The sequence below is a fragment of the Chitinophagaceae bacterium genome, assembly GCA_016717285.1.
Lineage (GTDB): Bacteria > Bacteroidota > Bacteroidia > Chitinophagales > UBA10324 > JACCZZ01.
This window is the reverse complement of sequence record JADKFU010000004.1, coordinates 1095760-1153430: the sequence shown is the minus strand read 5'-3', so window position 1 is coordinate 1153430 and position 57671 is coordinate 1095760. Positions and strand designations below refer to the sequence as shown.

29 protein-coding genes and 2 pseudogenes (1 of these 31 running past the window's edge) are annotated in these 57671 nt (G+C 41.2%); 5 read left to right on the top strand and 26 right to left on the bottom strand.

Translation table 11 applies throughout. From position 1 onward, the window contains the following. From IPO83_09840 to IPO83_09810, 7 genes are all read right to left on the bottom strand, one after another. Positions 1-26 carry the start of an N-acetylmuramoyl-L-alanine amidase gene (locus IPO83_09840; protein ID MBK9731576.1) on the bottom strand. It extends 670 nt beyond the left edge of the window, so the window shows 26 of its 696 coding nt (coding positions 1-26); the start codon lies at positions 24-26; its stop codon lies off the left edge, out of view. Positions 27-413: 387 nt separating this feature from the next. Beyond that, a complete protein-coding gene (locus IPO83_09835; protein ID MBK9731575.1) occupies positions 414-1016 on the bottom strand; it encodes a hypothetical protein in 603 nt (200 codons plus the stop codon). Positions 1017-1421: 405 nt separating this feature from the next. Then, positions 1422-2531 carry a hypothetical protein gene (locus IPO83_09830; GenBank protein ID MBK9731574.1) on the bottom strand — a complete coding sequence of 370 codons (1110 nt, stop codon included), beginning with the start codon at positions 2529-2531 and terminating at the stop codon, positions 1422-1424. 139 nt (positions 2532-2670) lie between these two features. Then, on the bottom strand, positions 2671-4866 hold the full coding sequence (locus IPO83_09825) for a hypothetical protein (GenBank protein MBK9731573.1): 2196 nt from the start codon (positions 4864-4866) through the stop codon (positions 2671-2673). 116 nt (positions 4867-4982) lie between these two features. Continuing rightward, the gene (locus IPO83_09820) at positions 4983-10055 is read right to left on the bottom strand and encodes an AAA family ATPase (GenBank protein MBK9731572.1); all 5073 of its coding nucleotides are present in this window, start codon (positions 10053-10055) and stop codon (positions 4983-4985) included. Between the two features lie 170 nt (positions 10056-10225). Then, positions 10226-14776, bottom strand: a complete 4551-nt coding sequence (locus IPO83_09815; protein ID MBK9731571.1) for a T9SS type A sorting domain-containing protein — start codon at positions 14774-14776, stop codon at positions 10226-10228. Then, positions 14703-18032 carry a hypothetical protein gene (locus IPO83_09810; protein MBK9731570.1) on the bottom strand — a complete coding sequence of 1110 codons (3330 nt, stop codon included), beginning with the start codon at positions 18030-18032 and terminating at the stop codon, positions 14703-14705. The genes IPO83_09815 and IPO83_09810 overlap by 74 nt, the downstream gene beginning before the upstream one ends. A 345-nt stretch (positions 18033-18377) precedes the next feature. Here IPO83_09810 and IPO83_09805 point away from each other — a divergent pair, with 345 nt between their 5' ends. Next, positions 18378-21230, top strand: coding sequence for a hypothetical protein (locus tag IPO83_09805; GenBank protein ID MBK9731569.1), 2853 nt, complete (start codon positions 18378-18380; stop codon positions 21228-21230). Between the two features lie 157 nt (positions 21231-21387). Here IPO83_09805 and IPO83_09800 read toward each other — a convergent pair whose 3' ends face one another. The 7 genes and pseudogenes from IPO83_09800 to IPO83_09770 all read right to left on the bottom strand — a co-directional run bounded on the left by IPO83_09800 (position 21388) and on the right by IPO83_09770 (position 30008). Further along, positions 21388-23124, bottom strand: a complete 1737-nt coding sequence (locus IPO83_09800; protein ID MBK9731568.1) for a hypothetical protein — start codon at positions 23122-23124, stop codon at positions 21388-21390. A gap of 305 nt (positions 23125-23429) precedes the next feature. Further along, positions 23430-24014: a hypothetical protein gene (locus IPO83_09795; protein ID MBK9731567.1), complete on the bottom strand. Its 585-nt coding sequence runs from the start codon at positions 24012-24014 to the stop codon at positions 23430-23432. Then, complete coding sequence (locus IPO83_09790; protein ID MBK9731566.1) at positions 24014-25558, bottom strand: ATP-binding protein; 1545 nt, start codon at positions 25556-25558, stop codon at positions 24014-24016. The genes IPO83_09795 and IPO83_09790 overlap by 1 nt, the downstream gene beginning before the upstream one ends. Then, positions 25551-27209 (bottom strand): ATP-binding protein, encoded by a 1659-nt coding sequence (locus IPO83_09785; GenBank protein MBK9731565.1) that lies wholly within the window; start codon positions 27207-27209, stop codon positions 25551-25553. The genes IPO83_09790 and IPO83_09785 overlap by 8 nt, the downstream gene beginning before the upstream one ends. Then, on the bottom strand, positions 27209-28414 hold the full coding sequence (locus IPO83_09780; protein ID MBK9731564.1) for a hypothetical protein: 1206 nt from the start codon (positions 28412-28414) through the stop codon (positions 27209-27211). The genes IPO83_09785 and IPO83_09780 overlap by 1 nt, the downstream gene beginning before the upstream one ends. Before the next feature lie 8 nt (positions 28415-28422). Continuing rightward, complete coding sequence (locus IPO83_09775) at positions 28423-28629, bottom strand: hypothetical protein (GenBank protein ID MBK9731563.1); 207 nt, start codon at positions 28627-28629, stop codon at positions 28423-28425. A gap of 132 nt (positions 28630-28761) precedes the next feature. After that, a pseudogene (locus IPO83_09770) lies at positions 28762-30008 on the bottom strand (NAD(P)/FAD-dependent oxidoreductase). A 352-nt stretch (positions 30009-30360) separates the two neighbouring features. Here IPO83_09770 and IPO83_09765 point away from each other — a divergent pair. After that, positions 30361-31185: a DUF817 domain-containing protein gene (locus IPO83_09765; GenBank protein ID MBK9731562.1), complete on the top strand. Its 825-nt coding sequence runs from the start codon at positions 30361-30363 to the stop codon at positions 31183-31185. A gap of 11 nt (positions 31186-31196) precedes the next feature. Here IPO83_09765 and IPO83_09760 read toward each other — a convergent pair whose 3' ends face one another. From IPO83_09760 to IPO83_09730, 7 genes and pseudogenes are all read right to left on the bottom strand, one after another. Next, positions 31197-32432, bottom strand: coding sequence for an outer membrane beta-barrel protein (locus IPO83_09760; protein ID MBK9731561.1), 1236 nt, complete (start codon positions 32430-32432; stop codon positions 31197-31199). A gap of 233 nt (positions 32433-32665) precedes the next feature. Continuing rightward, positions 32666-34018: a hypothetical protein gene (locus IPO83_09755; protein ID MBK9731560.1), complete on the bottom strand. Its 1353-nt coding sequence runs from the start codon at positions 34016-34018 to the stop codon at positions 32666-32668. A 190-nt stretch (positions 34019-34208) separates the two neighbouring features. Beyond that, positions 34209-34409 carry a hypothetical protein gene (locus tag IPO83_09750; protein ID MBK9731559.1) on the bottom strand — a complete coding sequence of 67 codons (201 nt, stop codon included), beginning with the start codon at positions 34407-34409 and terminating at the stop codon, positions 34209-34211. Further along, positions 34399-35124, bottom strand: coding sequence for a DUF2330 domain-containing protein (locus tag IPO83_09745; protein MBK9731558.1), 726 nt, complete (start codon positions 35122-35124; stop codon positions 34399-34401). The genes IPO83_09750 and IPO83_09745 overlap by 11 nt, the downstream gene beginning before the upstream one ends. Continuing rightward, a complete protein-coding gene (locus IPO83_09740) occupies positions 35099-35821 on the bottom strand; it encodes a DUF2330 domain-containing protein (GenBank protein MBK9731557.1) in 723 nt (240 codons plus the stop codon). Before IPO83_09740 ends, IPO83_09745 begins: the two co-directional genes overlap by 26 nt. Then, the gene (locus IPO83_09735) at positions 35818-36672 is read right to left on the bottom strand and encodes an RnfABCDGE type electron transport complex subunit D (protein ID MBK9731556.1); all 855 of its coding nucleotides are present in this window, start codon (positions 36670-36672) and stop codon (positions 35818-35820) included. Before IPO83_09735 ends, IPO83_09740 begins: the two co-directional genes overlap by 4 nt. Before the next feature lie 371 nt (positions 36673-37043). Continuing rightward, positions 37044-40428 (bottom strand): annotated as a pseudogene (locus tag IPO83_09730) (methylmalonyl-CoA mutase family protein). Positions 40429-40957: 529 nt separating this feature from the next. Here IPO83_09730 and IPO83_09725 point away from each other — a divergent pair. After that, positions 40958-42769, top strand: a complete 1812-nt coding sequence (locus tag IPO83_09725; protein ID MBK9731555.1) for a hypothetical protein — start codon at positions 40958-40960, stop codon at positions 42767-42769. Between the two features lie 104 nt (positions 42770-42873). Here IPO83_09725 and IPO83_09720 read toward each other — a convergent pair whose 3' ends face one another. After that, on the bottom strand, positions 42874-46293 hold the full coding sequence (locus IPO83_09720) for a T9SS type A sorting domain-containing protein (GenBank protein ID MBK9731554.1): 3420 nt from the start codon (positions 46291-46293) through the stop codon (positions 42874-42876). A 269-nt stretch (positions 46294-46562) separates the two neighbouring features. After that, the gene (locus IPO83_09715) at positions 46563-49379 is read right to left on the bottom strand and encodes a carboxypeptidase-like regulatory domain-containing protein (protein MBK9731553.1); all 2817 of its coding nucleotides are present in this window, start codon (positions 49377-49379) and stop codon (positions 46563-46565) included. Positions 49380-49623: 244 nt separating this feature from the next. Between IPO83_09715 and IPO83_09710 the strand changes: the two genes are divergently transcribed. Both IPO83_09710 and IPO83_09705 read left to right on the top strand, forming a co-directional pair. Beyond that, a complete protein-coding gene (locus tag IPO83_09710) occupies positions 49624-50544 on the top strand; it encodes a hypothetical protein (protein MBK9731552.1) in 921 nt (306 codons plus the stop codon). Between the two features lie 6 nt (positions 50545-50550). Further along, on the top strand, positions 50551-51285 hold the full coding sequence (locus IPO83_09705; protein ID MBK9731551.1) for a class I SAM-dependent methyltransferase: 735 nt from the start codon (positions 50551-50553) through the stop codon (positions 51283-51285). Positions 51286-51300: 15 nt separating this feature from the next. Here IPO83_09705 and IPO83_09700 read toward each other — a convergent pair whose 3' ends face one another. The 3 genes from IPO83_09700 to IPO83_09690 all read right to left on the bottom strand — a co-directional run bounded on the left by IPO83_09700 (position 51301) and on the right by IPO83_09690 (position 57330). After that, positions 51301-52485, bottom strand: a complete 1185-nt coding sequence (locus IPO83_09700; GenBank protein MBK9731550.1) for a hypothetical protein — start codon at positions 52483-52485, stop codon at positions 51301-51303. A gap of 328 nt (positions 52486-52813) precedes the next feature. Further along, on the bottom strand, positions 52814-53926 hold the full coding sequence (locus IPO83_09695; GenBank protein MBK9731549.1) for a glycosyltransferase: 1113 nt from the start codon (positions 53924-53926) through the stop codon (positions 52814-52816). A gap of 281 nt (positions 53927-54207) precedes the next feature. Next, positions 54208-57330, bottom strand: a complete 3123-nt coding sequence (locus IPO83_09690; protein ID MBK9731548.1) for a T9SS type A sorting domain-containing protein — start codon at positions 57328-57330, stop codon at positions 54208-54210. Positions 57331-57671 lie beyond the last annotated feature (341 nt).

Here is a 57671-nt window from a genome sequence, read left to right as displayed (position 1 = left end):
AGTGGAAGCAGGGTCATTTTTACCATGGTGTTGAATTTAGTTTTTGGACTCGTTTTTTGTTGTGCTGACGCTTTAAGCCCGACGGGTAATCTAATGGAATAAAGATAATAGTTAATCTGAATGAAATAAATGAGTTTCTAAAAGTCCTGCTTCGGAAAATTTAAAAATCGGGAATGAGGCGTAAAATCAATGTTGTCTTTCTGAATTTTGGAATGTCTGCTTCCATTTAATATTTCTCACGCTGTCTTGCAATTTCTTTATCCGTTTTAACAGCGCATCAAACTTTTTCGCTTCACCGTAAATCATGTTTGCAGTCATTGCTTCATAAGCTATGGGAGGTAAGCCGCTCCGTTCACTGACCTGTTTGAGAATTTCAATTCTCCGTTCTCCTGTTAATTTCAGCCACTCCGGTTTCATTTGATTGCGCTCATTAAAATTTTGTGAATCCATGCAGGTGCAAGTTTCGCATCATTTATCAGGGTTACCTTTTTTTCCCTTTTCAGAATTGCTTTTATTTTTTCAACCGTGCTTTTGTCAATATTTTTTTTACCGATTGTTTTCAATGCCTGAATCACCAATCCGCTTAATTCTCCTTTTACCAGCAAATTTTTCGGTCCGGTTCTTTTGAAAGTGATAGTGCGTTTTCCAACCCTGATACTGCGTGATGCGCCATCTGTGAGGAACACTGCCTTCAATGGAACCTGCGTTGATAAACCAAGCTTATTCAGCGCCTGTATTCCTGTAGGAATTATTCTCGCGTGGTCCCTTTTTGCAATTGCTGCTGCAACATCTTCTGTGGCCGGATACAGTATGCCCAATTCCTTATCTGTTTTTGGATATAAATAAATTCCGAATGCAAGACGAATTAGTACACCTTTTTCTTTCAACCTGAAAAGCGCTTTGTTGATGCTCTCTCTGCTGCCGATGTCCAAAAAATCATCGGCAAAAAGAATCCATCCTTTGGCAGTGCCTTCTAATTTTTTCGCTACGCTGTTTTCAATAATTGTGCGCTCCATCGTTTTAAATTCGTCCGAAATATAGCAAATATTTCGGACAGCAAAATACTACTTAAGGCGCAAAAGCGTCAGAAGCGCACCATCAACATTAGTCAACAAAAAATTCTTATGCATAATCTATGTTCTACTTTTTTGTCGTCAGCGTTGATGTCAATTCCTTTTGAATTTATGTCAAGCGATTTAATTACTTAGCCGCTTATTTTCAGATGCTCGTGCAATATTTTTACGGTGTTGCTTTCGTCAAGCATTTTGAATATTGTCTGTCAACTTTTGTTGGAATCGTTTTATGTCGTCAAGTAGTAAAGTTGTTCTTGCATATTTTTCAAAGTTTGTGTTAAGTGGTAAGGTCGCTGTTACCTTTCTTTAAATTGCAACCCTAAAACAAAGCCACTCCGTCAATTATCCTCACACCTTCTTCGACCATTCCGTACCATTCCTATCATCATCATCAGGTATCGGCGGTGGAAATCCTTTGATTTTATAAGACCATAGCCGCGCCTTTCTCGCAATTTCAGAATGCGCACGCATATAGTTAACAGAGTTGTAATCATAGATGGATTTTGCGGGTATACGGCCTAACGACTTTGGCATGTTGTTGAGTGAAAAAGTAGTGCGCAGGCTTTCATTCCAATCCAGCGTAGCATCAATAGCTACCACCGCAAGGTCCTGCCAGGGATACACTGCCTCATCCCACGGAAGCATGTTGTTAAAAACTTCAGCAGGCTCATCATCACTTGCTGTCCGCAGTTGAATTTGCATCAGGTATTTTGCGCCTTGTGTCTTTACACGTTCCGCATATTCATCTTTCAGAAAATTTCTTCCTCTTGTTTCATGCGGTAATATTCTTGCATTAGCTATATCCCATTCACTCGGATCACCATAGAGACCTGTCTCCGGCTCACCACTATACGGTGTCACTTTATATTTTGCATAACGTGTTATACCGTCTTTGCCGATAAAATAGAAAGGTGTTTTGCTGTAGTAGTGAATGTTTTCGTAGGACGAAACATCTCGTCTCAAAGTAATCACTGCACCTTTGTAACACATCGGATATTTCCGGTACAGCTCCTGGTATTGAACGCCCCATTGCACTTTACGAAGCGAAGCGAATTTTAGAAAACTCACTGCTGACCAGAACAAACTGATTTGCCCGGAATTACATTCGAGGTCGAACGGACTGTCCCAATGATTATCAGAGAATTTGATCGAGCATCCGAACACATCATTCATGGCATCATCCATAAAAGAAACCATGGCATGACGGATGCGCGCCGGAAATTCTTTGCCGGCCTGGAAGAAATCATGTGGTGGAAATTGAGGATGGTCAACGATGCGTACCTTGCCTGTCCCCGCAATTCCATTGTTATGCGACATGCGCATGCGCTTTTTGAGACTTATAAAAATTGCGATGGCCCATGCGAACGTTGTTGCCGACATCCACAATACAAAATGATCAAGCCTGGCACCGAACCAATTCAGTATGATGCCGCCAAAAGAAAATTTTTTCTTACTCATAATGTCTTTGTTTCAAGTGAAGCAACGTTTTCAAAAAATGCTGAGAAGTATTGCTTTCTAAAATCGGATGCAGTATTCCAAAAAAAAATTCCTGAGCTGCAATCAAATAAAAGGCAGTTCTAAAAATTGATCCGTCGTTTTAAATGTTGGTTCGTGAAGCCACTTGCGTGATGTCAAATTTCAATGCATCAAAAGCATCTTTTTTAGCCAGCAGCATTTCTACAAAATGCGGATCAATGTCTCCTTCTTCATCGTTGACAATAAATCCGTAACCGGTTCGCGAAAGTAAATTGCTGAACCACATCATCTGTGTGCTGCGTGTTAAATCAGGTGCAATGCTCAGATCAGATTCAGGCGCCATGATGCCGCTTTCCTTTTCACCGAAGCGCAAACCCAGACAACTGTACAGCACCTCACCAATGTCTTCATACTGGTGTTTATTCACCCAGGTATGAATGAGGGTGGCTGTCATAATAATGTATTTGCAGATATCACGGAGGTTTTGCAATTCCTCCGGTTTACCCGGATCGAATACTTCGGATGAACAAATGGGTGAAACCACCTTCACTTCGCCGTTAAAAATGCTGCGCGTAAGAGAGAGGTCAAGCCGGAACTCTGCCGTAAGGTATTCCATACGCCGTTCAGTGAACGCTCTTTCCTCAGCAGAAAGCTTGTCGAGGTCAACAGTGGAATGAAACAACGGAACCGCATGCTCCACAAGATCGTTGGAGAAGCGGTAAATAGCGCTCCAGCCTTTTTTTATGCCTTCGAGATTTTCATTAATAAAGTGATCTACAAATTCCGATACTATATCATAAAAAATCTTTTCAATTTTTGCATACCGGTGTGCCGGCGAAATTTCTGCCATCGGCTTCCATCCCTTCCAATCCTGGAATCCCAATACATCACGGGCGCGCAACCAGGAACTTTCAGGTGGCATAGCAGTGGCTGTAGCGATGTAACCTTTAATTAAAATATCATCAGCGGTATTGTTGATCAGTGAAACAGCTTTGGTATGCGGAATAAGTAGCGAAGCAATCGGATTGTGCCGAAGGTTCCGTCGTATCGCAATGGAATATTGTTCCGTGTTTAGATGTGTGCCGGAAAGATGCTGATCTAACTCAGCACACAATGCGGCAGTAACACGTGACACTCTTTTCGCCTGCAGCCATTTTTCGCCATTGGCAGGCGTGAAAACATGCTTCTGCCATGGATCATTATTAAGAGCATTCAACGGACCTGTGAGATGAATTTCTATGGGAAGCGGTAAATGATCTTCATCAAGTCTGAATTTTATTTCTGCAGTTGGAAATGCGATGTCGTCATTCACCGGATAATGGCAGGAACCAAAATATTTCGCCCAGTAGTGTTCAGGGTTTTCCTTATCAGGAATAAAGGTCGCCATGTTCATTCCGTTCATCATCCGTTCGCCGAACCATTCATCGCTTCTTGTATAGCCCGGAATTCTTTTTTCAATGCAAACCGTAAGATTTTCAGGATAATCCTGCTGAATTTCATGAAGGGAGATAGACTCCGGATCTCTTTTGATCTGCATCAAATGTTTAACCTTGGTGAGTTCAATAGGAATAATCTGCTCACCCAGCGTTTCTATTCTGCCTTCCGCATAATGTTCCGGCGCATCTTTTCCCTGATCTTTCATGTATGCACGTGGCACGGTTGTATCATCGCGGTATTCCCAATAGGAAAGCGGGATGGTACGCAGGTTGTACGCCATACCGATAAATTCTTTCTTCGAAATTTTAATGGTTTTAATCAGGTCATGCTTCGCAACCAGCTTATCATTTTCCAAAACAATATGCGTGGTCTGATAAATTTCAAAGCGCGTGTATTTACGGTTACTCCATGCCCGCGCTGCCCGCAAATCGAAGGGCAACTTAAACATTCCTTCATTATCAGTATGCCCTTCACTCAGTTTGCGCCACTGATACAATCTTGTACGTGCCCAGAACTCAACATGCAGGAGCCGTATTGGAATTTCTTTGTCAATGTGAATTTTTCCAAATAATACTTTCTGCTTTTTCGCAAATACGATTTTACCCACGAGCGAATCATCCATGTGCGAACCATAAATTTTTTCTCTTCTCGGAAAAATCTTCTTCCACAACTTTTGCAATCCGTCTTTGAACTTGTGATAGGCAACAAAAAGTTTTTCAAGCAAAATGGTAAGCTTGCTTGAAATGATTCTTGAACGGCCCGCCTGCAGGTGATTGACATGGCCGAGCTTGGGTAGGAAAAAACTGCCTTCATGATTATAAACAATCCTTGTTTTCTCAAAACACTCGTCAACAATTTTTTGAATTTCAGCCTTATCCATAGCTATTCGAAATTTATTTTTATTGTTTTGCCAGAAATGCATCCGGAACTAAAAGAGAATTGCAGCGCCATTTGTTCAGCGTGAGTATGCTCCGGTTTTGCCACAACCAATCAGCTTTAGCCCTTCGTTCTTCCCTCCACAAAATACATATCAACTTCCCCTTTATTCTTCGCTTCCACTTTTCCACGGTAGGTACAAGAGAATTTGCTTTTGATCAGCTCATAGGTGTCGCCTGAAACATTCACTTTTCGTATCGCACCGCTTGATTCCATTCTTTTAGCAGTGTTCACGGTGTCGCCCCAAATATCGAAAGCGAACTTTCTGGAGCCTACCACTCCCGCAACCAATGGTCCGCTGTGCAATCCGATTCTAACTTCGAAATAAGGTTTATTCAATTTCAAATTGTCCTCTCTGCGCTGATTCATCCACGCATGAATTTCGTGTGCCGCGTTAACGGCAACTTCAGCATGGGCGGCGTTCACCACCGGCAAGCCGGCCACACACAAATACGAGTCGCCGATTGTTTTGATCTTTTCAATACCATACTTACCTGTTATTTCATCAAATGCACTGAAACACTTATCGAGCTCTTCTACCAAAACGTCAGGCGAAAGCCGTTGGGAATGAAGGGTGAATCCTTCAAAGTCAGTGAACATTACCGTAGCGCTTTCAAACTTCCGTGGCTTGGTTTTCCCTTCCCGTTTCAATTCCTCCGCGGTTTCCACCGGAAGAATATTATACAACAGGTCATCTGATTTCTTTTTTTCTGTTGCCAGCTCAGCCGTGCGGTCTTTTACTTTTTGCTCCATTTGATCATACAATACTGCATTGTCAATGGAGACGGCAATCTGACCGGAAAGAAGTGTGAGCAAATCAATCCGCTCCTGCGAGAAAGCATGCGTGGCAAGATCATTTTCGAGATAAAGAATGCCAATGAGTTTTCCCTGGTTGATGATGGGAATAGCGAGAATTGATTTAGTGCCATTTTGTTGGATAAAAGGATCCTTTTCAAACCGCGGATCATCAACAGCGTCATGCACCACGATACTTTCATGTGTGCGTTTTACAAATTTGACCACGCTTTCTGCCAGCAATCCACTTCCGGCAACATCAACATGTTCCAATACTGCGGACTCATGCTGACCGGCCAGGGCGCGTGCTTCCACAAATAATTTTCCGTCATTATCCAGCAGCAAAATTCCTGATTGTGCTCCGGCATTTTCAATAGCAATCTCCATCAGCTTTCGCAATAAGTTGGGCAATACAATTTCACCCGAAATCGTAGTCGCGGCTTTTAAGATAGTGCTGAAATCGAGCAGAGCGCGATGTGAGGTGCTGCCAATAGCGGAAGGATGCGAGATGGTGCCCGATTGCCGGATATCTTTTGAAATGTAATTTTTATAATGCAGCTCCAGATCATCCTGCTTGGCCTGCGCGCCCCACTCGCCATAGGAGCTGAAAGCAGCAGTGAAATAAAAAGAAGCGAGGTCTTCTGAATGCTGACCATTATAAAATTTTCCTGTTAACTCGTAGGCAAGTGCTTTTTCGTGCGTGAAATTATTTTTAGAGGCGCCTTCAATCGCTTTATCATAATGAATGCGTGCTGCCTCATGATCTCCTGTAACACGAAGACGTTCTGCTTCAATCAATTGATATTTATGCAGGAAATTTTGTGGCGCGTGTTTAACAAAAGTGCTGACCTTGGTTTGATTCTTAATCACGCGTTTCATCAATGACTTTTTCTCTGAAACGGATGCGTTGGAATAAAGTGCAAGGCAGATCAGCGCATCTAAATAATTAAACAATCCTTTCATGTGCTGTGCAGTAACTGCATCCAGCAACTTAAAAGCGATGTTGGCATTTTGGTGTGCTTCAGCATAGTAACCAAAATAATAGCCGAGCATCATTTGCTGAAAATGACACTTGTACATGGCTGTGCGGTCTTTGGCAGCCACATGTTTCGGCAACATCAGCGTGGCATTATAAACTGAACCGGCCAGCAGATGCGGATTTTTTGAAGGCTTCAGAAAATTCAGCACTGCCTGGTGATGCATCTTGAGATAGTTGTTAGGCGTGCTCTGCCGCAAACGTTCGAGCGCAATGATGGCCGATTCCATTTCACGCGATAATTCAGGTAATTCTTTGCCTGAATAATAACTGTGCTGACAGAAAAAATAATAAGATAGTGCCGCAAAATCGAGATCACCGGTTTCAAGTCCTAACTGGTAATTCTGAAGAAACGGTTGAATCGATTCATGCAGCGGTTCACTCCAATGATTGATAAAGCACTGCACCAAAAATCTCGAGCGGCAACTGATGGCTCTTGCACCGGGATTTTCCAGCAAGCGATAAGTAAGATTTCCAAACTTTCTTCCCAATTGAATATCACCCAGTTCACACATCACCATGCCATAGGTTCCGAAAGCATAAATTGATTGCAGGGAAGCGCCGCGACTAACTGTTAATCTCACAATTTTAAAAACAGCAAGCAAGAGGACCTTTGGTTCCACCCAATATGCCGGTGGTGTGATCTCCGTACACAGCCGCATTCGTGCTAAATCCATTTCATCTTCGAGATTTGGAAGATGCTCGAGTTGTTCGAAAGATTTTCCCAGCAGTTTCATTTTCGTGTTTACCAAACCGATAATTACATTCACATCATTCGGATGTGCCGGAAAATGTACACCAAGCTTATTCAGAATATCCAGTCCAACATCAAGCGCATTATTCAATTGGTTTTGCGCGATGAGTGCCTGGATGCGAATCTCGTAAGCAGCTACCTGGTCAAGCAATTTTCTGTCAGGATGAATCACTTGTGCAAGATGCCGGTCCATTGCATTGAAATCACTGTTGAGATACGCTGATTCAGCAGCAGCCGTATACAGGTTTTTTGACAACTCATATTGCGATTGCCAGTGATCAGGTTTTAACAGCGCGATACCTGATTCGAGATATTCCATGGCCTGTTTAAATGCATACGTTTGTTTTGCTTTGATGCCTGCATTAAAATTTAATTTGGCAACCTGCTCCTTTTCGTCTTCCTCTTTAATAAGTTCGATGCCGTGATTCAACTGCGTTACCACATCAAACAAGTGTTCTTCCAGTTCATTGCTGTTAAAATTTCTGAGCAGCAAACGACCGATGCGAAGATGCAATGCATTTTTTTCATCGTCAGGAATCAGAGAATAAACCGCCTGTTGAATCCGGTCATGTGAAAATTTTGCAAGGTCGCCGGAAGGAATAATTAACCCTTCCATCATCGCCGTATCAAGGTCTTGCTGGGTTTGTTGAACATTTTTTTCATAAATCACGGAAAGTTTTTCCAAGTCAAAACCAAACCCAATGCATGCAGCAAGTTTCAATGCCTGTTGTGTAACCGGTTGCAGCTTCAGAATTTTTGCCGCCATCAGCGTCACCACATTGTCGGTGATGTTTTGCTCTTCAATCTTTTTAAGATCCCAGCTCCATAGGTGTTTTTCAAAATTGAACTGTAACAATCCGTTTTCATACAATGATTTTAAAAACTGAATGACAAAAAATGGATTGCCCTGTGTTTTAGCATACACCAGTTTCGTGAGTTGAATCGCGTTTTCCCTCTCACTTCCTACTGCCTCAGCAATCAAATCATTCACCATGCGCATAGAAAGATTGTCAATGCTGATGGCACCAACAGCCACGCGATTTTCCTCCAGCTCATTTAAAGTTATAATGAAAGGATGGGCATCGCTCACTTCATTGCTGCGGTATGCTCCAATAAACAAAAGGTATCCATTATCCGCATCTGACATTAAGATCTTGAGCAAGCTGAGTGATGCAGAATCAGCCCATTGCAGATCATCAATAAACAATACAACAGGATGATCCGCTTTAGAAATGGCGTTTACAAATTTACCAAAGACATAGTTGAATCGGTTCTGCGATTCCGTTGCACCAATCTCAGGAACATTGGGCTGCGGACCAATCACGAATTCAAGATTTGGAATCACATCTGTCAGCACCTTGCCTTCCTTTCCAACGGCTTCCTGTATATCATTCCGGTACCTTACGAGTTTATCTTCCTGATCAGTGAGCAGGAAATTGACGAATTCTTTAAAGGCCTGCAGAAATGCATAATAAGGAACGGCGCGCTGAAACTGATCGAATTTTCCTTCAATAAAATAGCCGCGTTTTTGAGTGATGGGTTTGTGCACCTCATGAATCAATGCGGATTTACCGGTGCCCGAATAACCTGATACCAGCAACATTTCCAGTTTTCCTTTTGCACACCGATTAAATGCTTCAATAAGTTTTTCTATCTGCTCATCACGGCCAAACAGTTTTTGCGGTATTTGAAATTTACCTGAAAAATCAGTTTGCCGGAGCTTGAATGGTGCGATGGTGCCTGCAGTTTGAAATGCGAGCAGACATTTTTCAAGATCACTCTTTACACCGAATGCCGACTGATAACGATCCTCGGCATTTTTAGCAAGTAACAACGCTATAATATCTGCAACAGGTTTTGGCACCACTGGTTCGAGTTCATCAACCGGAATGGGTGTTACTGCAAGATGACAGTGCACCAATTCCATTGCATCTTCGGACAGGAAAGGAAGTTGTCCGGCAAGCATTTCATAAAACATGACGCCCATCGAATACAGATCGGTACGATAGTCCACCACACGGTTCATCCTGCCTGTTTGTTCGGGAGAATTATAGGCAAGCGTTCCTTCCAGCCGCTCAGGATTGCCGAGGTGATGTTGCTTCAGATCAATTTTAGAAGAGATGCCGAAGTCGATCAGCTTTACAAGATGCTTCTCAGGATCGATGAGCACATTATCCGGATTGATATCCTTGTGAATGATGTGCTGCAGGTGCATCTCTCCTATTGCCGCGGCAATAGCAATGGCTGCCTGCAGAAAAGCAATCACGTTACCTTTCTTATCACTGAATACTTCTCTTACGGTTTTTGCATCTACCCATTCCAGGTAAATCGCATGGTGGTTTTTTGCTTTTGCCTGTTGGTAAACTTTCCGTATGCCGGGAATATTCAGTTCCTTAATGATATCGTACTCATTGTAGAATTGAGAAATTTCATATGGCGTGGGGAATTCATAATTCAGGATTTTTAAAAGCACGGGCTTGCCATATTCGCTTTCATCCTGAAAATAAATTTTCGACTTTTTACTCTCGTGAATCAGTTGCTCCGTCATGCGGGTTGAACCAGATTTCTTTTTGGTGTTGGAATTGGAGAAAGTTAAAGAAGTTTTTCAAGAGGAGGTAATAATCCGATTACTTTGGAAAAGTTGAAAGTCCGGAACTATATAATGGCTGTCCGCGAATTTTTCCAAAGTTTATTTCCGATAAACAACTTTTCCAAAATTTATTCACCATCATTCCTGGCCTTCACTACAAGTTGTGAGCTGACAGCTCCCTCTTTATTCATAGCTTTCAATATATAGCAACCGGAAGGAAAGGCAGTTAAATCAACAATTACTTTGCCGGTGATATTTTCTTTCCATTCATATACAATACGTCCTGTAACTGCAATCAATTTGATATCCATAAGTTCCTGGTTAGTGGCGATGATTAACTGATTAGCTGCAGGATTTGGATAGCAGTTGATGAAATCATGCTTATCAAATTTTATACTTACTACTTTAGAATATTCAAAATCTCCGTTAAAATCTGTCTGACGCAGCCGGTAATAATTGATTCCTGTTTGAGGCGCATCATCATAACTGCGATATGATAACGGAACCATACTTGTGCCTGCGCCGTCAATGGTGTCTATTAATTGGAAAATCATTTCCGTTCCTGCGCGCTCCACTGTGAAATAATCATTGTTGAATTCTGAAGCGGTCTCCCAATCTAATTGTACTTTTTCACCGGCGATTGCAGATGCATTAAAACTCAGCAATTCTATTGGCAATAAAAAAGGAACGGACTGTGCTGTTGCAAACCAAACAGGATTTCCGGAAATAAATAAAACACCTGCCGTAAGATCATCGCGTTCTACTGCGGTTACAGGCGGGGTGAGACAAGGTGACTGCGGAAAAGGAGTCAGCATCCAATCCGCTACATTGTTGCTCAGCAAATTATTTGATTGTATCGACCAGCCTGTAGCAGTTGAATTTGTCCAGTCGCCGGCCTTGTTATAAGCAGTTACATTAAATGTTCCTGTCGCAAGTATGCCGGGAGAAGATTGTAAACTCCAGATTCCATGATTCAACGCCGTATATCCATTATGGTACATCACACTGCATTCCTGAGGAAAAACAGGTGATGCGGGAATTACTGTTTCATCAAAAAATACATTCCAGTAATCAACGGTGTTTGATAATGGAACGGTGAGATTATAATTAATGCGCTCATACCCTTTCGTAACAGATCCTACCGGGAAATCATAGTTGCCCGTTCCACCGCTGTTCGGCATGTACCTTCTCAATGCACCTTGTACGTATCCTGAAGTATTTCCTGCTGTAACTGCTGCGGAAGATCTGTTAAAAATATCCACCCTGTTATCGGTGATATGAGAAAATGCGGCAATTATTTTTCCTTTCGTAAATGTAAGCACACCTGTATTTGAAAGTTGCATCCATGCTGTTCCGGCTAAGCCATGATCCTGCAACGTAAGCGTGCCGGTACCGGATTGATTCATGACAACACTTTGCAATGCTCCTCTATTATTGTAGGTCTGCGATGTACCATTAAATTCAAGCGTTGTTCCCGGCGTATAGACTGCCACCAAAGGTGATGACTCAATGGTAAAATTCCCGGCAATTTTATGGTAATGGCCTGAAGCAGAAAAACTACCGCCAAATCCTATTGCGCCACTTACCAGGAAATTCCCTCCCATATCAATATCCTGGATGGCAGTCACCACCGTTCCTGACGGCTTGTTCACGGTTACATTCCAGAATTTATTCGTGCCTGTCATTCCTCCATCCAACACCTGGTTGTGTACAACACCTCCCGTGCATCCGATGCAGGTATCCTGAAACAGGATAGTAGTTCCATTGCCTGAGTTAAAAGTTCCGCTATTGGTAAAGTCGTTACAAACCATTAATGATTTTGAACTGCTGATGGTGAGGGATGCTCCGGCATTAATCGTGATGGTTCTGCAACTCGCATCCTGTAAGGAAATCAATGGTTGATTCAAGGGTACTCCGGGGATAATTACATTGTAACTGCAATCCGGAATCTGGCATCCGCCCCAGTTATTGATGTCGTGCCAGTTGTTGCCTGCAGTGCCTGTCCACGTAATAGTCGGGCCAACTGCAGCACTGCTCACGGTGATAGAAGTGGTGCCAGTACAACCGTTGGCGTCTTTTACAGTAATGGTATAAGAACCCGGCGGCAGTCCGGTAAAGATGTTACCCGTCTGAAAAACAGAACCGTCCTTACTGTAAGTGATGGGAAGAGTTCCGCCTGTTACAGTGTTGGTAATAGTTCCGTCACTGGTGGTGCACGTTGAAGAAGAAGTAGCCGTAGCATTTACAACTGGTCCTGCCAGGTTGGTCACCGTTACATCAAGTGCTTTAATGCAACCGTTGTTATCCTTTACTGTAATGGTATAGGTTGCCGCGGCAAGGGAATTAAAGACTGTACCAGCCTGGAAAGTGACACCGTCCTTACTGTAGGTCAACGGCAAAGTTCCACCGGTTGAAGTGGCGGTAATTATTCCGTTGCTGTTGTTACAAGTTGTAGATACTACTGTGGCGGTGAGTGTAACCGGCCCTGCTATATTTGACACCGTGATAAGTTTGGTAGTGATACAACCGTTGTTGTCTTTTACGGTAACAGTGTAAGTTCCTGCTGAAACATTTGTGAATACATTGCTTGCTTGAAAAGTGACACCATTAATACTGTACATTAATGGAGACGAACCACCCGATGCCGTTGCCGTTATGCTGCCATTGGCACTGCCGCATTTCGAAGCAACAGATGAAGTATTGAGTGTTGGCGCAGTGAGATTGCTAACCGAAAGGTTGGTTGTATTCGTACAATCGTAAAGGTCTTTGATGGTGATGGAATAAACACCTGCAGCCAATCCTGTAAAGGTGCCGCTGCTTTGGTAGGCACCCCCATTCAGGCTAAACTGGTAAGGTGAACTGCCACCGGTTCCTGATGCCACCAATGAGCCATTGCTGTTGCCACAGGATGCCGCCAGTGCATAGGCAGTGATGTTGGGAAAAGTTGTACTCGCTATCGTTACCGGCACAGTGCTGAAACAACCGCTATTGTCTTTTACCCAGGCCGTGTAGGTACCTGCACTGAGCCCGGAAAAAGAAGAACCACTCTGGAAGGTGGTACCATTGATGCTGTATTGCAAGGGTGCTGTGCCGCCACTGCCACTCATGATAATCGTTCCATTCGATAATCCGCATGAAGTAGGTGTGGTACTCGTGAGCAGGGAAGGCGCGGTACTGGTATTGACGGTAATGGTTGCAGCACCCAGGCAAGGGATAACATGTGAGTCTTTCACCAGCACAGTGTAAGTACCTGCAGCCAGATTCGAAAATAGCCCATTGCTTTGATAGGAAGAACCATTGTTAATACTGTAACTGAGGGGGGCTGTTCCGCCGCTGCCGGTTGCTGTTATGCTGCCATTACTCAGACCACAAGAAGTGTTGGTTTTAACAAGATTGACAGTAGGGCCACCGGAACTCAAAACTGTAACAGTAGTCGAATCATTGCAATCTCCATCGTCGGGCACATTCATGTAGATAGTATAAACACCCGGGGCCAATCCTGAAAATGTATAATGATCTTTATCGCCACCCAACCCAAGAAACCAGGTCCCATTATTAAGCTTAAACCAAAGGTTATCACTTCCCACACCTAATACATAAATGGATCCGTTAGCTGACCCGCAATTAGCATTGGTAACGGTAACAGTTTGAAAAACCGGCGGAGGCATTACATCAATGGTTACCTGTTGAGTAGTCGTACACCCATTGGCATCTTGCACGGTAACGGTATAAGTGCCGGGTATTATGGTATTCCAATTTGCGCTGCTGCTAAACGGGCCGCCATTAAAGCTATATTTAAACGGCCCGGTACCAAGTACGTTGATCACTTTGATCTCCCCTTCATCTCCTGTACTGAGATCGCAGGGAATCTCATCAGCAATGTTGATTGTAAAAGTAGGAGGTGTGCCTGACCCTGTGTTGATGATGGTAACTGAGGCCGTGCCTGTACAGCCATTCGCATCTTTTATCGTTACCGTATATGTTGCGGGAGAGACGTTGGTGAAAATATTATTGCTTTGAAAAGTAACTCCATTAATACTGTAGGTATAAGGTACGGTTCCACCTGAACCGGTGGCCGTAATGATACCATTATTGCTGTTACAATTCGCATTCGTTCCGACTGCTGTTACTGTTGGGGCAAATACAGTTCCTACTGATACGCTGGCAGTAGCTGAACAACCATTGGCATCTACCACCGTGACCGTATAATTTCCCTGTCCAACACCTGTAAATAGGTTACTGCTTTGGTAAGTAACACCATTGATGCTGTATTGTAAAGCACCTGCGCCGCCGGTTGCATTCGCTGTAATACTGCCGCTGCTGCCACTGCAGGGTGTTGCAATGGAGCTTGCAGTTACGGACAAACCAGAAGCATTGGTGACGGTAACCGAAGTGTTGCTGATGCAGCCATTTGCATCCTTTACCTTAATCGTATAGGTACCGGTTGCCAATGGTAAAAAAATATTGCTTGCCTGAAAGTTGATGCCATCAATACTATATAACAAGGCACCCGTTCCACCCGAACCTGTGGCCGTTACTATTCCATCGGCTGCTCCACAAGAAGTAGGTGTAGCAATAGCGGTAACAGTTGGGCCGGCAAGATTATTAACAGTTACAGCGGTAGCACCTATACAACCGGTATTGTCTTTCACCAAAATGGTGTAAGTGCCCGGAGCCAAACCAGTGAATAAACCACTTCCCTGGACCGGAACCTAATGCAGTAACGGAACCATTGCTGGAGTTGCAGGCTGCCGCAACGGAAGTAGCTGTTACTGTAGGCGCATTGGAACTGTTTACAGTTACAATTACCGTGTTGTTGCAACCGTTTGCATCTTTGATGGTTATCGTATAAGATCCGGCTGCAAGTCCACCGAAGAAATAACTGGATTGAAAACTAACGCCATTGATGCTATAAGTATAAGGTGTGGTTCCATTAGAGCCTGTGGCCGTGATCGTGCCATTGTAATTGTTGCAGGAAGCTACCGTAGTAACTGCTGTAACAGTGGGACCGATAGAATTGGCCACCGTAACCGCAAAGGTGCTGGTACAACCGTTCGCATCCTTCACCGTTACCGTATAACTCCCACCCTGAAGTCCGTTAAATAAATTGCTTGCCTGAAATGTATTGCCGTTGATGCTATAGGTGTAAGGCGGCGTTCCTTCGGTGGCATAAGCAGTAATGCTGCCGTTGCTGCCGCTGCAATAGGTACTGGCAGGAGTGGCAGTTAATGAAGGCCCGCCGGTATTGATAATCGTTACCGAAACTTCATTGATGCAATCAGTAGCATCTTTCACCGTAAGTGTATAGGTGCCGGCAAGCAAACCGGTGAAAAAATTTCCGGTTTGAAAGGTTACCCCGTCAATACTGTATTCGACCGGAGGCGTACCGCCGGTGCTGATGGCAGTAATGGTACCGTTGTTATTTCCGCACAATGCATCGGTTTTGGTAAAGGTTAATGTGGGGCCATTAGAATTGATAATGGTTACAGTAGCAGTAGTAGTGCAGCCACCTGCATCTTTGATGATCAAAGAATAGACGCCTGCTCCCAATCCGGTGAAGTTGCCGGTGCTCTGAAAGGTGATGCCATTTATACTGTACTGATAAGGTAAGGTACCACCAGAACCCGATGCTGAAATGGTGCCGGTATTTAGACCACAATCGGTATTGGTATAACCAAACGTAAGAGCTGGTCCAGGCAATGTGAAATCAACAGTTGCCGAAGTACCGCTGCAGGTTTGATTCACATATGCAATTATTGTATAAGTAACGCCCGGAGTTAATGCAGTGAAAGTACCTGTTGAATTACTGCCAGCCAAAGTGCTTCCATCGTATAAATTATAGGTAACGATGGAACCTGCCGGAGGTGCCGGACTGATGCTTGTTGTAACCGATGCAGTGGCGCAATCCGGAATAGGTGTAATGGTGTAAGAAGTATTTGCACAGCCATAGGAGCTGACATCAAATGAAGCAATGAAACCATCACCACTTGCGTAAAGCAACGTCTTTGCTTCATCGAATGCAAGATCATAAACTGATTTGGAGGCATATCCGGTAACTGTAATATCCGGCGCTGCCGCATCATCGAAAGTGGCACCATTGAATTTGTAAACTTTGATGGTTCCGTTGGTGGAGCCCACAAAAATATTATTGCACTCATCGGCGATGATACCTCCGCTCCACAAGGAGGTATTCGCCGCAATGGTGAGCGCGGAACCAACGCCTGCGCCGGTTGCTTTGTTAATTGCCTTAAGATTTTTTCCATCCCAATAAAAAAGATAGGAAGCATTGATGGCAAATACATTGCAGGAGTTTTCGATAATTCCGCCCAGCATATACGGTCTGTTGGCAATCTCCTGCACTACAGTAAAACCGGAATACACATTCCAGGCAACAGAAGCTGCGCTGTAAGGCGATGTGTTTTTATAAATTTTATTTGAAAGAGAAGGCGTACCAATCAGCGAACCGTAAATAGTGTACATGTCGTTTGTAACCGGGTCAATAATAATGTCGGCAATATCCTGCGCCCAACCGGTTCCAGAACTATAGGCAATCCCTGTAACATTTAGCGACGTAAGTGTGGTGGAAGGTGGTGAACAAATGCCAAAATTGATGTTAGAATTAGTACCACCACCAGCTATCAGAATCTTCGGCACGCCGCCATTACAACTCCAGTACATCTTCCAGTCTTCCCTGAAATTTACATCGGTGTTCGTGATATAATTGTCATACAATCCTGCAGTGTTAATTCTGACTATCGCGAAGCCGGTACTGGAATTAAAACCCTGACCGAGGTACGTGCTACCGGTAGTTTTTTCTATTACCCAACCTCCGAAATAGGTTCCGAAAAACCACGATGGAATAGAAAGCGTACCATTGAAAGTCCATTGCCATACACCTGCAGCATTGTATTTAGAGAGTTGGTACACATTGCCGTCACCGCCACCGGTAACATAGACATTTCCATCGTAGTCGAAGTCAATATCTTTTGCTTTGCCGGCATTGGTACCGGTTAGATTAGATGCTGCACTGATGAAGGGGTCAACAATCAAAGTGCGGCTTCTTTCATATCCTGCTGCTGCAATAAACCGTAGTACCTTATTTTCAATCGATGCTGACAAAAGCACTTTATTCCGGTCGCCATCCGCATAAAAAGCCACTGGAGCTGTTTCAGAAATATTTCCAATTCCAGAGTTGATTGTAAAGCCTCCATTATTATTTTTTCTGATACTTTTTATATCTCCGCCATACTGAAGTTTTACTACACTGATATCGGCACCGGGCTGCACAATAATTTTGTATTCAAAGCCTGTTTTGCTGTTTTCTATGAAGCAATATTCAATATCAATTCCAGGATAAAGTTGTTTATAGGTGATCCTTTTATAAGCGCTGGCTTTGTCAGGTAATTTGCCGTATGTAAAATATCCTGAGCTTAAATCTTCAGCAACTATTTCCGGATGCGGATTCGCATTTAGCCACTGCATCGTAATCGTTTGCTCTGTAATTTTTCCCGCTTCCAAAATCTCTTCTGCTGTCAGGCCTTTGTGTTCCATCTCCTCTCTTTCTTCTTCTGATGGTTGCTCTACCTTTCGTTGAAGATAAATAAGTCCTCGTGTTGTAAATAAAACCGGCAGGGCAAATCCTTCATAGCCGAACCGTATTTGTTCCATACCAACAACTCCGGCCATAGTATCTCCATATTGTCCGATATTTTGAATGAAATTTTTATCGGTGCCTGCGATATTGGTTTGAAGTCTCTTATTAATGAATATTGATTTTGCACGCGCCATCTGAATAACTCCCCTATCCGCATCCGTTTGCTGTGCAGAAACATTACCTGTGACAATCACTAAGAAAATAAATACCATTACAACCCGGACAGTTTTATAAATAAGCTGTTTTATATTCTTAAAAGTGTCCAGCGTAAAAAAAATCATGGTTGGAAAGATTTTGACCAGGCAGTCGAAAAAGAATTACAGGGTTTTACTGCAATAAATATCATAATGTTTCAATCTGAGTTCCGTAAATAGTTGCCCAACGGTATAATTTTAACTTTAAACAGGTTAAAAACATGTTTGGGAAGTACTTAATATAATGAACAATGGTTTAGTTACAAGTTCAACTGGTTGAAAGCGACATAATCATTCAACAATAACCGGTGCAGGAATAAGGGCAATTCACTAAGCTTTGTACCATCTGATTATGCATAATTTCATCCAATAATTGTGCAACCACTGTTACCTTTCAGAAGAAATCCGTTATACTTCTTTAATTCCTACTACATGAAACACGGCTGGCTCCTTTTGTTTTTTATAGCGCTTCAACTGCAACTTCTTTTTGCGCAGGAAGAACCACAAGGTCGCCTGGGAATTAATCCGCCATCCATAAAATGGTACCAGGTGCAAACGCCGACAGGACGGATCATTTTTCCCGAAGGTTTTGATTCGCTTGCATTTCATACAGCAGCCATCATGAATTTTGAGCGTATGCATGACGGTAGCATTTCCGGAACAGGCAACACGAAAAAGGTGAATGCTATTCTTCAAAACCTTTCCACTTTGCCCGGTGGATTCTCCACGCCTGCTCCCTGGCGCAACGAATATTACCTCACCCCACCGCAAAATTCTTTCCTGGGACCCGTACCGTGGATTGATGGCCTGACGGCGCATGAATACCGACATACGCAACAATTTTCGGAAGCCAACGGAGGATTTACCCTTCCTTATCAAATACTGATGGGACAAACCGGTTGGCTGGTCAACTCACTTTTTACCCAACCACTTTGGTTTCGTGAAGGAGATGCTGTTACTAAAGAAACCATATTGACGAAAGGCGGCCGTGGCAGACTTCCTTCTTTCCATATGGAATACCGTGCGTTGTTGCTTTCCGGTAAGCATTATGGATATGACAAAGGCACCTGGTCTTCGTTTAAAGATTTTGTTCCCAATCCATATCGCATCGGCTATTACATGACGACAAAAGCACGCACTGATAACGGCGAAGACACCTGGAAAAAAATACTGGATGATACGTATTACAAAAAAGGATACTTCTATTCCTTCGGAAGAAGCATGAAACAATTTACCGGATTGTCGCCCCGGGAATTTTATGCAACTACCTTACATGAACTGGACAGTGTTTTTTCGGTTACTGATCAATCGTTGCAGCTTACCACGTCCGAAGAAATCACACCGGTTGTATCAAACGTGTATACCAACTTTCGATTTCCGCATTATTTGAATGACGGATCTGTATTGGTTTTGAAAAATGCTTTTGATGAAATAAACACCTATTATAAAATCACGCAGGATGGTAAGGAGGAGAAACTATTTTCACCCGGCATTTACACCGACGATCACACCTCGACAACTGTTACAGGAAAATTGATGACCTGGGCAGAATCCGCTTTTGATACAAGGTGGTTCAACATAGATTATTCGGTTATTAAAACCTATGATTTTGAAACCGGAAAAAAGAAACAGCTCAGTTTTAAGTCGCGCTATTTTTCACCGGCTGCTTCTCACAATGCACTAATGATTACAGCGGTGCAAATAGATCTGATGGGAAAATTCAACCTTGTTTTGCTGGATGCCAATTCCGGAAAAGTGATCCGCCAATTTTCCAATCCGGAAAACATCAACTTTTCTCAACCCCGATTTACCGATAATGATAAAAACATCATTGCATTCGCGCTTTCCAATAAAGGAAACGGAATCGCTGAAGTGAATGTGGAAACCGGTGAGTTAAAAATGGTGCTTGACTATACGGTCGTTCCGGTCAGCCGGCCTTTCCCGAAAGGAGATTATGTTTATTATTCGGGCGGATATTCTGGCATCGATAATATTTATGCAATTCAACTTTCCAATAATAGAATTTACCAGGTCACTTCTGTTCGTTTTGGTGCACATGAGCCTGCGGTTTCAATGGATGAAAAAAAATTGCTTTACAGCGAATACACTGCCGATGGAAACCGCATTCATGAAATGGAATTGCGGCCTGAAACATGGAAGTTATTATCCAAAAACATAACCAGTGATATCAAATTTCATGAGCCTTTAGTGAAGGCAGAAGGATTCGACCTGACTACTTCATTGTTTGATACTACGTATGAAGTGAAAAAATACCATGCCTTCACCGATGGACTTTTTAACCTGTATGGATGGTTTCCGATACCCAACATACCGGAGTATGGCGCTGAATTTTACACGCAGAATATCATGAGCACTTTCAGAGGAACAGTAGGTTTGCTGTACAATACCAATGAGAATAATTTTCATTCTTACCTGCGATTCACCTATGCTGCTTTGTTTCCTGAGATTGACGCACAATATGAATACGGATTACTCCGGAAAGGAAGAGTTGTTGATGCAACTTCATTATCCGGGAAGGATATTCAATGGACGGAAAATGTGGTTTCAGGTGGCATCACTTTACCTTTCAGGTTAACACAGGGAACACACCGGACGCAAATGAATTTTTCCGGCTGGTATCATTATTACGATGTGCAATCAGAAGATACAATGGGACATGAAGTGCTGACAGATCATTTTTTCTTTCACGCGCTGGAACCGATTGTAACATTCAGTCACTTGCAGACACAAGCCAGGCAACAGGTAAAACCACGCTGGGGACAAGTGTTCACGGCTTCTTATCAGAAAGCACTCCATGCCGATCCGGAGCGATTGCTTGCAACCGCGCAATTATTTTTTCCGGGCATCATAAAAACACATTCCCTCAACTTTGCTCTTTCCTATAAGCAGGAAAAAGTAATTGACACCTATCGCTTCCAGGATAAATTCATTATGCCACGTGGTTATAAATCCACACCGTTTGAAAATCAGCAAGGCATTTACTCGAACTACGAATTTCCAATCTGGTATCCGGATATCGCGCTCAGTTCCGTAGCACTCTTACAACGATTAAGAGCAAACCTGTTTTATGATTATTCAGTTGGGAAAGTAATGGATCAACAGAATATACTCACTTCCGTTGGTGCGGAGTTGTTGGTTGATTTGCGATTGTTCAGATTATTCGCAGTGTCCACCGGCGTGCGTTATAGTTACACATTTAATGATGTAAGCGAACATACCGCGCCATTTCAATTTTTGATAACCCGGTTTGAATTGGCCAACTAAGTGAGTGCGAGAAAAAGTTAAATAAGTTTTTTCCGGTTTGAATAGGTGCCGATGTGCCAATGAATTCAACGACCAATGACTAATGAGTTTCGGGGGATTGCGATTGGCGGTGTGTTTTAACACTAAACTTCATTCGGAGATCTGAACTTCACCTTACTCAAAAGTGTCTGCGAAGCACGGAACCCCCACTATCGCAATCAGTTTGTTTATCGGTAAATCTTCTATCAGTCCGAAGATGTGTCTTGTCAAGTTTACTCATACTTTGCCCAAAGCGATTTATATTCATATCTGTGTCCTGCCAAGTTAGCAATGTCCCGTGCGAGTATTCTATGTCTTCATTTTTCAAAGTGCTCCTTTGAATTTGATAGTGTCGTAAAAACTGTCTGATTGCAGGATTGGTAGTTTTCTCGCCAATGTTTGAAAACTCACTTGTCTCAATGATGGCTTTTGCTTCCTCCCAATTTCCGCTTTCTTTTATTTCACGATATTCTTTTTTCCAAATGTCAGTGTAACCTAATTTTTTTTCAAATACACTTCTGTAAACGATATAGGTTTCAGGCATGTAAAGTATTTCGTAAAACTCTTCCATGTTGTTACCAAATGCCTTATGAAAGAAAGAAGTTTTGTCTATCCGTGTTGCTGGTGCTACAATTCCTTTTGTAACATTCAAAACGGATTGAATTGCCCGAACAAATTTTTTGTTCCAATGCTTGCCTGTAAATTCTCTGTGCTTTGCATCTTCTCCAAATAACGGAATGTATTTCATTGGAAAAGAAAAAATGTCAATGTTATGTTCTTTGCAAAGGCGAATATTTATTTCTAAACGATTATACAAATCTTCGGGCTTGTCATTGAAGTTGTAAAGAATATAATTTGAAAGTTCACGAATTCCATACTTAGCCGCCAATTTTACAGCGTTAGTGTATTTGTCTTTCATTCCAATGTAGTCAAATGCAATTCGCAAAGGTCTAATCGGAATTTCACTCATTAGCTTCATCAACTCGTCTGTTACATATCTTGCATCAGTTCCTTGGTTAAAATCTACATAACGTAACTTTGGTGCTTTGTTTCTGTATTTCTCATTTATGTCTTTCAACTCATGATAAGCTTCCAAAAGATTTTCTTTTGTCGTTGTTTCAAAATTCAAAAGTTGGTAGTTGTCAAGAACATTGTAAACAAACTGTTTTGTGTCTTTCTTTTTCAATCGTGTAAGCAGGTCTTGAAACAAATTGTAAGTCCGTCTGATGTATGCATTTTGATTTCTGTGCTTCCTTAAATTTCTAACTGAAATGTCCAATTGATTTGGCTCTATGAAAGTTGCACCTTTCACAAAACCCATGTCTTTTATCTCTTGAATAATTTCGGGAAAGTTTGGCGAAGCCAAAACATTGTTGTCCATCAACAATAAATTTTGTTGCTCACCGTAAAGTTTTTTGATTTCAAAAAACTTGTCTTTCGTTTCAATCTTTGGTTTGTATGTCGGTTCTAAAATTGGAACAGAACAAAAAGCACATTTTCTTGTGCAACCTTTTGTCATGAAAGTGAAGTAGGCACTCTGTGTTGGATACTGATAATCTATTTCGTCAAGAATAGAATAGTCAAGCGGTAAGTTGTCAATAATTATTTTGTTGCCTTTGTCTAAAATGCCTGGCGTGTCAAGTAATCCTTGATGCGGTTTGATTCCTGTTTCTGCTTCCAATTCGTCATGAAGCAATGAAGCTAACACACCACCAATAAATATTTGTTTGGGTTCTTTTACAAGTTTCTTTGCAAAGTGAATTGTCTCAACTGTAATTTTCCAGTAGAAAGTAAAAAGCGTTGTTACATAAATTCTATCCCAATAAGGTTCGCTCTCATAATCTTTTCTGCGAAATTTTTTTGAATATTCTTCCAACACATCAACTATGAATTTTGCATACTTCAAGTAATCAAGGTCAAGCGGTTCAAGATTTATTTTCTTGCCTGTCTTGATATACTGCTTAATGAAAAACGCTTTTTGAATCCAATCTACTGTGCTGTCAATTGATTTTAGTTTTCGCAAACACTTATCAAATAACTGGTCAACAACAAGGTCTTTCAAATCGCCTTTAAAGAACTTCACATCATCGCCTAATCCACGATGATAAGAGGCAATCTTCATCAGTCCGATGGGCGGATATTTATTTTTGTAATTCGGTTCTATTAAAAGTATTTTTCTTCTCATTGTAAATTTTTAATTTTATTTTCTTCAATATTATTGAGAATAAAATATCCAACGATATGTATAATCAGCAATAACACTCCATAAAATAAGTAGCATTTAATTTTTAATAGAAATAGCCCAAGACTTAAATACCCTGAATTAACCAACCCATTAACAAACACCAAACTGCCAAATCCAAATCCAATGAATGATGGTTTTTTTGTGTCGGTAGGTAAAACCAAGTATTGTTTGAGTGTGTCGTCTTGCTTGTGAAAATAATTACGAATACCGTTTACGGTTCTTGCATACAAGATATGTTCAAACTTTAGTTTGGTTAAGAATATTGTCAATGCAATTCCAATAGAAGAAATTAGTAAACATAGAATACCAATATGAGGTCTCAATGCAAATTCTTTTGATTGAATAAAAATTGATTCAACAGTTGAAATATCTTTGTTGACATACAGTAAGAGTAGTGCTGGCACTGACATCAAAGTAAGATAATATCTGAAGAAGAGAGAAATCTGATTTGAAGTATTAAAGTGTGCTTCAGAAATTCTATCGTATTCTTTCAATAAAAAATCGGGAGTTTTGTTTTCCATTATTTATATTCCTCCTCAATTTTTTGGATTAATAATTCTGCATTTTCTTTTGGCAAAACATTTCTAATGATGCTAAAGATATTTCCTAAAAACTTTCTTTGGTCTTTGCTCAATTTTGAAAGTTTATCAGTTCTGAAAACTGGTTTTGCTTCTGCGTCTGGAAAAAAATCATTTTCGATGTCAAATGAAGTTTTTGCTGAGGCTCTTTCTAAAATCTTTGCAATGGGTGTTTGTGTTTCCCCATTCTTACTTTTTATCGTTTCAAGTTTTGAACTAGCTTTTACTGCTTCTTCTTTTTTCTTCTCAAAGGTTTCTATGAACGCTTCCTTCTCGTTCTTATCAGTAAATCCATCTTTTTCCTTTTGCTCAAACTCTGCTTTGAAATTATTAAAACCATCAATAGATTTTATCGCACTGTTTATGTCAGCTGCTGTGTAGCAAAGTTTGTGAATGGTAGTATGAAAAAAAGATTTGAGTTTGTTTTCAAACTCGTAGTAAGTATTTGTTTCAGAAAAATTATCTCGTCTAGCGTTTGGAATTAAATCCTTGTGCAATGCGTAAACTTCACCGAAAAAATAAAACTGAAATCTTCTGTCTCTGTGAAATCTTGTAAGTGTGTCCTCGTTACCAATTTGAATATTTGATTTGCGCAAACGAAATCCTCGTGAATAATTTATTTGATTCAGCGATTGATTTTTTTCTGTTATACCATACCATCCCCAAAACAACTTGTTGTTTTCATGGTCGTAATCTTTAAAAAACAAAACATCAAGTACCTCACCGATTTTCTTTCTGTTGCTTTGGTCTGTTCCCTCGTAGATGTATGAATTGTAACCCTTGTAAAGCGGGTCAGTATTGACAAATGTTTTGTATTCGTCAAGTGCAATCCCTTCACTTTTTAATTCATCGTAAATCTTTTTTGCATAAATGAATGATTTGCTGAATGGCACTGGTGCAACCATTGACAAGTAATTCATGATTTCTTTTTTGTCCAACAAATCTTTATTCGTTACACCTGTGAGAGTAACTTTAAAATAATGTGCCTCGGGTTTTTCCTTTTCTTTTGTTAGCGAAGTAACTTCATCAATTACAGAAGATGCTTCTTCCTTTTGACTTCTGTTATTGATTATGCTTTTTAGTTTCGTTGCATCCCAAGTCATTATTGATTTTACTGCTTCGCCTTTAAACGAGGTTTCAAAAATCAATTTGTTACAATAACCTAAACCGCCTAATCTTCCAATGCCACGGAAACCTTTGTCAACGCCTCTTTGCTTTGTTGACTGTGCAATGTTTTTAAGAATCTCAACAACTTTCTTTTCTTCAATTCCTGTTGCATCATCTTCAATTGAGATTGTTTGTTTGGCTGCATCAATTGAAATATGAATCTCTCCGTCATCAAATAAACCCTGTTGTCTTGCCTTGTCAATTTGGTCGGCTGCGTTTTGAATATACTCTCGGTAAATAAATCTTGAATCGTCATACATTCCAATTGTAAGCGATTCAATAACATCCTTGCCGATAATGGTCTTATTGAATTTATCCATTTTTAAATTGTTTGTAAAGCGGTCTTGGGAATTTAATATTTAGCAAAGAACGGAAAACTGGATTTTGCAAAATGTATTCGCCTTGTTTTAACCTTGTCAGCATTGACTTGTAAACAGGCGGCACGAATTGATAATCGGGTTTTGAAATTTCAATTGCGTTTGTTCTTCCATAAGCATGAGTTGCGCAATTACCTTTTACTCTGTCGTGAATATCACTTTTGAACTGTTCTGCTGCAAACAAAATAATTCCTAAACTTCTTCCCCGTTCTGTGATGTCAAGCAACTGGCGAAGAATAGGAGAATTTTTCGGAACATCTTTGCTTCCGTATTTATTTAACTCATCAATGAAGATTACAATTTTAGAGGGAATTTCTGCTTCTTCTCTGTCGGTAATTTGTCCAAGTTTCAAATCGTAAATTGCTCTCATTACATCACCGAAAACAAAGCCCTGTGCTTCTTCATCCAACTTTGCAATGTCAATTACATGAATGTCGTTTTTCTTTATCTGCTTTATTGATTCTCTCAAACGAACTTCTGTTCCGTCTTTCTTTAATGAGTTTGCAAAAAATACATTTCGGTCTAAAGTTTTTCTGAACAAGCGATAAAATTTTCTCCAACTTAAGACAGAAATAGTTTTGTCTTTTCCCGTGTCGCCTTTTTCCTGATGCTTTTTAATTTCTTCTTTCAATTCATCCCAATTTGTTATCCCGTTAAAATGTCCTTCGCCTGATGTTATGTAATTAACAATGGATTCCATTGATTGCGTTGGGTCGTCAATGTTTGAGAAAAGCAAATCCAAACTTTCTTTATCATCTTCAAAAAGATATTTGTATTGAAATGCTTTCTTCAATTTCTTTTGGCTCTCAACATCGTTTACATCAGCATAAGTTGTGGATTTTGTGTCTTTGGAAAAAGGATAAAAATATTTTACATGCTTAAATGGAGTTGCTTCAATTTCTAAATCCTTGTAAACTTTTTTATCATCTTTTGTTAGTTCGTCATTGGGTTCATCAATGGCTAATAAATCTCTGCCCTTCACATTGAGCAAAACGAAAGCAACGCTTTCGTTTGGATTTTCTTTTATGTAGTGCTGTTGAATTGCTTTGAGCAAAAACATTGCATAAGAAGTTTTTGTCGCCAAACCCGAAATACCTGAAATGTTTAAGTGTGCTCCTTCTGGTCCAATTAAAAAGTGAGAATTGAAATGAACTGGAACTGTGATTTTATCTTCGTCCTCATACATTTCAATTACTCCACAAGGCAAAGGATTTTTAATTCCTTTCAATCCCAAAGCCATTTTCACACCTTCCTCGTCAGCAAGTGAAACTGTGCTGCCGTCCAATACAGGTGTGTAAATATTTTCAGAGTTGGCTACAACTTTTGCTTTCACATAATTCATACCTATTCGGTGTGTGTAGCTTTTAGAATCAACTTCTCCGAAATCGCTTGAAATGTAACCTGCTAAAAAACTTGCTCCATCTGTCAAGTGAGAAATTTCCTCAACCACTCCAAAAGTTATAGAGTTTTTAATGTGTTCCACTTTTACAACATCAAATGGTTTTATGATTAGATGTTTGTCTGTCCAAAAGAAAAATTCGTCAACAGTTGTTGGAACTTTTTCGGTGGCAATAATTTTTCCGATTTTCTTCATTAAAATAAATTTAAAAAGTTGATGTCGCTTAGGTATTTGCTTTTAATAAAACTCTCTGTTAAGTAAACAGGGTAAAGATGGTTTGCCCATCTTGCATCTGTTCCATAACAAACAGGATTTCTTTCATTGATAATATTTGCTGTTATTAAATCAATCTCTTGACTGTCTAATCCGTTTTCAATTTCTTCTTCTGTAATTAAAATCTTTTCAATTTTTACAACTCCTGAAAACGGGCTGAATGTGTGTTCTGATTTTCTGATTCTCACATACCAAACGGCAAAGCAAACATTTCCTACTCGTTCGCTTTTGTATTTGTATGCTGGTGTTCTGTGATAAATTGGCAACGATGCAATTTTATCAGCGTTGCTTTTATTATTCATGTCTTTGCAAAGTTCCGGGTCAAACATTTTTGAAACTCCGATAACACATTTGTAATGACTTTTAAATTTTGAAAGTTCTTTGAAGTTTGAACTCTTTGCTGGTGCATATTGCAATGAGCCGTCTTTTATTAAATACCTGTCGGGGTTAATTAAATTTTTTGTTGCCAAATGTGCTACAATTCTTTTTTCTGTTTCAATCATTTCATCTTGAATTGTTGCTATTCCTAAATGCTCATACTTTACATCTTTGCCGTGAGATTTTGAATCATAGGAAATGATTTGACTACTGCTTTGCTTTTTAGAATCGTAAGAAAGTATTTTGGAAAATTTTACCTGTGCCTTTTCAATTCTCGGGGTCTTGTTAATCTTGCTTGTTAATGCGTTAAAAAATAAATCGGCATCGCCTCCATCAGGATTAGCTCCTTTTGGTAAAGACAAAACTAAACTGTTGTCAAACTCGGCACACTTGAATTGACTTGGGTCTTTTCGTTGACAACAAGCAACTCCAATTTGTCCTGCAAGAATTGGATAAATGTTTCGGTTAATTTCAATGTCGTCAACCTTGTAAGTTCTTCTTGAACCGTCAAGAAAAAAATGGAACAACGGTTCGTTGTTAATTATTTTGTCAGCAAAAGGTTTTAAACTTTTTGAAGTATTTAGGTTGGTGTCCGTTTCACCAAACTCTTTGACAACAACTGAAACTGCTTTATCCTTTGAATCAAAGTCAAGTGTCGGCACACGGATTTCATCGTCTGCACAATAGCGAAACGATGTGTAACATTTTCCGTTTGTTGCTTCTGCAACTATGTCTAAAACTTTTTCCACTTATATTTTCAAATTAAAACTTTCAAATGTAAGAATTGATTATCATGAATTTGCCACTTCATCTGACGAATGTCGCTAGGGTGGTGGGTGGCCTGGGTGCGGTTGGGCAAAAGCAAATGAAGCAACCTGGGGTTAGCTTGTGGGTCGCGTTGCTTCTCTTTTGCTTTTGCTAAGGATAGCCTAACGGCTTTGCCGAAAATTGCTCTGTCGTTCATTTTTTGTCAGTCAGTTAGATGTCTGCACGTTCGCTAATAGAGTTACCGATAACTAATTGATAAATGACCATCTAACGACTAACTAAGGAATAAAGACTCACCACTAAGGACTTTTTGCTAACTACGCGCTACTCACTTCTTCCTCACCGGAGAAAATATCAGCCGCAACGTAGAGTCATTGGAGAAATACGAAATCAGCCAATCGACAAACACAAATATTTTGTTCTTCATTCCCATCAGTAAAAGCAGGTGCAATGCCATCCAGATAAACCAGGCAAAAAATCCCTGGAAATGAGCAAAGGAAAGATCCACAACTGCCTTGTGCTTGCCAACCGTTGCCAAAGTGCCTTTGTCGTTGTATTCATATTGGCGCAAGGGTTTGTTGTGTAGCATATTCTTGAAATTTTTTGCCAGCACTTTTGCCTGACCGATGGCAACATTGGCAACCTGCGGATGTGACTGCGGATATTTTTCCGTGGCCATAAAAGCGACATCACCGATTGCATATATATTGTTGCATCCTTCCACAAGGTTGTGCCTGTTCACTTTCATCCGGTTGCCGCGTGCAATTGCATCAGCAGCAATGCCGTCAATCGCATTTCCGCGAATGCCTGCAGCCCAGATAACCGTGTTGGAAGAAATGGTAGTGCCATCTTCCAACAACACTTGCTTTCCATCATAATCTTTCACTCTTGTATTAACCATTACATTCACTCCCAATTCTTCGAGGTACAATCTTGATTTGGCTGATGATTGCCCGCTCATATTTCCCAGCGTTTTTTCAGAACCTTCCAGCAGCATCACATTCATTTTACTAAAATCAAGCTCGGGATAATCACGTGGAAAAACATGGCGTTTCATTTCTGCAAATGCACCTGACAACTCAACGCCGGTAGGTCCGCCGCCGACAATCACAATATTCATCAAGCCCTCACGCTCCTCTTCCGTAGCTATCAAGGCATCTTCAAAATTCTGCAACACATGCTGACGAATGTTGATTGCTTCCGACGTGGACTTCATCGGATAGGTCCAGGTCTCCAGGTTTTTGTTTCCGAAAAAATTGGTAGTAACGCCTGTCGCAATTACGAGATAATCATATGTCAGTTCACCAATCGTGGTGAGGATTGCATTTTTTCAGTTAGCACCTGCAACACTTCAGCATACCTGATGCGTACATTTTTTGAATGGTGAAAAATGCCGCGCAACGGAAAGGAAATACTCGAAGGTTCAAGTCCGGCCGTAGCCACCTGGTAAAAAAGTGGTTGAAACTGGTGGTGATTGAGCTTATCAATCAATAGAATATCGTATGCGGAATTGTTCAGGCTTTCAGCAAGTTTTAATCCGGCAAAGCCGCCGCCTATGATGATGATACGTTTCATATATAAAGGGTGCACATTTGAGTGAAGGTATTGAATGTTGAAAATGATGGGCTAAAAGTAATTATGATAAAGGCCACAGTATCATGAACAACCATTTTCAAGAAAAGTTTTTTGCTGATCATGAATCCGCATTCGTTTTACTGCTGCATTTTTAGCCCCGAAAAAAATCCAATGTTTTCCTATTAACACAAGACAGGCCAGAGATTAAAATCCGCAACAGGAATACTAAAATAAAAATTTATACGTCTAATGGAAATTCTTTCAAATATTTCACCTTGTTTATCATTCACTGCATCTGCTAAAAAAAAATTTGATTACGCCATTGCCGCTCTTCACTCCGGCATTTCGCAGGCTGGCAAACCATCCTGATGGTTCTTACCTCTCTGATTTTGGGAAAGAGTTTTTGACTTTTGGAATCAAACAATTGCTCTCCTGTATCTTTCCCGCCTTCATATTTTTTATCCTTCTGCTGTCCCGGAAAATTCAATTGCCTTTTCTATACCGTTATGATTTTCTGCTGCTGATGTGCATTGGCATGCAGGCCATTATGTATTTCACACGAATGGAAACGAAGGACGAGTTGCTCGTCATCACACTTTTTCACCTGATTGGCTTAGCCATGGAAATATTTAAAGTGCACATGGGCTCCTGGTCGTATCCGGAAGAAGGATGGACAAAAATATCCGGTGTTCCATTGTACAGCGGTTTTATGTATGCAAGTGTTGCCAGTTATATCTGCCAGGCATGGCGATGGTTTGAGTTGAAGATTACAGGTTGGCCGGGAAGTGTTTGGGCGATTGGCAGTTGCCTGCTTATTTATCTCAATTTCTTTACCCATCATTTTTTCTACGACCTGCGCTTTTTTATCATTCCTGTTCTGATAATACTATTTTATAAAACAAAGGTGCATTTTCATACTAACGGACACCTACGCAAAATGCCGCTTGTAGTTTCCTTTCTATTGATTGGTTTTTTCGTTTGGATTGCCGAAAACATGGCCACGTTTTTAGGTGCCTGGAAATATGCATATCAACATGCAGGGTGGCAAATGGTAACTACCGGAAAAATCACTTCATGGTTCCTTATGATTGTGATCAGCATCATTATCATTATAGAACTGAAGCTAATCAAGCAACAACAGGATGGCCGTTCAGGAACAAAGGGAGAAATCAGTTAATAAAAAATCACTTAGAACTTATAGCTCATCGTCGCATACAAAGTAGTAAAAGAGCTTTTGACATCAGAATATCCTGACATCGCATTGGAAAATTCCAACTGAACATCCCACGAAAAATCTTTCCATTGTACGCCGGTGCCAAACAATAAACCCTGCTCGTAATTTCTGAAGTATTGTATAAAGTTTTGAGTTACGCCTGAAGTGTCCGTTTGGAAGTTGGTGGATTTAAGTGCTATTCCATTCGTAATGCCGGCTTCCAGAAATGGTTGCACAGTAGATTTTGTAAACTGATAACGCGCCATCGTACCCAGTTTTGCGTAGATGAGTTCCATCTTCACAGGCAACTGTTCCTTGAACAGCGCTGTTCCGGACATTCCCTGTGAATTAAAATCTCGAATGAACAATACATTGAAAAATCCCCAACCGTTATTCGTTCGTGGTAATACAGCGTTGAGTGAGATGCCAAACATGTACCCAATGCTTTTGTCGAATTGCGATTCACCGACATAGGTATTGGAAGTACTTTGGAATTTCAGTCCTGCATAGTTGATACCGGCGTGCCCACGCACCTCGAACCGCCAGGATTCTTTCTCTTCTTTATAATTTGTTTTGGTGGATTTGCACCGATTGTATTCCAGCACCAGTTTCATGATATCGTTTTTTGAATAGGAAAGCGGTCTCGATACAATGCCCGTTGCCACAGCAGGACAATCAGCCATAAGGTTGGTAAGTTGTTCCTTGTATATCTGGTTGGCCATGATAGCACGCCGCGTAATTTCATTGCGGTAATCTGCCACTACACGTTCATCCACGTAATATTTTTTGTACTTCAGTTCGGTTATCACTCCTTCATCTTTTTGAATAAACAAGTGGACTCTGTCATTCAAATCACGTGCATAATAAAGACAAATCTTTCCCATCACTACCGAACGGATAAACATGAATACCCGCATCGTATCCGGAAATGGATTATAATCCAACTGGTCATCGAGCAAAGAGGAAGGATCAATATCACCAACGAAACTAAAATACCAGTCACCGTCTTTGATTCGAAAAGACCGGATGAGCAACGGAGAGTAGGTATGCACTTCCGAGTCCGGAGATTTTTTAAACCGGACTTTCACTGGAGCTTTCACCCAATTTTCTGTTTCAACCAAACCATGAAGCGTATCGCCATTGTTGAGGAGCACATACCCTGGCGAAAATTTCTGGGCAAATGAGGAATCATTAATCAGTATTGCAATCATGAACAGCAAATTCCTGACACTCATCAGTTGCCTGAAGCAAAATGAAATGAATGAGCAAGCAGTCATCATTTTATTGTTCTGCATTTTTACTATCCAGATGCTAAAGCTAACAGCAAATTAAATAGTATCAACAAAACGCTGGCGAACAATTACTAACGACTTAGTGTCTAATGAGCAGTGACCAAAGTCTTAATGATTCAATGACTCAATGACAAATGCCCAATAACCAATAACTACTTCGGCTTAAATACCTTGCCTACCACAATTTCTTTCTCGGCAGCATATAGCATTGTACGGTCATTATCAATGCTATTCCATTTTAATAATGTCTCAACATCTTTTTGTATCATGCCTTCAAATGAAATTACATTATTGGTCGTGATCTTAAAAGGTTGTGAAAAATCAAATTGATCAGGCGATAACAACAAAGTGTATGAGGTTATATTTTTCGTTAAAACATTGATGGTGTTTCCTGATGCCGTTACGTCAATAATTCCTGATAAGCTATCGCGACGGAACGCCTGTAAATATTTCCCGTCTGCAATTATTTCATTGTAGTCAATCAAGGAAACTGAATTGCTTTCTGATTTTCCGATACCGGTAATTAACGCCCAGTGATTACGGTTAAACATGTTGGCATTGTCCGTTTGCCAGACTAAGTGTGAAGGGTTTGGATTCCTGGTATGCTCCAGAATAAAGCGATCGATTGTATCCTTATACTGCGGCAGCCAACGAAGTGTATGGTCACACGTGTCAATCATGAAAAAGGAAACCACATTGTTGAGCCGCTGAATCGCTTCCACATAGGGAACAACAATATGAGGAGGGAAAGTTTGATCCAATTTGCCGTTTACGATAAACATGGGCTTATTGCGGTAGTTATTAAAATAGACCTGTCTTTTTCCAAGCACCTTTAACGAACCGCAGCTTCCGATGTAAGGCAAAAAACAATTGAAGGGCGTTACGTTGTAATTGACGAAGGCATAGGTTCCGGTTCCGCCATCAGAAAAACCACTCATTGAAATGAGGTTTTCGTTCACATTGTACAACTGCTTGACTGAATCCAGCAAGTACATGATGTTTTCATACTGGATTTTATAATACCATCGTGCTGCAAAATAACCTGAGGGATAAATCCTGATTTCTTCCACCTCCTTGTAGCTCTGAAGCGTGGTATCAATAAAGCGGAATACGTTATAAGCATCCATGTGCGAAATATCACCATGCAACACAACACGCACAGGCCATTTTTTTTCCGGGGTGTAATCACGGGGTACTAAAATAAGCGCGAACAACTGAATACCTTCTTTCGTGCGGCGATCCCATCCAAAAAAACCTTTGTTGACATCTTGAGAATATGTTCTACCATCTTTCAAAAACTGGTCAACTTCTCCAAAGGCTACTTTTGATTTTATAATATTTTTTGCTGCTTTATCATGCATTGCATGATTTACACTCCAATAATTGTTTGCTGTTTCAGGTGAAAATTGTGCGAGTGCATTTTGCGAATACAAAAGAAAGAGAAGCCCTATTAACCGTTTAAAGGTTGCACTGTTATTAAGAAATCGCCTTGAACATCCGCTCATGAACCCGGAATATGATGAATTGAAATGTATAGCAAATTATTGGAGGAGAACAATCAGTTTGTTGAAACTGATTTTCTCCACCATTAATGATTGACGTTTTTAATGGTCAAAAGGTTGCGGCGTTTGCCAGAATAGTATCATAGTGTAAGAAGTGGTCTTTCTATGCTTGAGATTCCCAATCCTTTCAACATTATTTCGCAACCGCCTTTTTCCTTCCCGAAAAAACCAGGAGGAATAACAAGACACCCATACCAATCATCGTCCATTGTCCGGAACCCATTCCATTGTCATTTCCCGATGAATCATCATCAAATGGAACATTAAAAGCTCCTTGTTCAATTTGATTGGGATCTTTTCCTGGAACAGGAAGGCTTGCTGAATCAGGAAGCAAATTTTTTCCTGGCAGGCGGAACAACCGTTTTGTGATACGTGGGACTGCCTTCAGGGTAATAGTTAAAGGTATTTACATATGCATTGTATGTTGAAGTCTCCCAGCCTGTTAACATCGCCAATTGCTGCAACTCTCTTTCACGGCGTTGACGAACCTCCTGAAGATATTTCTTGCCCTCTGCACAGGTGTACTCACCATAAGCAGGATGCGTGATGATATAACGTGCCTGAAAATTTTCCCGGTTAGGTGTTTCCTGAAATTGTAAATCCTGCGGAAAACTTTTGCGATCGTACGTTACATGTAACCTGGTGAAGAATACACTACCGTTGTAACCATAGTGATATTGCTGCACCCAATCAACTCCCGCAGTTATGAAATCCTGTAACATCGGAGGCGTGCCCGTACAAGGATCACAGAACTGCGTTACGCTGCTGCTTACATCCCATGCATATTCCAGGTATACATTGGCAGCACCTTGCTCGCGACGGTTTTTACGGTAGGTATCAACATAGAATTGTCCGAAATAACTTTGTACAAACTCCGGAACATTTTTATCGGTTGGCACTTTTACCGTTCGGTAGTTGGTGGTTTCCACTCGTCCATTCGGAGTGAATGCATATACGATCATGTCCTGTGAACCTTTCGCATTAGCCATTCCCAACCGGATAGGCAACATGAATTTAGGTGAGTTAAAAGAGATTTGCAGCGGACTCAAAAAAGAGGTTCCCCCTTTTCTTTAACTCTTGCTGGTTCACTTTCACCACGAAAAATTTCATACCACTGTTGATGTAAGGCTGCAAAACCTCACGCGCACCTTCGGGAATTTTATATCCGTTTGCAGTAAGCCATCTTTCAAGCCCTGAAGATTCTTCTGCAGACAGCAAGAGCACATCATATTCATCAACACTATAACGCGCTTCAATCCTTACTTTGTAGCCATCATCTTCTGATTTGCTTTCGACTCCGGCAACTACATCCGCCATCGACATTTTTGAGAGGCTCATTTCATGAAGAACCCTGGGTGCGCAAGGATTCTCATCATAATATTCCACCAACCGTGGTCCTGAATACGCGTCAAGCGTTGCGAATATCTGCGCATTCACTGTTCTTATTTCATCCCGCTTTAACACAACAGGAACAGGAACCACCATGGCAAAGTCTTTCACGTCGCCTTCAAAATCGCTCGACATGGTGATGGTGGTGCGGTTACCTTCCCGCACCAGTATTACCTGTGAGGTTTTATTGAACAACGTTGCATCCGCCTTAGCCACATAAAATCCACAGAAGGCTGAAGCATTTTGAGAATGGCTCAATAGTATCGCGACCCACATCAATGTGAGGAAGGCAATCCTGAATCGACCTGGTTTCATTCCTGATAAGAATGCACTTTGATTTTTAAACAGCTTTTTCATGACCATGAAAATTTAGAGTGAGGAAAAAATTTATTGAAAAGAATAGTTGACGGTGAAAGAAAAAACAAGGCCCAAAGTGGCGCGCCATTCACAAATTGATAGGCAGAAAGATAGAATGCCAGCAAGGCAACCAATGCGCCCCAGATGATGCGCGCGATTTGATGTGAAGGTGTTGAAACAGGATCTGTAATCATGAAGAAGGTGAAAAGCAGTAAGGTGCCACTGCTGAATTGGTGAATGAAAACATCTGTTGTCCAGCCAATCACTGAAACGCTCCTGATAAAATTTAAGATGCAGAATACACTAAAGAACGTGATGGCTATATCAAGCCGTTTCACATTCAGCAATATTGTGAAGCCAAGTAATCCGATGCAAAAGACAAGCTGTCCGTCACTTCCCCATTGGCCGGGAGAAATCCATGCGCTTCCGGTAATCAGGATGGTGGTGATAATTCCAAAATTGGTAGGATTAAAAAAATGCTTTCCATTCCAGCGAAAAATAAATTTGCCGGAGATACTGAGAATTCCTGCAAGTGTCATGATTAAAGGATCATTTGTCTTAAGCAACAAACACAAGCTCAATGCGGAAATCATCGCACTCTTTAATGAATGCAGATCCTGAGTTTTAAAAACTATAAAAAGATATTGTGTGATGAAGCACGTGCTGAAAGCAGCGGCAAAAACAACAGGTTCATATTCCCATTGGAGCATTGAAATGCCATAACAGAGAAAGCTGGTTAAAAACACCAGCTGATAGTGCCGTGCATCACTGTTGAACCAATAGACAAATGAATCCAATTTTCGAATGACTGCACTTCTTTCAGGAGCGATTGTGATGACAGGTAAATCCATTTGCAGCCAGGTTTTGAATGATTGACTGCTGATAGATGCGGGAGTTCAGGAGGATTCCATAAATAAGGCGAAAGAAATTTAAGAAAGGCGGGGAATATTAATTTTACTCAGTAAATCATATTCCGGATAGAGAAGCAACCATTCACTTTGCTTTTTTGCATATACCGTAGCTATAACAAGATTCAGAGAAGAGTCCGGCTGCTTAATCTATCCAAATGCTGTGCAAATTTTCCCGTTCGTTATTTTCTTACTGGAGTAATGGGCAAACTTTGATAGGGATAATTCCGGGAAAATAAATTGTGGTTTTTCCTGCAAGCTTATTATTGTTGACGTTTTCTAAGCCAGGTGTAACGACTGCAAGAGAAAAAAAATTACATATTCCTCCTGTATTGCCCACCTACTTCAAACAATGCATTCGTAATCTGTCCCAGCGAACAATATTTCGTTGCATCCATAAGTGCTTCAAACATGTTTTTGTTTTGAATGGCAGTAGATTGGAGTTTTGATAAAAGCTGCGGCGTTACGTCGTTATAGGTAGTGTGTAATTCACCCAACATGTTGATCTGGTATTCCTTTTCTTCAGTGGTTGCACGAATCACTTCCGAAGGAATAATTGTAGGAGATCCTTTTGAACTTAAGAAGGTATTGACACCTATGATCGGATATTCGCCATTATGTTTTAATGTTTCATAGTACATGCTCTCTTCCTGAATTTTTCCACGTTGATACATGGTTTCCATTGCACCTAACACGCCGCCACGTTCCGTGATGCGATCAAATTCCGCAAGCACTGCTTCTTCTACTAAATCAGTAAGTTCTTCTGTGATAAAAGATCCCTGCATCGGATTTTCATTTTTCGCCAAACCCAATTCCCGATTGATGATCAATTGGATGGCCATTGCACGACGTACGCTTCCTTCGGTTGGTGTAGTGATGGCTTCATCATATGCGTTAGTATGGAGTGAATTGCAATTGTCATAAATGGCATACAGTGCCTGTAGCGTAGTGCGGATATCATTGAAATCAATTTCCTGTGCATGCAACGAACGGCCGCTGGTTTGAATGTGGTACTTCAGCATCTGTGATCTTTCATTCGCACCGTATTTCAACTTCATGGCTTTGGCCCAGATTCTCCTGGCCACTCTTCCAATCACTGCATATTCCGGGTCAATGCCATTTGAAAAGAAGAAGGAAAGATTAGGCGCGAAGTCGTTAATATTCATGCCGCGACTTAAATAATATTCCACGTACGTAAATCCATTGGCCAATGTAAATGCCAGTTGAGTGATTGGATTAGCACCGGCTTCAGCAATATGATAGCCGGAAATAGACACGCTGTAAAAATTGCGCACCTTTTGTTTGATGAAATAATCCTGTACATCCCCCATCAACCGCAAGGAGAATTCAGTAGAGAAAATGCAGGTGTTCTGTGCCTGGTCTTCTTTCAGGATATCTGCCTGCACAGTTCCACGAACCTGGTGCAAGGTATTTTCTTTTATTTTTTTGTAAACGTCTGCTTCCAATACCTGATCGCCGGTTACACCGAGCAACATCAATCCTAATCCGTTGTTTCCTTCAGGCAATGATCCCTGGTAAGCAGGTCGTTTGGTAGCTTTTCGTTTATAAATTTCTGCAATCTTTTCATTCACAATTTCGGTGAGTCCATGTTCTTTAATATACAACTCGCATTGCTGATCAATCGCAGCATTCATAAAAAATCCGGTGATGATTGCTGCGGGACCATTGATGGTCATCGATACAGAAGTTTTTGCATCAGCGAGGTTGAAGCCGCTGTATAATTTCTTTGCATCATCCAGACAACAAATAGAAACACCGCTGTTACCAATCTTGCCGTAAATATCGGGACGGTATTCAGGATCCTGTCCGTAGAGTGTAACGGAATCAAATGCAGTAGACAATCTCTTCGCAGGAAGACCTAATGAAACATAATGGAATCGTTTGTTGGTGCGTTCGGGTCCACCTTCACCGGCAAACATACGAGTCGGATCTTCACCTTCGCGCTTGAATGGATAGATGCCGGCTGTGTATGGAAATTCCCCAGGAAAATTTTCTTTCAACACCCATTTCAGGATTTCTCCCCATGCTTCAAATTTCGGAGTAGCAACTTTTGTAATTTGACTGTGAGAAAGAGATTCCGTATGTGTTTTCACTTTGATGTCTTTGCCACGAACTTTATAGACATAGAATTCATCACGGTAATTTTTGCATTTCTCTTCCCATCCTTCCAGCAGTTTCCTGTTTTGACCATCTAATAATAACTCAAGATTGGAATAGTGCGCATTCACATAAGCAATTGCCGTTGTCTTTTCGCCGGTGTTTTCTGATGTGGTTTCAAAAATATTTCTTGATGTGTTTAAAGCAAAAAGTTTCTGTGCAACATCACTTTGCTGCACCACCCATTGATCATATTTGCGGTTATTTTCTGAAATTTCACTCAGGTATCGTGTGCGCGCAGGAGGAATGATGTAAATTTTTTCACTCATCTCCTTCGTGATATCCAGGTGAGGCTGCAATGCTGCACCGGTCTTTTCAGAAATTTTATCCATCACCGATTTGTACAACCGGTTCATGCCGGGATCATTGAACTGCGAAGCGATGGTTCCGAAAACGGGAATGTCTTCGTCGTCCACTTCCCACAACTGGTGATTGCGTTTGTATTGTTTTTTCACATCGCGTATGGCATCGAGTGCGCCGCGTTTGTCAAACTTGTTGAGTGCAATAATGTCGGCGAAATCAAGCATGTCAATTTTCTCAAGCTGTGATGCTGCTCCATATTCCGGTGTCATTACATATAAGCTCAGATCGCTGTGTTCAATAATTTCAGTGTCGCTTTGACCAATGCCTGAAGTTTCGAGCATGATGAGATCAAATTGTGCGGCTTTTATAATGTCAATAGCTTCCTTCACATACTTGCTCAATGCAAGATTGGATTGACGTGTAGCGAGCGAACGCATAAACACTCTTTCGCTGCGAATTGAATTCATACGGATGCGATCACCCAACAACGCGCCGCCGGTTTTACGTTTGGAAGGATCAACGGAAATGATAGCGATCGTTTTTTCTTTGAAGTCTATTAAAAATCTTCTCACCAATTCATCTACTAAAGAAGATTTACCTGCGCCACCGGTTCCGGTAATTCCGAGAACCGGCGTTTTGTACTTTTTGATAATTGATGCACTTGATCCAGCAACAATTTAGATTGTTCCGGAAAATTTTCAGCGCCGGAAATAAGCGTTGCAATGGCATGCGGATTACGTTTTTTAATTCCTTCACTTCTCCATTCAAATGCATGCCTGTTGGAAAATCACATTGCTGCAACATATCGTTGATCATTCCCTGCAAACCCATGGCACGCCCATCATCAGGTGAATAGATGCGCGCGATTCCATATTGTTGCAGTTCTTCAATTTCTACAGGAAGAATTACGCCACCTCCACCGCCGAATATTTTGATATGTGAACAACCTTTTTCCTTCAATAAATCAAACATGTACTTGAAATATTCCATGTGGCCACCCTGGTAACTTGTCATGGCAATTGCCTGCGCGTCTTCCTGAATGGCGCAATCCACTACTTCCTGCACACTCCTGTCATGACCGAGATGAATCACTTCAGCACCACTCGATTGGATGATGCGGCGCATGATATTAATAGCAGCGTCATGACCATCGAACAATGAAGCAGCAGTTACAACACGTATTTTATTTTTGGGTTTATATACTTCCGGCTTTGTCATTGTTCAGGGGAATTTTCAGGTATAAAGATAGCACTTCGGTTATGAGGTTGCGCCGTGTTGTGTAAACTTTGGCAGGGCTTATTTTTGCTGTCCTTTACCATTTGTAATGCAAGTCAATCAATTTAATTTTTTTCTTTTCTGGTACGATTGATTTTTCACAATCATTATCAATCCTTTAACTGGCACAGACTCGAATATTATTATGCCGCCACACTCAGTCATCGGATGACTTCAGCGTATTTTGTCTCATTGCAAATTGCTTACACCGCCCCCGTGTATTCCCGCTGGCTCAAAGCACAACAACTTGAGACCAGGGAGTAAAAGCAGGACTGTGGCAGTTGAAGCGTGAAAGCAAAAAAATACCGGTTCTGTGGATGGACAGTGCTAACTCTCCTATGATAAGTTTAAAAAGCAAAAGATCTGAGAACTGACCATTTTCTCTGACGTCCGACAATTTGAAATGCCCCACCGGAGTGGGTTCTTGCACGAGAAAGAAATTTCCCGCAGATTGCAGGTAATAAAATCATTCATGCTGAAGTCCAAAGAAAGTCATCCTGTTTCGTTAATTGCCTTTCTGTTTAGTATTCTCTTCCTGACGTTTAGCGCCTTTCTTTATCCTAAGTGGATTATTTCCGGAACAGAAGCCACGCTGAGTTGGGATGTGATGGGTTATTACCTCTACCTGCCTTCTTATTTCTACGATGATATCAGCAAGTTGCACAACCTGCAACATATTCTTGACACCTATCATCCTGTTGATGGATTCGGAAATGCGTTCCAATTGCCCAGCGGAAACTATATGATGAAATATTCAATAGGCATGGCACTGATGTACCTGCCATTTTTTGGTGTTGCTCATTTGTGGGCGCACGCAGGCGGATATGCAGTGGATGGATTTTCTTACCCCTACCAGGTGATGATTTCTTTCGGAAGCATTCTCGTTGCATGGATCGGATTGTGGTTTGCGAGAAAAAATTTGTTGAAACACTTTGACGACCGTATTACTGCTGTTGTATTGCTGGTGCTGGTGCTTGCAACAAATTATTTCAACTATGTTTCTTATGCAGGACCGATGTCGCACAATTATCTTTTTACCATTTATTGCCTGGTAATATGGTTAACGATAAAATGGTATGAAAAACCTTCCATTACAGGGAGTGTGGTAATTGGTTTTTTATGCGGACTTGCCACCGTAACACGACCAACAGAAATCATAATCCTTATCATTCCATTTGTATGGGGAATAAATTTATGGAAAGGAATTCCAGAAAGGTTACGACTTCTCTGGCAGCACCGCCTGAAACTGTGCATTAGTGCAGTGGCATTTGGAATTGCTATACTGCCGCAGGTTCTTTACTGGAAAAGAATTTCGGGCGAATGGGTATATTATTCTTACCAGGACCAGGGATTTGACTGGACACAGCCACATCTGTATTTCGGCATGCTCACGTTTAAGAACGGGTGGTTGGTTTACACACCGGTGATGGCACTGGCATTGATTGGTCTCCTCTTTTTATATATCAGAAGGAAAGAAATATTCTGGCCGGTTTTCATTTTTATGCTTATCAATATATACATCGTTTATTCCTGGCAAATATGGTGGTATGGCGGAAGCTTCGGATCGAGAGCTATGGTTCAGTCATATGCCCTTTTGATTTTTCCGCTTGCAGCATTTTTTGACTTTGTGCGTGATAAAAAAATAATGCGAACCCTTATAGGCATTGGTGTAATATTTTGTTGCTGGCTGAATTTACTGCAGACTTATCAGGCTCATGCAGATGGAATTTTTGAAGCAGAAAACATGACACGTGCGTACTATTGGCGCATTTTTGGAAAAACATCCATTGAACAGAAGGATAAAAAACTGTTGGACAGCAAAGAGGAGATGCCCGCACCGTTAGACGATCAGCTACAGGTAGTTTATAAAATTAAATCTCCGGTTTATGATAGTGTCCGAAGCAAGGATAGTTATGCTGCCGGTCTTTTAATTCAATTGAGTGACAGCCAGCAATTTTCGAAGTCCTACGCAATTCCGGTTGATCACGACAAAGAGTTATGGCTGCGTGCCAGTGCCGCTGTTTATTTTCCGGATAAGGAATGGGACGTTTGGGGAATGACTCAATTCACCCTCAAATTATTTTCGCATCAGCAAGAAGTCCGGAATAATATAATGCGGATTCAACGTGCAACAGATCAGGGCAGTTGGCAGTATGTTACAGTAGACATTCACAGTATGCCATCGATGCATGCCGACAATTTACAGGTCAGTTTCTGGAATGCAAATAGTAAAAAGAAAATTTTTATTGATGACCTGAGGGTGGAACAGGTTATTTTGAAATAGGATTTGCTCAAAAGATTTTAATTGCCACGGAGGCACGGAAGGCACGGAAAAAATTTGGTGAATTTCAAGGTCTCTGTAATAACTATTTATTCCACCACATCTTCTTACCGGTTTAAAACTAATTTATAAATGGTGGTTTTACCATTGATGAGCACGGAGCAAAAATATATTCCTGAAGGCAATCTGCTCCCATCAAATGCAAACTGATAATCACCTGCTGACTGTGCTTCATTCACCACCAACTGCTTTACATTCAGGCCCGACTCATTGTACAAATCAATACTCACGCTGGCAGCATTTGTAAGCCTGTAGCTGATCGTGGTAAGTCGTACAAATGGATTGGGAAACGCGGTGACCTGATCATCAGCAACTGAAGAATGAATACCTGTCGCAGTATTCACTTGAAAAGCAGGCAGCTTTATATCATCCAGCCAGCCGGCATCTGCTCCATTGGAAAAGTAACCGTCTTTTGCATAGACCCATTTAAAGTTGTGTAAGCCACTGTCAATTGCATAGGAAGATACTGCCCATGCCGATTCACCTGACCAGCTATTTTGCACTACACCATCAATATAAAATGCAAGTGAATCATATCCTGCTTCGGAAGAAACTTTGTGCGCGAAAGAAATCTCATCCTCAAACTGAACCGGCAAAACTATTTCAAGAGTGGTAGACTGAAAATTATTTACGTTGCCTGACTTCGTACAATAACTTCCCTCATAAGCATTTTCAGTGGTAGTGAACCAATTGGCAATGCCGCTTAACTGCCATTCATACGAAGTGAAATCATTGGTTTCAAAATCTTCGATTGCAGGACTAATCACTGTTATGAAATTATTTGAACTGCTGTAAGCACCCGCCATCAGATCACAGGTCAAGATCACATCAATGCCAAAAATTGCAGCAGGCGCAACAGTAATTTCAAACGTAGCTGTTTGATTTTCTCCGGCATTAAGGTTGCCAATGTTATACGTTGCACTGCTGACAGTAATGAAATTGCTGTTGGAAGAAAGCGTAGCAATTGCATTTCCGATATCGCTGTGTCCGTTGTTGGAAGTAGAGATGGTAACGATTGCCGTTTCAGATGGATCTAAGTATCCATCGCCGTTACCACCAATAGCATCATTGATTACCAGTGAGTTCACAGCAGGCAACGGCGCATTAAGCAAAATGGAAAAGGAAGAACTCCAGGTATTCGAATTGTTATCTGTAATTATGCAACTGAAGAAAGCCACATGTCCATCTGGTACATTGTCTCCGACTGTGAATGCAAATGCATTGGTTTGAATGACAGCAGTATTACTTTGAATTGTATTGTAGGATGCAGCGGCATCAGTAATATTTATAAACGGATCGGAGGTGGCAATCGTTGCTGTTACGCCTACAGCAGCAGTCAGTCCAAGGTTTTGCAAAGTGACATCCAGCGTGATCGCTTCATTAAAATCAGCAAGTCCGTTGTAATTACCTGTGATATCATTGATAACATTTCCACCATTAAAAACAAATGGACCGGCGGGTTGAGTTGCCGGAATAGCAGCGATATACGGTGTTTTATTGTATCCGGTAATCGTCAGTGTTAAAGTATCATTAATAATAAGCGGATCAAATGAAAGATCTGCAAGTCCACCCGTGATGGTTGCAGTAGCAAGAATATTTCCATTCACAGAAAGACAAGCCAGCGCATTTTCAGCATCACAAGTAATAATAAAATGAGTGCTGCCCAATTCAATAGTCGGATTATGCACAGCGAGCATTAGTGTTGGTTGCGCTGTTCTTATCTCTAAGGAAGGATCACCAAATACTATCCAGGTATCCGTCATGTTGTAGCCGGTGGCGCCATACTTATCATTCATGCTGAAACAACCGTTGACAGATAACCCGCCAAAAGTCCGTTTGATATTTCCCGTATAGCTTTCAGAAAGTATGGAATGCATCTCATCCTGTGCTTCCATCGGTTCTGCCCAGGCCTGCAAAATGGTAGACATAAAAGAAGCCACAGTACCGGTTGGCAAACCATTGTGATTTGAACGCGCAAAAGATTCCGCAAGACAGGTTGTGCCTGTAAAATTTCCAACGCTGCAACCTACCACCCACATAAAAGGCCATTGTGTTGTGTTCGTCAGGTTGTTTGCATCGGTGATGGAAAAGTCGGTGGTGCTCAGACTGCTTCCACTTCCATGACCAGTGTAACTGATGATGCCTGTTCCATTGTCGATCAATGTTGAAAGGTCATTCGCAACAGGATTGCCCGGCGCATCAGCGTTGCCGTGTGTTCCATCAAACAAGGCTGCAACGTCAGTGTAATTGTAACCGAGTAATTGTGTCCTGATAAGATCCTGATGTTCGTAATCCGCTTCACCATCGTCACCAATTCCCCCGCCTTCATTGGAAGCAATGCAAATACCTTTTGCAAAGTGATCATCATTCAATGGCGTTTTTTCATAGGAAATTGTTTTGTTCACCTGGTTGATGATGTCCGATTCAGACTCAGCGGAAAAGCGTCCGACAAAAATTTCCTGGTAATGATCTTCACCTGAAATATAACCATAGTCATTGTCAGCATCACCGGCGGAAGTGCTGCCTGCTGCAACTTGTGCTGCATCACCTGCCAGTAAAAGATAAGTCAGTCCGTGAGTATTGTAATAATTCGCGACGTAATTTTTTATGGAAGTTTTATCATTTCCAATGGTGGCAACATCCACCATTTCAGTATGCATTCCTCGTTGAATTTTCCAATCTACCAATGGCTGCATTGCATTCATAAACGGACCGGAACTTATGATGAGCATATTGCCTTCTTCCTCCAACGGATTATAACGGGTATCCTTTTCAAAATTCAGAAATTGATTTGAATACAATCTGTTGAACTCCGGATCAGTTTTAATTTCAATGCCTGCATTTCTGTGAAATACATTTATTGCAGGTTGAGTATCAGGAAAAATTGTGACTGTAATTTCCGAATACACACGCAATGTTTTGGTAACAGCATTGTATTGAAAAGGACAAACGATCACTGTTTGTCCGCGAAAGTCACGGAGAATATATGGCTCACGCAACGCTGCAAGTTGCCTGGGAAAGAAATTGTTTTCGCGGTAAGCTTCACCGTAAGTATAAGCAACTGATGCAGGATCAATATCTCTTTTTAATGATCCTTTGGAAGGCGCTACGATTATATTTTCATAATCAGTGTACAGACTTCCTGTAACAGATACTTCCATGTTTTTGTCGTCAGGAACAATAATGCTTGCTGTGAGTTTGGGAAGATCAGGAAATCCCTTTTCAAGCATTGGAGTTCCCTGATCAATATTTATGATTACCGCTTCCCCGGAATCAGTGTTCACCCTTTTTTGAATCAATTTGCCCGCTTCAAATTTGATGGTGATTTTATCAGCATCATCATTCACGAGTGAGACCGTTGTTTTTCCGGTAGAAAATGATTGTGCGAAGGAAACGACTGTAAACATTAACAACCATAAAATGGTGCTGATTACACAGTATGTTTTGAGCGTAAAGATTTTTTTCATACCTGGAAATTAAAACTGCTAAATGTAAACGGTCAGGTTGACAAAACTAAACTAAATGGAGTAAAACAAATATGGAGACTATACTTCAAACATTAGATGATAGGTTTCTGAAGTAACAATTTATATGACCTCAAAAAAGCATGGAATTAAGATATAAAGGACAATTCATCTGCGATATTGACTTGCATACAATTTCGTTTTTAAAGAACGGAGCACTTTATTTGGGATAGGTCCGAGAAAACAAATAGATCGGGTGGCATATTTCTCTGCTAATTTTTCTTCCCCAAATCAAACAACACCTGCACATACGCCATTCTTCCAACATACGGACCACCGTACACTTCAAACTTCATATTATTCAGCAAGTTGCTCGCTCCGATTTTTACGGTCATATCAATCTTTGGAACAACTTTATTGATCTGTGCATCCACCTTTCCATACGTAGGCACTTCACCGGTAAATTGTGGTGAGCCCTCATATAAAAATCCTTCTACCCATTTGTAATTAATGCTGAAACCATAGTTGTTGAAAGGTATCACTGGAAGTTTTTTCCAGATCTTATTCAGGAAACCAATGTTGATGGCAATGTCGCGGCCACTGATACCGACATTGAATTTATTTTCAGGTGTATTGAAAGCGGGAACGATCGGATCAGTAGAACCCTGAAGGTTAAGCTTGTTGTAAGAATAATTTCCATTGATGGAAAAATAATCTTTGAAGTAGTAATTCAATCCAATAGAAAAACCGGTAGTTGTTACTTCGTCTTCGGTATTGGCTGCTACACGATAAACATCAAAACCATTGAGCCGCTTGATGATGTCGTTGTAGTCAATCACTGCTCCCAATTTGTAACCGATAAAGTAACGGTACCAACTGTAGTAATAACTCATATCAAGAAACAAGTGTTGAAACAATGAAGCGCGATAACCTACTTCAATACTTTTCACCTGTTCGGGCCGTATCGGCTTCACATTAAAAAATACGAGCGTATCGTAGTTCTGCGTATTGATATTATCAAACAGGGAAGGAAGCGTAACCAGCGAATCAAAACCGTTGAGATTACCCACCAAAAGGGCCGGGCCCACATTATAATACAAGTATTGATCTGTCAATGTAGGATTTCGAATGGCGGAAGAGAAAGATGCCCTGAAACTACTTTTGTTCAGGGTGTAAACAGCAGACACCGCAGGAGAAAAAAGCACATCAAAATTTTCATTCTTATCCATGCGCAATGTGGCATTGATCTTTAGCAGACTGTCAAGAAAACGTTTTTCAAGACCTGCATACGCACCATATTCCCAATTGGTGATTTTTACGCCATTGGTATCGCTGAAAATCGTGCCGTGTGAATTAGGCCGGTAGGTTCTGTAATTAGCACCTACGGTAATGTTCATGAAACGCGGCGTGAATTTGTATTCGCCATGCAGATGATACAGCGCTGACTTATCATAAAATTTCGATCCGCCATCTGCATAGGATTCATGTGTGGTAATGTAATTGAATGCGGAATCAAACGATGCTGTTCCCGGAACATAAAACGCATGCTGGCCGGGACTGATACTTTGGTTGTTCGCGTAATTCTCCGCATTGTTGTGCAGAGAGTCAATGAGCGAAGTGTAATTCAGAAGCAGAGAACTGATGCTGTCTATATATTCCTGGTAAGCATTTGGATTGTCAGGATCAAACACAAAAGTTGGATAACCTGGAATATCCCTGATGATGGGAACACCTTGAGTAGAATAATTGGTGAAATAATCAGTGCCCCAATCTACATTGCTTTTGGCTCCGTTTTCAAGAAGTAATGCTGTGAAGTAGGCGTCATACGATTTGCCGGCATTTTCATTGGTGGCATAAGCGCGAATAAAAAATTTATCCTTTTTCTGCAACTCAATCCTGTTTTGAAAAAACAAAATGTCTTTCAGTGAATACCGGTTATCACCTTGATAAACGGTTGTGCCGGATCCAAAGTTAGTTGCGTAAATCAGTTGTAAATCCTGACGAATTTTATAATGAAAAGCACCTGTTAATTTATAGTTGCGGGTATTGTAATCTACGAGATCAGTTTCAAGATAACCGGTGCGGTAAAATCGCCCGAGTCCCGGATACGCTGCAATGCTTTTTGAATAATCGTGTGCGAAATAAAATTCATCGCCATAACGATTCACCGCATCATAACCGCCGGGATTGCTTTGATCGTCCTGCGTTTCAAAAACCGGATCAAGGTTGGTGGCTTCCCAATCGTTAGCACGCAATAAGAACCCATTGATTTTATAAGCAAATTTTTCTACGCCAGATTTATTTTTGAATACCTGATCCCAACGCAAAGCACCTTCAAACAAACTGCGTTCGCCGCCTTTGAGGGAGATGGAAAATCCCGGCGTCTGGAACGGATCTTTGGTGGTCATGCTAATCACGCCATTGAAAGCATTTGGACCATAAAACGCTGAACTCGCACCAACTACCAGGTCTACTTTTAAGACATCAAGATCCGGTGCGCCTAAAAAATTGCCGAGCGAAAAACTGAGTCCCGGCGCCTGGTTGTCAACGCCATCAATTATCTGTAAGGAACGAACCGGTGAAGTGGAATTGAAACCTCGTGTATTGATGATCTTGAATCCAAGACTTGCGGAAGTAACATCCACACCTTTCAGTTGACCAAGACCTTCATAAAAATTAAATGCAGGAGTCTGACGAATGGCAATCTGGTCCATTGATTCAACCGTAAGCGGAGATTCTTTTTGTTTTTCTGAAATGCGGCTGCCGGTGATTTCCACTTCTTTCAAAATTACTTTGTCAGCATTCAATTTGATGGTGACAGCATTCGCGGCATCTTTTATTGTTACATCAAGATGGAGGTAACCGAGATAAGTAACAGTGAGCGTTACCGGAAGTGATTGCGCAAGAGTCAGTGAAAATTTTCCGTCTTCATCTGTTACGGTACCGTTGGTAGTTCCCTTGATTACGACGTTGGCACCAATAAGAGCTTCTCCTGTTTGCGCATCCTTAACGGTGCCTCTGATAGTTTGCGCAATGCCATGGTGTGCCAGTATCAACAGGCAGCATGCAAGGGTTAAGCGTAGTAGCATAAGCAGGGCGTTGTGATTTACTTCTGTTAATATAGGTAAAGGATGAGTATTTCAAAATTTTTGCAAAGCTGCTTGCAAATAAAATCGGAGGAATATTAACTTTTGCAGTTTTACACGCTTGCCTGACGCCTGAAAAAAACTACTTTTCAGAAGCGGATTGTCCATTTCAATTCTGAGTATAACCTGAAAAACTGTGTAAGTTCACATCCTGAACAATCACTGAATTGAACGTTGAGAGTTTTTCATGATCCATCCCAAAAGAAGTTTTTCAAGATACCTGAATATAAGGAAGCTTCATCCGGTGGCCATTACTGCTCAGGATACTGTCAACGTTTTTTTTATCGACGGTGAACATCAATATGACATTACTGATTTTCATGCATTGATTTCACTGAAACCTTTTACAATAGCAATAAATGCAGCAGCCATTAAATTTCTAAATCCTGAAAATGGTATTCTGCATATAGCAACCAATGAAACGCTATTGGGAAAACTTCACCTTCAATCAGCCGGCTTAGAAAAATTCAACGGTAACACGCTGTGTATCTTTGAAGCAAAACTTTCCTATCATCCCCTTTCGTTTTTTGCAGCTCTCTGGAATTCCATTTTATTATCACTGAAAAACAGCACCAATAAAAAATCGCAAAACTTTGTGGTACCACCAAAAGACCTTTTAAAGTTGTTCGTTTTCAGTCTAAAACCACGACCGGTTTTCCTGGTTTCGGTGCAGCATCAAAATGGATTTGATGTTTTTCCGGTTGACATTGCAGGCTGCATTTCCGATACGCATCGTATTTTCAGTATCCGCACCACGAGTGCTGCCATCCCTCATATCCTGGCTACCAAAAAGATTTGTTCCTCTTCTGTTCCCTATGAGCAACGCCACGCTGTTTATCAACTTGGCCGGCATCATGCAGGTGGAATTATACCGCAGGAGGCTGCAACAATGGAATTTATTCCATCAACGCAATGGAAAATTCCGGTGCCTGCTTTTGCTATTCAGACAAATGAGTTGCTTTTAGAACACACTTTTCAAAAAGGGGTGCATTCGCAATTTATTTTCCGTGTGGCGAACAGCTATCAGCTTAATACGGGCCTTGAACTCGGATATACACCCTGGTTTAACCGCAACTATTTTAAAAATAGTTTTGACCTTCCCAAATAAGAAAACATGCTGCAAAAGTTATTCAGAAGCGCACCATACAGGAACATCAGGACCATTATATTTCCTTATAAAAAGATGGCCGATGAATTTTATGATGCATTATATGTATCGATGAATGGAGCGACCTTGTTTGCGCCTGAAAATATTTATAGCATTGATTATGCGGTTAAGCATTTGCCGTCAACTGATCCGGTGATAGAGATCGGATCTTTCACAGGTATGTCAACCTGTATGCTCAGTCACATGCTGGAGCTGCACAACAGGAAAAATATTTTAATCAATATTGATAAATGGGAATTTGAAGAAAAAGAAAGAAATTATTATTCCCGTGTTTTAAAAGTATCACCGGGAGAAATGAAGGCGTACGTCCGTGATTCATTCCTTCGCAACGTCCGGTTTTTTTGTGCCGGACGTTTGCCACATACCTTCGAAATGTTTTCAGATGAATTTTTTGAATGCTGGAAACAACGTAAACCAGTAAACAACATTTGGGCAGAACCGGAAACTTTGGGCGGACCTATCAGCTTCGCCTATCTCGACGGCAATCATCAATATGAATTTGTGAAACGTGATTTTGAAAATGTGCATAGCCATCTTGTACAAGGCGGATTTGTTTTTTTTGATGATTCCGCTGCTCACATTGCTACCGGAATGCGCGATTTCATGAAAGAGATGAAAGCAAGAAAGGACTATGAAGTTGTGTTGAAGAATCCTAATTACTTATTCAGAAAGATTGATTGAAAGTTGACTGTTAGCTCAGGCAATTTTTCTTCCCACAAAAAAATAAATAATTACCTGTATCCATTGTGAGACGGCCATGGCGATAAATATGGCTGTAAATGGTTCAGGTAAAATCCTTACGAACGAAAATATCAGTGCGGCACTTAGCGCTATAAAAAGAAAAGAGATGATGACCACTATATGTTGCCTGTTGTTTCTGAAGAGCCGGTATATCAAAGGCGCATAGTAAAATCCGGGTATTACGATCAGCCATCCAAGCAGAAAGATCAGCGGATCATACTGAAAACGGTAGATCCATTCGAGCAATACTGACGTAGCGAAAACCGCAATGGCTGCTATCAGCATACCGACAATAAAAAGGCGGAGCGCCATTTTACGGATCGAAGCAACGGGCAACCGGTAGATGATAGCTAGATACGGAATCAGCAGGATCGGAATGGAAAGTTGAGTGGCCTGCAACAAACTCATGAGCACCTGGTAACGTGCGATTTCTTCTTTGCTGAAAAATGAAGTGACACAAATCAGATCGATTTTAGAAGCCAGCATGCCGGTGAAATAAAGCAGGAAGAATGAAAATGCAAGCACGAAATAAATGTGATCAAAACTTTTGAAGAATACCGGAAATACCCGATTGCGATAAATGAAAATGATGGCTGCTGCTTTCAGAAGTTCCGTGCAGGCAAACCAACTCAACAATTGGGAAAGTTCAGCAGGGTGTAAAAAAAAGATGGCAGCACCCAGCAAGATGAATCCGGATGATTCCAGCAATAAGGTGATACCAAAATTTCTCCTGAATACAATGATGGAATCATACGACATGTAAACAAAGCGAGCGAGAAGATAAACCGCTACCCAGGTTTTAATACTAAAAGGAAGCGGAAGAAAAATAAGTACACCTAATAAAATTGCGACCAGCAAACTGCGACTGCCAAAACTTTGCTGCCAGACCAACCTGATGGAAGAAGGATCTGCACTGAAGTTGCGGATCAGGTAATCTTTATTTCCCCAGGCCATAATATTACCTGCGATGGTGATCCACAACATCACTTGCACCATTTCGCCCCATAAGGCAGCAGACAACCACCGCACCACCAGTGCTGCTATCACCACATTAAAAACCATCGGAACAAGGTTATAAGCAGCGCTTGCTGAAAGCAATAATAACCGTTGACGGAATTTTTTGAAGGGTAGTGCAATCATTTATCGGAGAAAATGTAGCGAAGTCATGTCGTATAAACTTAGATATTTTCCGCATAGGTAAACTTTGGAAATGATTTGCAGGCAGCAAGATAAACAGCCAAAGTTGATACAGCCGCCGATTGCAAATTCGCATTTGACTATGATAAACCCGAAAACTATTTTTACAATCTTTTAGAATCAGTTTTGAAATCAATTAATTTTTTTACAATGCTCTTTGGTTCGGCTTGCCAGAAGCGCACCCTGAACGCAGCCGAAGGGTAAGCGATGTAACAATTATATTGATTGATTTCAAAACAACTTCTTAGGCACAAAAACATGCCTGTTAAATTCAACAATCCATAAATTTTTTATACGCCTTCACCGTTTCTGACATGCTGAATAATTCCACCGGAGAAAAGTCAGGATCATGAAGCGTAAGAATTTCTTTCAACGCATGTACCATGTCCGTTTGTTCTGCACAGACTTTTATTTTTTCATGATCTGTAATTCTTCCCACATCAAAACAAATTACATACATGCCTGCTTCCAATGCTTCAGAGATTACTGTGGATTGGCCTTCGTAGCCGGAAGTGTGCAGTAAGACTTTTGACTGCATCATTTTTTCTCTTACCTCTTCGCGGGTAAGCGCTCCGTTAAATTTAATCTGATCGTGGAGTTGCAGTTCATTTACGAGTTGCGCTAACATGGGTCGTTCACTTCCTTTGCCGACGATTTCAACTTTCAGATTTGAAAATTCTTTTTTTACTGTTGCAATAATCCGGATGGCAATATCAACCTGCTTCAGTACTATCAGTGATCCTGCAATGAGTATATCAATCGGTCTTTCAACGGTAGTTGCATCTATTGCCGTTTTGTGCAATACACCCATCGGAATGATGGCCTCCGCTTTTTTGCCAGTGGAAATCAATAGCTCTTCATACATTTTACGAGTGAAGACGACGACAGTGAGCTTTTTGAAATTCAAACGCTGCAGATACGGATTTGATTTTTTTACATCCTGACCAGCGGCAATTGCAATATGCCTGACACTGGAAAATCGTGAAAATAGTTGCCCAACATAACTTGCTTCCGTAAGAAAATAGGAAAGCACCACGCTTTGCTTTTTTTTCTCCTCACCTGTAGTCCCTCTCCAATGGAAAGTGAAATACCAATTTTTAAAACTGCCCTTCCATAATAATAGTTGAAGAAATATTTTCATCCACGTGATTAACTTGTATCCGCCGGTTTTATCATGCCCACCTGCAGCATAAACAGGTATCGAATGCCATGAATAAGATTGGGATGTATGAGGATATTGAAAGGCAATGATGCGGATAGTGTCTTCAGGAAAATTTTCTTTCCAACCCAAAACAAAATCCTGCAACGCCGGAATACAACTGGTATCCTGTTCATTTATCGGAAAACCGGGCGTGAGAATAATCAGTTGGAGTGGTTGTGTCATTCAACAAATAGAAAAATATTGATGGAAAAGCAAGTGCTGATCTTTAAATGCAATGCTATGGCTAAAGATATAAAGTTGAACAATACCGATATCCTTCTTGCAAAGCAATCTCGACCAGGTAAGCAAATTATCGTTCGGCTTTGTCACAGCCATTTAAACATTCAACCATCTCATCATTTATCAATCACAACTCCATTGCATCCTTCAGCTACCACGATTAATTCCACAAAAAAACCCGTGCATCACATTGACTCACGGGTTTTTCTTATCAGGAAAAAAAATCAACGTTGTATCACAATGGGCTTTGATATCACAGTTGCTCCATCATTAAGCTGGAGATTGTAAACACCATTGGCCAATAAAGTATTCAATTGTAATGAACCATTGTATTGACCTTGAACCAGGGTTACTTTTTCTGTCTGCACTAACTGTCCGATCGTGTTGTAGAGATTCAGAGCAGCAACTTTGTTTGCATCATTATTAAGATTCAACTGCACGGTCACATTTCCATCAGTTGGGTTCGGGTAAATGGAAAAATTGCTTGCTGCTATGGCCGGACTGTTCACTACTCCGGTTGCTGAATCAGGAATGAAATTAACTGTAAGCGTATAATTTCCTTCATCAGCAGCATGACCTTCCACTACAATGAATAAATTGATTGGCACATTTCCCTCATAGAATTTGATGGAAGCATTATTGCCGGTACAAAGCACCCCGTTATTGTCATTACTGTTTTGATGAACACCGGCTTCTGTTATCAGGTGCACGTAGGTATTGAATCCTGAAGTGGTTTCACAGGTTGAAATTTCCAATGTTCCGGAAGTGTCGGTGAGCGATAATGAATAAAAAACATCCGGCGAAGGTTGTTGCGTGATGTTGGTATAATCGCTCGTCCAGCAATTGGAAGAAAGGTTATCACGCGTATCTATGTACGGTAATGTCGTGATCACAATTGGATTCAGTTGTGTATTCCCGGTAGGAGTAGCTTTCACGAGTACCATCACTTCAACAGAGTATGCACTGTTACCTGAGCAAGTCACCTTGCAACGATAGTAGGTAGTAGCAGTAACCGTAACGGTGGCAGTAGTGTCTGTTTGTCCGGCCAGCGGTGTGTAAATAACGTTGTCAGCAGATGATTCCCATTGATAGGTTTGTCCCAGTCCGGTGGAATTTTCCGTGAGGGTAAGTGTAATTTCCGCAGGCACATCAACAGCACAAAAAGACTGAACAGACGCTGATGCTACACCTGCATTGGGTGGTACCAGGCAAGGTGGCTGATCAACAATGTTGATGGCAAAATCTTCTGTTTCTCCAAATTCATATGTTCCACAGGCGGCAGGTACCGATTCTCCTTCAGCAATAATTATGCGCATGCCGGTTTTGCCAAGTTGAGTTACACCGGGAATAGTAAATACACCATCAGGAATGCTGTGCAAATCAGTAGTCGGTCCGTATGAATAAACCAGCTCATTGGCATTGTAAACATTGTTCTGATTATAGTCAATGTACACCGCAACATACGCTTCATAAAACTGTCCGGTGCATGCACCATTGTCAATCTGAATAGTTACAGGACCGGATTTGGCAACCTGCAGATCAATCGCTGTATTATCAGTGTACGTTTCGCAGGCAGCAGGTGATGTTCCGAACACCTGGTTGCCAATTTTAATGGTATCAATTTTCGTGTCATCATCTTTCAATGCATAGGAAGCACAGTAACAGGCATAGAATGGATTCATATTAACCTGTACTCCGGTGGAGAAAGTAAATTCACCGGAATTATCACAGGTTACCTTGCAGCGATACCAGGTTGCAACTGTTTGCGACTGTGTTCTGGTGGCAGAGGTGGCACCATTGATGTTGTTATAATTATTGTCAGTAAGACTGGATTGCCACTGGTAAGAGATACCTGTGCTGGTCTCGTAATTGGCAATTGATAATTCAAAGAGCTCATCCGGACAAACAGAAGATTGTGTAGCAAGTGTTGCTCCCGGACTTGGTGATCCGGTACAAGCCGTAGCTGCTGTAATGTTCAATAGATAATCTTCCGTTTCTCCATAGGTATATTCACCGCAGGCATAGGGAATCGAATCTCCTTCTGTAACAATCACACGCATACCCGTCACGCCTCCCGGCGCTACCGTGGGAAAAATAAAGGTATAGTCGGGTATGGAATTGAAATCGGTGACCGGTCCGTAGCCATACACCAGTTCTGTGGCTTCTTCGTAAACTCCATTCTGGTTGTAATCAATATAAACACCAACGTACGAATCATAAAAAAATCCGCTGCAGGAGCCATTGTCAATTTTCATGGTAACCAGTTCTCCGGCACTTACATTTCCGGGTACGGCTGTATAATCAGTATAAGATTCACAAGTGCCCGGCGATGAACTGGTACTGATATCCGCCATCTGAAACGAATTGATTTTTGAATCGCTGATATCGGCAGCATAAGATGCGCAGTAGCATTCGTAAAAAGGATTTAAACCCACCAGCAACGAATTGGAAGTGCCTGTTGCGCCGCCTGCGTTACAGGTTACTTTGCAATGGTAATAATTTGCTGTCGACTGCGTGTAAACTAGTGTGGAAGCTGTTGCACCCGGAATGGTTGTCCATGGATCATTACCATCCGGAGAATATTGCCACACATAAGAAAGACCTGGCGTAGTTGGCGCATTTTGCAATGAAAGGGTAAATGGTTCATTTACACAAACGGAAGCGGAGGTAGAAAGGGTGTTGCCTGGATTAGGTGTACCAACGCAGTTCGCTTCAAAAGTCAATTGAATGGCTGGACGTTTCTTGATGAGTGTACCATAGTCAGCAGGAGGGATAAGGTCATCTTCCCAAAACTGGCAACGATAGCTGGTGGTAGTAGATTGGCGGAATAGTTTGGCGTCATAATTTTCTCCACCGAATTCCCCGTAATTCGTTTCTACCAACACCAACAGGTTATTGCTGCTGTAGTTAAAAGCTGTACCCAGCTCAATGGTAACCCAGTTGTCTGCAGTGAGCATGTCGGATGTAATTACTCCGTTAAAAACCTGCGTGGAACCGAAAGCCTGAGTATAATAAATGGAGGAAGTAAATGAATTCGGAGCAACTGATTTCATCCGGATGATTACCGGAGTAGCAGCAGCGGGATTGTTCTTTGAATTCAGGTAAAATCCAACCTTCGTGATGCTTCCACCCTGGCCTATTTCGCTCGAAGTATACAGCATTGCTGTGCGCTCGTAGCCGTAAAAGCAGCCGAGTGGTTTTCGGTTCGATGAATCATTTGGATTTGAGGCTGGAACAGTAATCACCTGCGCTGTGGCAAATTGAGTAAAAAAGTAGCAACAGGTGATCAACCAAAGTGCTTTCCGGACTTGACGAATGCAGAAGCGGGTAGATAATACAGTTAACATACAGGTGTTTTTTTGAAAGATGTTTAGTAACGGTTGTATCAAATGGTCTTTAAATAAGGTGATTTTTTTACTTAAAACGTGGACGAAAATACAATTTCTAATGAATCCAAGTGAATACATTTCCTCTATGTTGTCAACCGGCTTTTTCAGGTATCTATATGTTCATTATATATCTTTTTCTGACAATGTAATCCTGTAAAAGTGCGGGAATAATTGCTTCGTGGCCATTTGATTTTTCTCGCAAAAGCGCAAGCCCCAAAGTTTTATACTCCTATTTCCTTTGCGACTTTACGTCTTTCCGAACAACTTCTTTTTAAACATTTTGGTACATAATTCAGAAC

Bases quoted from the DNA above. Each gene is read 5' to 3' on its own strand.
- IPO83_09735 (MBK9731556.1), bottom strand. From the start codon at position 36,672: ATGGATTTACCTGTCATCACAATCGCTCCTGAAAGAAGTGCAGTCATT.
- IPO83_09835 (MBK9731575.1), bottom strand. From the start codon at position 1,016: ATGGAGCGCACAATTATTGAAAACAGCGTAGCGAAAAAATTAGAAGGC.
- IPO83_09705 (MBK9731551.1), top strand. From the start codon at position 50,551: ATGCTGCAAAAGTTATTCAGAAGCGCACCATACAGGAACATCAGGACC.
- IPO83_09725 (MBK9731555.1), top strand. From the start codon at position 40,958: ATGCTGAAGTCCAAAGAAAGTCATCCTGTTTCGTTAATTGCCTTTCTG.
- IPO83_09805 (MBK9731569.1), top strand. From the start codon at position 18,378: ATGAAACACGGCTGGCTCCTTTTGTTTTTTATAGCGCTTCAACTGCAA.
- IPO83_09740 (MBK9731557.1), bottom strand. From the start codon at position 35,821: ATGAAAAAGCTGTTTAAAAATCAAAGTGCATTCTTATCAGGAATGAAA.
- IPO83_09775 (MBK9731563.1), bottom strand. From the start codon at position 28,629: ATGAACGACAGAGCAATTTTCGGCAAAGCCGTTAGGCTATCCTTAGCA.
- IPO83_09785 (MBK9731565.1), bottom strand. From the start codon at position 27,209: ATGAAGAAAATCGGAAAAATTATTGCCACCGAAAAAGTTCCAACAACT.
- IPO83_09810 (MBK9731570.1), bottom strand. From the start codon at position 18,032: ATGATTTTTTTTACGCTGGACACTTTTAAGAATATAAAACAGCTTATT.
- IPO83_09795 (MBK9731567.1), bottom strand. From the start codon at position 24,014: ATGGAAAACAAAACTCCCGATTTTTTATTGAAAGAATACGATAGAATT.
- IPO83_09690 (MBK9731548.1), bottom strand. From the start codon at position 57,330: ATGTTAACTGTATTATCTACCCGCTTCTGCATTCGTCAAGTCCGGAAA.
- IPO83_09715 (MBK9731553.1), bottom strand. From the start codon at position 49,379: ATGCTACTACGCTTAACCCTTGCATGCTGCCTGTTGATACTGGCACAC.
- IPO83_09830 (MBK9731574.1), bottom strand. From the start codon at position 2,531: ATGAGTAAGAAAAAATTTTCTTTTGGCGGCATCATACTGAATTGGTTC.
- IPO83_09825 (MBK9731573.1), bottom strand. From the start codon at position 4,866: ATGGATAAGGCTGAAATTCAAAAAATTGTTGACGAGTGTTTTGAGAAA.
- IPO83_09710 (MBK9731552.1), top strand. From the start codon at position 49,624: ATGATCCATCCCAAAAGAAGTTTTTCAAGATACCTGAATATAAGGAAG.
- IPO83_09760 (MBK9731561.1), bottom strand. From the start codon at position 32,432: ATGATTGCAATACTGATTAATGATTCCTCATTTGCCCAGAAATTTTCG.
- IPO83_09700 (MBK9731550.1), bottom strand. From the start codon at position 52,485: ATGATTGCACTACCCTTCAAAAAATTCCGTCAACGGTTATTATTGCTT.
- IPO83_09755 (MBK9731560.1), bottom strand. From the start codon at position 34,018: ATGAGCGGATGTTCAAGGCGATTTCTTAATAACAGTGCAACCTTTAAA.
- IPO83_09695 (MBK9731549.1), bottom strand. From the start codon at position 53,926: ATGACACAACCACTCCAACTGATTATTCTCACGCCCGGTTTTCCGATA.
- IPO83_09790 (MBK9731566.1), bottom strand. From the start codon at position 25,558: ATGGATAAATTCAATAAGACCATTATCGGCAAGGATGTTATTGAATCG.
- IPO83_09820 (MBK9731572.1), bottom strand. From the start codon at position 10,055: ATGACGGAGCAACTGATTCACGAGAGTAAAAAGTCGAAAATTTATTTT.
- IPO83_09720 (MBK9731554.1), bottom strand. From the start codon at position 46,293: ATGAAAAAAATCTTTACGCTCAAAACATACTGTGTAATCAGCACCATT.